General features: G+C 68.3%; 51 protein-coding genes, 1 tRNA gene and 2 pseudogenes (1 of these 54 cut by a window edge). 22 read left to right on the top strand and 32 right to left on the bottom strand.

The window, feature by feature from the left end; translation table 11 throughout:
- The 5 genes from B2J86_RS05500 to B2J86_RS05480 all read right to left on the bottom strand — a co-directional run.
- Positions 1–36 carry the 5' end (the start) of a TRAP transporter large permease gene (locus B2J86_RS05500; RefSeq protein ID WP_169167569.1) on the bottom strand. It extends 1,248 nt beyond the left edge of the window, so the window shows 36 of its 1,284 coding nt (coding positions 1–36); it begins with the start codon at positions 34–36; its stop codon lies off the left edge, out of view.
- 19 nt (positions 37–55) lie between these two features.
- Positions 56–571 (bottom strand): TRAP transporter small permease, encoded by a 516-nt coding sequence (locus B2J86_RS05495; protein ID WP_169167568.1) that lies wholly within the window; start codon positions 569–571, stop codon positions 56–58.
- 93 nt (positions 572–664) lie between these two features.
- Positions 665–1,654, bottom strand: coding sequence for a TRAP transporter substrate-binding protein (locus tag B2J86_RS05490; RefSeq protein ID WP_169167567.1), 990 nt, complete (start codon positions 1,652–1,654; stop codon positions 665–667).
- A 139-nt stretch (positions 1,655–1,793) separates the two neighbouring features.
- On the bottom strand, positions 1,794–2,735 hold the full coding sequence (locus B2J86_RS05485; RefSeq protein WP_173024913.1) for a bestrophin family protein: 942 nt from the start codon (positions 2,733–2,735) through the stop codon (positions 1,794–1,796).
- Positions 2,736–2,865: 130 nt separating this feature from the next.
- On the bottom strand, positions 2,866–3,423 hold the full coding sequence (locus B2J86_RS05480) for an HNH endonuclease (RefSeq protein WP_169167565.1): 558 nt from the start codon (positions 3,421–3,423) through the stop codon (positions 2,866–2,868).
- 175 nt (positions 3,424–3,598) lie between these two features.
- On the opposite strand from B2J86_RS05480, the gene B2J86_RS05475 reads away from it, so the two are divergent.
- The 4 genes from B2J86_RS05475 to B2J86_RS05460 all read left to right on the top strand — a co-directional run bounded on the left by B2J86_RS05475 (position 3,599) and on the right by B2J86_RS05460 (position 9,894).
- On the top strand, positions 3,599–4,654 hold the full coding sequence (locus B2J86_RS05475) for a bifunctional riboflavin kinase/FAD synthetase (protein ID WP_169167564.1): 1,056 nt from the start codon (positions 3,599–3,601) through the stop codon (positions 4,652–4,654).
- A 128-nt stretch (positions 4,655–4,782) separates the two neighbouring features.
- Positions 4,783–7,653, top strand: a complete 2,871-nt coding sequence (gene ileS / locus B2J86_RS05470) for an isoleucine--tRNA ligase (protein WP_173024912.1) — start codon at positions 4,783–4,785, stop codon at positions 7,651–7,653.
- Positions 7,654–8,157: a signal peptidase II gene (lspA, locus tag B2J86_RS05465; RefSeq protein ID WP_169167562.1), complete on the top strand. Its 504-nt coding sequence runs from the start codon at positions 7,654–7,656 to the stop codon at positions 8,155–8,157.
- A gap of 93 nt (positions 8,158–8,250) precedes the next feature.
- Positions 8,251–9,894: a Na/Pi cotransporter family protein gene (locus B2J86_RS05460; RefSeq protein WP_169167561.1), complete on the top strand. Its 1,644-nt coding sequence runs from the start codon at positions 8,251–8,253 to the stop codon at positions 9,892–9,894.
- Between the two features lie 64 nt (positions 9,895–9,958).
- Here B2J86_RS05460 and B2J86_RS05455 read toward each other — a convergent pair whose 3' ends face one another.
- The gene (locus B2J86_RS05455) at positions 9,959–10,945 is read right to left on the bottom strand and encodes a quinone oxidoreductase (protein WP_169167560.1); all 987 of its coding nucleotides are present in this window, start codon (positions 10,943–10,945) and stop codon (positions 9,959–9,961) included.
- A gap of 93 nt (positions 10,946–11,038) precedes the next feature.
- Here B2J86_RS05455 and B2J86_RS05450 point away from each other — a divergent pair, with 93 nt between their 5' ends.
- Positions 11,039–11,938: a DMT family transporter gene (locus B2J86_RS05450; protein WP_173024911.1), complete on the top strand. Its 900-nt coding sequence runs from the start codon at positions 11,039–11,041 to the stop codon at positions 11,936–11,938.
- Between the two features lie 79 nt (positions 11,939–12,017).
- On the opposite strand, the gene B2J86_RS05445 is transcribed toward B2J86_RS05450, so the two are convergent.
- The 11 genes from B2J86_RS05445 to B2J86_RS05395 form a co-directional block, all read right to left on the bottom strand.
- Positions 12,018–14,681: an EAL domain-containing protein gene (locus tag B2J86_RS05445; protein ID WP_169167558.1), complete on the bottom strand. Its 2,664-nt coding sequence runs from the start codon at positions 14,679–14,681 to the stop codon at positions 12,018–12,020.
- On the bottom strand, positions 14,678–15,775 hold the full coding sequence (locus B2J86_RS05440; protein ID WP_371736177.1) for a TRAP transporter substrate-binding protein: 1,098 nt from the start codon (positions 15,773–15,775) through the stop codon (positions 14,678–14,680). Before B2J86_RS05440 ends, B2J86_RS05445 begins: the two co-directional genes overlap by 4 nt.
- Before the next feature lie 188 nt (positions 15,776–15,963).
- Positions 15,964–16,794, bottom strand: a complete 831-nt coding sequence (locus B2J86_RS05435; protein WP_169167557.1) for an SDR family oxidoreductase — start codon at positions 16,792–16,794, stop codon at positions 15,964–15,966.
- A 65-nt stretch (positions 16,795–16,859) separates the two neighbouring features.
- On the bottom strand, positions 16,860–17,789 hold the full coding sequence (locus tag B2J86_RS05430) for a DMT family transporter (protein WP_173024910.1): 930 nt from the start codon (positions 17,787–17,789) through the stop codon (positions 16,860–16,862).
- 53 nt (positions 17,790–17,842) lie between these two features.
- A complete protein-coding gene (locus B2J86_RS05425; RefSeq protein WP_173024909.1) occupies positions 17,843–19,141 on the bottom strand; it encodes a DUF3422 family protein in 1,299 nt (432 codons plus the stop codon).
- 134 nt (positions 19,142–19,275) lie between these two features.
- The gene (locus B2J86_RS05420; RefSeq protein WP_169167555.1) at positions 19,276–20,787 is read right to left on the bottom strand and encodes a tripartite tricarboxylate transporter permease; all 1,512 of its coding nucleotides are present in this window, start codon (positions 20,785–20,787) and stop codon (positions 19,276–19,278) included.
- A 15-nt stretch (positions 20,788–20,802) separates the two neighbouring features.
- The gene (locus B2J86_RS05415; RefSeq protein ID WP_169167554.1) at positions 20,803–21,291 is read right to left on the bottom strand and encodes a tripartite tricarboxylate transporter TctB family protein; all 489 of its coding nucleotides are present in this window, start codon (positions 21,289–21,291) and stop codon (positions 20,803–20,805) included.
- 114 nt (positions 21,292–21,405) lie between these two features.
- On the bottom strand, positions 21,406–23,199 hold the full coding sequence (locus tag B2J86_RS05410) for a GspE/PulE family protein (protein ID WP_169167553.1): 1,794 nt from the start codon (positions 23,197–23,199) through the stop codon (positions 21,406–21,408).
- A gap of 34 nt (positions 23,200–23,233) precedes the next feature.
- On the bottom strand, positions 23,234–24,019 hold the full coding sequence (locus B2J86_RS05405) for a spermidine synthase (RefSeq protein ID WP_169167552.1): 786 nt from the start codon (positions 24,017–24,019) through the stop codon (positions 23,234–23,236).
- Positions 24,020–24,030: 11 nt separating this feature from the next.
- Positions 24,031–24,570, bottom strand: coding sequence for a DNA-deoxyinosine glycosylase (locus B2J86_RS05400; RefSeq protein WP_173024908.1), 540 nt, complete (start codon positions 24,568–24,570; stop codon positions 24,031–24,033).
- A 72-nt stretch (positions 24,571–24,642) separates the two neighbouring features.
- Positions 24,643–25,494, bottom strand: a complete 852-nt coding sequence (locus B2J86_RS05395; protein WP_169167550.1) for a TatD family hydrolase — start codon at positions 25,492–25,494, stop codon at positions 24,643–24,645.
- A 116-nt stretch (positions 25,495–25,610) separates the two neighbouring features.
- Between B2J86_RS05395 and B2J86_RS05390 the strand changes: the two genes are divergently transcribed.
- The 5 genes from B2J86_RS05390 (at position 25,611) to B2J86_RS05370 (ending at position 30,002) form a co-directional block, all read left to right on the top strand.
- Positions 25,611–26,549: a S1C family serine protease gene (locus B2J86_RS05390; RefSeq protein WP_173024907.1), complete on the top strand. Its 939-nt coding sequence runs from the start codon at positions 25,611–25,613 to the stop codon at positions 26,547–26,549.
- Between the two features lie 32 nt (positions 26,550–26,581).
- Positions 26,582–27,598 (top strand): MoxR family ATPase, encoded by a 1,017-nt coding sequence (locus B2J86_RS05385; RefSeq protein WP_173024906.1) that lies wholly within the window; start codon positions 26,582–26,584, stop codon positions 27,596–27,598.
- Positions 27,579–28,580, top strand: coding sequence for a DUF58 domain-containing protein (locus B2J86_RS05380; protein WP_173024905.1), 1,002 nt, complete (start codon positions 27,579–27,581; stop codon positions 28,578–28,580). Before B2J86_RS05385 ends, B2J86_RS05380 begins: the two co-directional genes overlap by 20 nt.
- A gap of 30 nt (positions 28,581–28,610) precedes the next feature.
- Positions 28,611–29,657 carry a VWA domain-containing protein gene (locus tag B2J86_RS05375; RefSeq protein ID WP_173024904.1) on the top strand — a complete coding sequence of 349 codons (1,047 nt, stop codon included), beginning with the start codon at positions 28,611–28,613 and terminating at the stop codon, positions 29,655–29,657.
- 72 nt (positions 29,658–29,729) lie between these two features.
- The gene (locus B2J86_RS05370; RefSeq protein WP_206041376.1) at positions 29,730–30,002 is read left to right on the top strand and encodes a hypothetical protein; all 273 of its coding nucleotides are present in this window, start codon (positions 29,730–29,732) and stop codon (positions 30,000–30,002) included.
- Here the strand turns inward: B2J86_RS05370 and B2J86_RS05365 are convergent.
- The 5 genes and pseudogenes from B2J86_RS05365 to B2J86_RS05345 form a co-directional block, all read right to left on the bottom strand.
- Positions 29,930–30,199, bottom strand: a pseudogene (locus B2J86_RS05365) (TatD family hydrolase); the annotation flags it as partial. The gene B2J86_RS05370 and the pseudogene B2J86_RS05365 overlap by 73 nt on opposite strands.
- Before the next feature lie 49 nt (positions 30,200–30,248).
- Positions 30,249–32,129 carry a potassium transporter Kup gene (locus B2J86_RS05360; protein ID WP_173024903.1) on the bottom strand — a complete coding sequence of 627 codons (1,881 nt, stop codon included), beginning with the start codon at positions 32,127–32,129 and terminating at the stop codon, positions 30,249–30,251.
- Between the two features lie 75 nt (positions 32,130–32,204).
- Entirely contained in the window at positions 32,205–32,537 is a 333-nt protein-coding gene (locus B2J86_RS05355) for a multidrug efflux SMR transporter (protein WP_169167544.1), read from the bottom strand.
- Positions 32,538–32,542: 5 nt separating this feature from the next.
- A complete protein-coding gene (gene lolD, locus B2J86_RS05350) occupies positions 32,543–33,289 on the bottom strand; it encodes a lipoprotein-releasing ABC transporter ATP-binding protein LolD (protein WP_173024902.1) in 747 nt (248 codons plus the stop codon).
- On the bottom strand, positions 33,282–34,535 hold the full coding sequence (locus B2J86_RS05345) for a lipoprotein-releasing ABC transporter permease subunit (protein ID WP_173024901.1): 1,254 nt from the start codon (positions 34,533–34,535) through the stop codon (positions 33,282–33,284). The genes lolD and B2J86_RS05345 overlap by 8 nt, the downstream gene beginning before the upstream one ends.
- 35 nt (positions 34,536–34,570) lie before the next feature.
- On the opposite strand from B2J86_RS05345, the gene B2J86_RS05340 reads away from it, so the two are divergent.
- The gene (locus B2J86_RS05340; protein ID WP_169167541.1) at positions 34,571–35,536 is read left to right on the top strand and encodes a phosphoglycerate mutase; all 966 of its coding nucleotides are present in this window, start codon (positions 34,571–34,573) and stop codon (positions 35,534–35,536) included.
- Entirely contained in the window at positions 35,533–37,248 is a 1,716-nt protein-coding gene (gene recJ / locus B2J86_RS05335) for a single-stranded-DNA-specific exonuclease RecJ (protein ID WP_173024900.1), read from the top strand. The genes B2J86_RS05340 and recJ overlap by 4 nt, the downstream gene beginning before the upstream one ends.
- Positions 37,249–37,354: 106 nt before the next feature.
- Here recJ and B2J86_RS05330 read toward each other — a convergent pair whose 3' ends face one another.
- Positions 37,355–39,130 (bottom strand): methyl-accepting chemotaxis protein, encoded by a 1,776-nt coding sequence (locus tag B2J86_RS05330; protein WP_173024899.1) that lies wholly within the window; start codon positions 39,128–39,130, stop codon positions 37,355–37,357.
- 170 nt (positions 39,131–39,300) lie between these two features.
- Here B2J86_RS05330 and B2J86_RS05325 point away from each other — a divergent pair, with 170 nt between their 5' ends.
- Together B2J86_RS05325 and B2J86_RS05320 are read left to right on the top strand one after the other, a co-directional pair.
- Positions 39,301–40,167, top strand: a complete 867-nt coding sequence (locus B2J86_RS05325; protein WP_173024898.1) for a 3',5'-nucleoside bisphosphate phosphatase — start codon at positions 39,301–39,303, stop codon at positions 40,165–40,167.
- A gap of 12 nt (positions 40,168–40,179) precedes the next feature.
- Positions 40,180–40,815 carry an L-threonylcarbamoyladenylate synthase gene (locus B2J86_RS05320; RefSeq protein ID WP_169169584.1) on the top strand — a complete coding sequence of 212 codons (636 nt, stop codon included), beginning with the start codon at positions 40,180–40,182 and terminating at the stop codon, positions 40,813–40,815.
- Positions 40,816–40,867: 52 nt separating this feature from the next.
- On the opposite strand, the gene B2J86_RS05315 is transcribed toward B2J86_RS05320, so the two are convergent.
- On the bottom strand, positions 40,868–42,121 hold the full coding sequence (locus tag B2J86_RS05315; protein WP_206041374.1) for a methyl-accepting chemotaxis protein: 1,254 nt from the start codon (positions 42,119–42,121) through the stop codon (positions 40,868–40,870).
- Between the two features lie 230 nt (positions 42,122–42,351).
- Here B2J86_RS05315 and B2J86_RS05310 point away from each other — a divergent pair, with 230 nt between their 5' ends.
- The 4 genes from B2J86_RS05310 (at position 42,352) to betT (ending at position 47,895) form a co-directional block, all read left to right on the top strand.
- Positions 42,352–43,029: a site-2 protease family protein gene (locus B2J86_RS05310; RefSeq protein WP_169633243.1), complete on the top strand. Its 678-nt coding sequence runs from the start codon at positions 42,352–42,354 to the stop codon at positions 43,027–43,029.
- A gap of 36 nt (positions 43,030–43,065) precedes the next feature.
- The gene (locus B2J86_RS05305; protein ID WP_173024897.1) at positions 43,066–44,370 is read left to right on the top strand and encodes a tryptophan--tRNA ligase; all 1,305 of its coding nucleotides are present in this window, start codon (positions 43,066–43,068) and stop codon (positions 44,368–44,370) included.
- Positions 44,371–44,552: 182 nt separating this feature from the next.
- The gene (locus B2J86_RS05300; RefSeq protein WP_173024896.1) at positions 44,553–45,638 is read left to right on the top strand and encodes a formylglycine-generating enzyme family protein; all 1,086 of its coding nucleotides are present in this window, start codon (positions 44,553–44,555) and stop codon (positions 45,636–45,638) included.
- Positions 45,628–47,895: a choline BCCT transporter BetT gene (gene betT, locus B2J86_RS05295; RefSeq protein ID WP_169633240.1), complete on the top strand. Its 2,268-nt coding sequence runs from the start codon at positions 45,628–45,630 to the stop codon at positions 47,893–47,895. Before B2J86_RS05300 ends, betT begins: the two co-directional genes overlap by 11 nt.
- A gap of 104 nt (positions 47,896–47,999) precedes the next feature.
- Here betT and B2J86_RS05290 read toward each other — a convergent pair whose 3' ends face one another.
- Together B2J86_RS05290 and B2J86_RS05285 are read right to left on the bottom strand one after the other, a co-directional pair.
- The gene (locus B2J86_RS05290) at positions 48,000–48,596 is read right to left on the bottom strand and encodes an alcohol dehydrogenase catalytic domain-containing protein (RefSeq protein ID WP_173024895.1); all 597 of its coding nucleotides are present in this window, start codon (positions 48,594–48,596) and stop codon (positions 48,000–48,002) included.
- A gap of 42 nt (positions 48,597–48,638) precedes the next feature.
- A pseudogene (locus B2J86_RS05285) lies at positions 48,639–49,160 on the bottom strand (acetoacetate--CoA ligase); the annotation flags it as partial.
- A gap of 188 nt (positions 49,161–49,348) precedes the next feature.
- Between B2J86_RS05285 and B2J86_RS05280 the strand changes: the two are divergent.
- Positions 49,349–49,615, top strand: coding sequence for a hypothetical protein (locus B2J86_RS05280; protein ID WP_173024894.1), 267 nt, complete (start codon positions 49,349–49,351; stop codon positions 49,613–49,615).
- Positions 49,616–50,051: 436 nt separating this feature from the next.
- Here the strand turns inward: B2J86_RS05280 and B2J86_RS05275 are convergent, their stop codons facing one another.
- From B2J86_RS05275 to B2J86_RS05260, 4 genes are all read right to left on the bottom strand, one after another.
- Entirely contained in the window at positions 50,052–50,756 is a 705-nt protein-coding gene (locus B2J86_RS05275) for an HNH endonuclease (protein ID WP_173024893.1), read from the bottom strand.
- A gap of 413 nt (positions 50,757–51,169) precedes the next feature.
- Positions 51,170–51,259, bottom strand: a tRNA-Ser gene (locus B2J86_RS05270).
- A 32-nt stretch (positions 51,260–51,291) separates the two neighbouring features.
- A complete protein-coding gene (gene serS, locus B2J86_RS05265; protein ID WP_173024892.1) occupies positions 51,292–52,608 on the bottom strand; it encodes a serine--tRNA ligase in 1,317 nt (438 codons plus the stop codon).
- Between the two features lie 31 nt (positions 52,609–52,639).
- Entirely contained in the window at positions 52,640–53,581 is a 942-nt protein-coding gene (locus B2J86_RS05260; protein WP_173024891.1) for a threonine/serine dehydratase, read from the bottom strand.
- Positions 53,582–53,713: 132 nt separating this feature from the next.
- Here B2J86_RS05260 and B2J86_RS05255 point away from each other — a divergent pair, with 132 nt between their 5' ends.
- Positions 53,714–54,382, top strand: a complete 669-nt coding sequence (locus B2J86_RS05255; RefSeq protein WP_173024890.1) for an HPP family protein — start codon at positions 53,714–53,716, stop codon at positions 54,380–54,382.
- A gap of 76 nt (positions 54,383–54,458) precedes the next feature.
- Here the strand turns inward: B2J86_RS05255 and ispH are convergent, their stop codons facing one another.
- Together ispH and B2J86_RS05245 are read right to left on the bottom strand one after the other, a co-directional pair.
- A complete protein-coding gene (ispH, locus tag B2J86_RS05250) occupies positions 54,459–55,454 on the bottom strand; it encodes a 4-hydroxy-3-methylbut-2-enyl diphosphate reductase (RefSeq protein ID WP_173024889.1) in 996 nt (331 codons plus the stop codon).
- Positions 55,451–55,891, bottom strand: coding sequence for a peptidylprolyl isomerase (locus B2J86_RS05245; protein ID WP_173024888.1), 441 nt, complete (start codon positions 55,889–55,891; stop codon positions 55,451–55,453). Before B2J86_RS05245 ends, ispH begins: the two co-directional genes overlap by 4 nt.
- 47 nt (positions 55,892–55,938) lie before the next feature.
- Between B2J86_RS05245 and radC the strand changes: the two genes are divergently transcribed.
- Together radC and B2J86_RS17980 are read left to right on the top strand one after the other, a co-directional pair.
- On the top strand, positions 55,939–56,652 hold the full coding sequence (gene radC, locus B2J86_RS05240; protein WP_173024887.1) for a DNA repair protein RadC: 714 nt from the start codon (positions 55,939–55,941) through the stop codon (positions 56,650–56,652).
- Positions 56,649–56,839, top strand: a 191-nt coding sequence (locus B2J86_RS17980) for a hypothetical protein (RefSeq protein ID WP_216842304.1), incomplete at its 3' end; no start/stop codon positions are given. The genes radC and B2J86_RS17980, both read left to right, overlap by 4 nt.

The raw sequence follows: 56,839 nt of genomic DNA, 5'->3' as shown, positions 1-56,839 counted from the left end.
CAACACGACGATGGCAATGAAAAGCGTGATAGCCATGGTTTTTCTTTCCCTGCGGTCAGATCGAGGCCGCCGCTTCGGCGTCCATCTCATCGGACTCGGCATAGCTGCCGTCCGCGATGTAGGCACGCGCGATAAACAGCAGGTGCAGGAACATCAGCACGAAGCCCACCGGCATCGCCACGTAGATCCAGGCCATGGGCACATCGGTGGCCGCCGTGGTCTGAAAGCGCGTGGCCCAGACATAGAGCACCGAGAAATAGGCCATGACCAGGCAGAACAGGCCGACCCCGAACACTACGAACCTGCGGATCGCGCGCGCCGCGCGGCTGCCCACCGCGCCGTGCAGGTTGTCGATGGCCACATGGCCACCAAAGCGCAGCACCAGTCCAGCACCGAGGAAGGTGCACCAGATCATCAGGTGCCGGGCCACCTCTTCGGCCCAGACGATGGAGTCCCCCGTGGTGTAGCGCAGCACCACGTTGGCGAAAACGATGCAGGCCATGGCCAGCAGCAGCACGATGAGCACCCAGCGGTTGCAAGCCACCAGCGCGCGTTCCACGCGATTGAGCATGAGGGTTTGATACGCCGGAGGGCGCCTGTCTTGGAAGGAAGGAAACAAACCGCCCGGCCAGGCCGGGCGGTTGCGAACGCACCGAGAACCGCGTTACTTCACGCTGGCAATGGCGTCCAGCGTCTTCTGGCCGAACTTGGTGGCGTACTGCTTGTAGGCCGGCGCCAGCGCGGCGCGGAAGGCCGCCTGGTCCACCTGGGACACGACCTGCATGCCCTGGCTCTTGGCCTCTTCCACGCCCTTCTTCTCGACGGCGTCGACGAAGGCGCGCGATGCGAGCGCCCCCACCTTGGCGCCCTGTGTGAACGCGGCCTTCTGCGCGTCGCTCAGACCGCTCCAGAAGCTGGGCGAGACGATCAGCGCCACGGGCGCGTACACGTGCGAGCTCAGCGTCAGGTGCTTCTGCACCTGCCACAGCTTGGCCGAGGCCAGCACGGAGATCGGGTTCTCCTGGCCGTCGATCGTGCCCTGCTGCAGCGCGCCGATCACTTCGGGCCAGGACATGGGCGTGGGCGAGGCGCCCAGGGTCTTGAACGCCGTTATGTGCACGGGGTTTTCGGTCACGCGGATCTTCAGGCCCTTGAGGTCCTCGACCTTCTGCACCGCATGCTTGTTGTTGCTCAGGTGGCGAAAGCCCTGCTCACCCCAGGCCAGCGCGATCAGGCCACGGGCCTTGAATTTGCCCAGCAGGTCCTGGCCGAACTGGCCGTCCAGCACGGCGCGCGCGTGCTGCGTGTCGCGGAACAGGAAGGGAATGTCCACCACGCCCACGTCGGGCACGAAGTTGCTCAGCGCGCCGGTGGAGACGATCACGGCCTCGACAGTGCCCAGCTGCAGGCCCTCGATCAGCTCGCGTTCGCCGCCGAGAGCGCTGGAGGGGAACTGCTTGAACTTGAAGGCCTGATTCGTCGTCTTCTCCACCGAATCCGCCCACGCGTTGGCTGCCGCGCCATAGTGCGAATTGACGGCCAGGGCGTAGCCGAGCTTGACTTCCTTGGCCTGCTGGGCGAACACGGAACCAGCGGACACAGCGAGCGCGGCGGTGGCACAGGTGGCAACGAGGGAACGGCGGGAAATGCGCATGGGAAAGGGATCCTTGGAGAGGTGGCTAGGGGAAAAACCCTCTATTGTAATTTTTAAAGCCCCATCCACAGCGCTTCGCGCCCGCGCAGGCCAGCACGGCCGGTGGCGCGGGCCTTTTTGGACTGCCCCGGCACAGCGCTCAGGTGAGCTGGTAGTTCACCGGCTGCAGGGGCGGCGGCAGATCGGTCTCGCCGAGCGACTCCCGCAGGTTGATCTCGATGGCCCGGCACAGGGTGTCCAGCGGCAGGTCGTTGCTTTCCAGGCCGAACGGCTCCTCGATCTCGTCACCCAGCGCGTCGAGGCCGAAGAAGGTGTAGGCCACGATGCCCACGACGAAGGGCGTCATGAAGCCGGTGGTGTCCACCAGGCCAAAGGGCAGCAGAAAGCAGTACAGGTAGGCCGTGCGGTGCAGCAGCAGGGTGTAGGAAAACGGCACCGGCGTGTTCTTGATGCGCTCGCACGAGGCCGCGGCGGCCGTGAGCGCCGTCAGCGTGCCGTCCAGCGGCACCGCCAAGCAGGGTTCGAGCTGCCCGCGGCGCACGCATTCGCCCAGGTCGCGCCCCATGGCCAGCATCAGGGCGTCGGCGGGATTGGACGTGGTGCGCACCTGGGCAAATTCCGCCGGCGTGACCCAGCGCTGCAGCAGCGCGTCGTCCTTCTGGTCGCGCAGCTGCAGGCGCAGCGCGTGGGCGAAGGCGATGGCCCGGTGCACCATGCGCACGCGCACGTCGTCGTCGCGCCGCGCGGGGTCCAGCGGCTGGTCCACGCGGATCAGGCCCTGGCACTGGCGCGAGAGCGAACGCATGCGCAGCAGCAGCTCGCCCCAGAGCTTGCGCGCCTCCCAGTAGCGGTCGTAGGCCGTGTTGTTGCGAAAGCCCAGAAAGATCGCCAACGGCAGGCCGATCAGCGTGAACGGGATGGGCGTGACCGTGATCTTCAGCGTGAACAGGTTGCCGTGCACCAGCGTGACCAGGGTGGCCAGCACGATGTTGAGCAGCAAGGTGGTGCGGATGCGCTGCAGGATCGAACCCCGGAGCATGAGAAACAAACGCAGTCCGGAAGGACGGTCACGAACGATCATGGGCAGCGCATGCGGGCAAGGGAAAACCCTGATTGGAGCACAGCCCGAGCCCCGCGCGGGCCAGAACCTCCGCAGAACGGGGCGCTCCGGGCGGCGAGCGGCACTGCACCTGCGCGCGGGTGCGCGCGCTTCAGTTCAGCAGCCGGGAGGAGCGCGGCAGGTGCGCGGCCAGGAACTCCATCTGGTCGGCCAGGATGCGGCGGTTGCGCAGGATGAAGTCTTCCCACAGGCTGGGCACATAGGGGGCATAGAGCAACGGCATGCGCGCCTGCTCGGGCGTGCGCGGGCCCTTGCGGTGGTTGCAGGGGCGGCAGGCGGTGACGACGTTCATCCACTGGTCGGCGCCCTTTTGCGCGAGCGGCACGATGTGCTCGCGCGTCAGGTCGTGCTCGTCAAAATGCCCGCCGCAATAGGCGCAGACATTGCGGTCGCGCGCAAACAGCTTGTTGTTGGCCAGGCCCGGCTTGAGCTCAAAGGGGTTGATGCGGGAGACGCCGCGCGTGCCGATGATGCTGTTCACGGCAATCACCGACTGCAGACCCGTGACGGCGTTGTGCCCCCCGTGGAACACCGCCACCTCGCTGCCGGCCACCCAGCGCACGTCGCCCGCTGCGCTGTGGATCACCGCCTGCTCCAGCGTGATCCACGACTGGGGCACCCCCTGGGCCGAAAGCTTCAAAACCTTCACAACGCGCCTCCTGGAACAACAATGCACACAAGGAATGGAGCGCGGCCCGCCTGCGCGCTGCGCAGACGCGACAGAAGCGCCCATGGCTGCGTCACAATATACGCTTTTTTCAAGTCAAACCGGCGCCAGGCGCTTGGTGGCCTTGCGCCACGCGCTATTAAAAAGATAACAACCCATGAAGATCTTCCGCGGCTTCCGCCACCCCGCCATTGCGCCCGCCTGCGCCCTGACGATTGGCAACTTCGACGGTGTGCACCGCGGCCACCAGGCCATGCTGGCCCTGCTGCACAACGAGGCCCAGCACCGTGGCGTGGTCAGCTGTGTGCTCACCTTCGAGCCGCACCCGCGCGACTACTTTGCCGGCGCCCTGCGCAAGCCCGAGCTGGCGCCCGCGCGCATCGGCACGCTGCGCGACAAGCTCACCGAGCTGGCGCGCTGCGGCGTGCAGCAGACCGTGGTGCTGCCGTTCGATGCGCGCCTGGCGGCACAGTCGCCCCAGGCGTTCATCGACGGGGTGCTGTTGCAGGGGCTGGGCGCGCGCTATGTGCTGGTGGGCGACGACTTCCGCTTTGGCCGCCAGCGCGCGGGCGACTACGCCCTGCTCGACGCCGCCGGCCGGGCCCAGGGCTTCGAGGTCGCGCGCATGAACAGCTACGAAGTGTCCGACCCCCACGGCAGCGGGCCCGGCCTGCGCGTGTCCAGCTCGGCCGTGCGCGAGGCCCTGGCCGCCGGCCGCATGGACGACGCTGCGCGCCTGCTGGGCCGGCCGTATTCCATTTCGGGCCACGTGGTGCATGGGCGCAAACTCGGGCGCGCGCTCGGCGCCAGCAGCGCCGCGGCCGGCGACGGCTTTCGCACGCTGAACCTGCGCTTTGCGCACTGGAAGCCGGCGGCCAGCGGCATCTTCGCCGTGCTGGTGCATGGGCTGGGCGCGGCCCCGCTGCCCGGCGTGGCCAACCTGGGCATCCGCCCGTCGATCGACCCGCAGGATGTCAACGGCGGGCGCGTGCTGCTGGAGACCCATTGCCTCGAATGGCCGGCGCACCTGGGGGCCGAGGGGGCCTACGGTAAAATCATCCGCGTGGAACTGCTGCACAAACTGCACGACGAGCTCAAATACGACAGCCTGGGCGCCCTCACCGCCGGCATTGCCCGCGACTGTGCCGACGCGCGTGCGTGGTTTGCCGCCCACGCCGAAACCCGCCGCCAGACCACGCGCGACCGAATTTGATGCGTTGGCGCCGCCTGCTGCCTCTCGACAGGCTCGGGCCGGCGGACTGCCAGCACCCCTTCCCCCACACCGCCACCCGGGCGCACAGACGTTCGGGCTGAGCTTGTCGAAGCCTTTCAAACATCGCCATGTCCGACGCCAACACCGCCAGCCCCGCCTCTCCCGCCCCGGATTACCGCGGCACCCTGAACCTGCCCGACACGCCCTTCCCGATGCGCGGCGACCTGCCCAAGCGCGAGCCGGGCTGGGTCAAGGAATGGGAGGAGCAGGGCCTGTACAAGCGCCTGCGCGACGCCCGCTGCGGCGCCCCCAAGTTCATCCTGCACGACGGCCCGCCCTATGCCAACGGCCAGATCCACATGGGCCATGCGGTCAACAAGATCCTCAAGGACATGATCGTCAAGGCGCGCCAGCTCGAAGGTTTCGACGCGCTGTACGTGCCCGGCTGGGACTGCCACGGCCTGCCGATCGAAAACGCCATCGAGAAGAAATACGGCCGCAAGCTCTCGCGCGACGACATGCAGGCCAAGAGCCGGGCGTACGCCACCGAGCAGATCGCGCAGCAGATGCAGGACTTCAAGCGCCTGGGCGTGCTGGGCGAATGGGACAACCCGTACAAGACCATGAACTTCGCCAACGAAGCCGGCGAGATCCGCGCCTTCAAGCGCGTGATCGAGCGCGGCTTCGTCTACCGCGGCTTGAAGCCCGTGTACTGGTGCTTTGACTGCGGCAGCTCGCTGGCCGAGTTCGAGATCGAATACGCCGACAAGAAGAGCAGCACGCTCGACGTGGCGTTCAAGGCGCACGACCCGGCCCGGCTGGCGGCCGCCTTCGGCCTGCCCAGCCTGGCCCAGGACGCTTTCGCGGTGATCTGGACCACCACGGCCTGGACCATTCCCGCCAACCAGGCGCTCAACCTCAACCCCGGGCTGGTCTACGCGCTGGTCGACACGCCGCGCGGCCTGCTCGTGTTGGCCGAGTCGCTGGTCGAAAGCTGCCTGCTGCGCTATGGCATCGAAGGCAAGGTGCTGGCGACCACCGTGGGCGAAAAACTCGGCGGGCTCGAATTCGAGCACCCGCTCTATGACGTGCAGGACAGCACCGGCAACTACGGTTATCACCGCCTCGCGCCCGTGTACCTGGCCGACTACGCCACGGCGGACGACGGCACCGGCATCGTGCACTCGTCGCCCGCCTACGGGGTGGAGGATTTCAACTCCTGCATCGCCCATGGCGTGGCCTACGACGACATCCTGAACCCGGTGCAGGGCAACGGCGCCTACGCCACCGACCTCTCGCTGTTCGGCGGCGAGCACATCTGGAAGGCGGTGCCGACCATTTTGCAGGCGCTGGACAACGCCGGCCGCCTGATGGCCACCGAAAACATCACGCACAGCTACCCGCACTGCTGGCGCCACAAGACGCCCGTGATCTACCGCGCCGCCGCCCAGTGGTTCATCCGCATGGACGAGGGCGAGGGCGTGTTCACGACCGACAAGGCCCCCGAAACCCTGCGCCAAACCGCCCTCAAGGCCATCGAGCACACCCATTTCTACCCCGAGAACGGCAAGGCCCGCCTGCACGACATGATCGCCAACCGGCCCGACTGGTGCATCTCGCGCCAGCGCAGCTGGGGCGTGCCGATCCCGTTCTTCCTGCACAAGGATTCGGGCGAGCTGCACCCGCGCACCATGGAGATCCTCGACCAGGCCGCCGCCATCGTCGAGCAGGGCGGCATCGAGGCCTGGAGCCGCGTGACGGCCGAAGAGATCCTCGGCGCAGAAGACGCGCCGCACTACACCAAGAGCACCGACATCCTCGAAGTGTGGTTCGACTCGGGCTCGACCTTCAGCCACGTGCTGCGCGGCACGCACCCCAACGTGCACCACGACAGCGGCCCCGAGGCCGACCTCTACCTCGAAGGCCACGACCAGCACCGCGGCTGGTTCCACAGCTCGCTGCTGCTGGCCAGCGCGCTCGAAGGCCGCGCGCCCTACCGAGGCCTGCTCACGCACGGCTTCACGGTGGACAGCCAGGGCCGCAAGATGAGCAAGTCGCTTGGCAACGGCATCGATCCGCAGGAGATCAACAAGAAGCTCGGCGCCGAAATCATCCGCCTGTGGGTGGCGGCGTCCGACTACTCGGGCGACATCGCGGGCGACGACAAGATCCTCGCGCGCGTGGTCGACGCCTACCGCCGCATCCGCAACACGCTGCGCTTCCTGCTGGCCAACGTCAGCGACTTCGACCCGGCCCGCGACAGCGTGCCGTTCGCGCAGATGCTGGAGATCGACCGCTATGCGCTGGTGCGCGCGGCGCAGTTCCAGGAGGACATCCTGGCGCACTACAAGGTCTACGAATTCCACCCCGTGGTCGCCAAGCTGCAGCTGTACTGCTCGGAAGACCTCGGCGGCTTCTACCTCGACATCCTGAAGGACCGGCTCTACACCACCGCGCCGGGCAGCCTGGCACGGCGCAGCGCCCAGACCGCGCTGCACCAGATCACGCACGCCATGCTGCGCTGGATGGCGCCGTTCCTCTCGTTCACCGCCGAAGAGGCCTGGAAGGTTTTTGGCGGGCGCGACTCCATCTTTGTCGAGAAATTCCAGTCCCTGGGCCAGCCCGACGACGGCCTGCTGACCAAGTGGGGCCGCATCCGCGAGATCCGCGACACGGTCAACAAGGACATCGAGGCCCTGCGCGCCGAAGGCCAGGTGGGCGCCTCGCTGCAGGCCAACGTGGTGCTCACGGCGGCGCCCGAAGACCACGCCCTGCTGGCCAGCCTGGGCGACGACCTGAAGTTCGTGTTCATCACATCGACTATTGAATTGGTAGCTGGAGACGCCCTACAGGCAAGCGTTACAGCCAGTTCAGACACCAAATGCGAGCGCTGCTGGCACTACCGCAGCGACGTCGGCCACGATGCGCAGCACCCCACGCTGTGCGGGCGCTGCACCAGCAACCTTTTCGGCGCCGGCGAACACCGGGAGCACGCTTAAATGGCCCGCGCCGCGGCTTCGGGCCGCTCGGACAGCAGCCTCTGGCCCTGGCTGGGCTGGGCGCTGCTGATCCTGGTCGCCGACCAGTTCACCAAGACGCTGATCCTGGGCGCCTACCGCCTGGGCGACGCGACCTATGTGACCAGCTTCTTCAACATCGTGCGCGCGCACAACACCGGCGCGGCGTTCTCGTTCCTGGCGCAGGCCGGCGGCTGGCAGCGGTGGCTGTTCACCGGCTTTGGCGTGGCGGCGGCGCTGTTCATCCTGTGGCAGCTGCGCGCGCACCCGGGCCAGAAGCTGTTTGCGTTCGCGCTCTCCAGCATCCTGGGCGGCGCCGTCGGCAACGTGGTCGACCGCATGATGCATGGCTACGTGGTCGACTTCCTCGACTTCCATTGGGCGGCGTCGCACTTCCCGGCCTTCAATGTCGCCGATGCCGCCATCACCGTGGGCGCGGTCTGCCTGATCGTCGACGAGCTGCTGCGCGTGCGCCAGACACGGTGAAACGCTGAACGCCAATAGCGCACTGCAAAGTGTGCTATTGCATACAGTCTGGTACAAGTTGGAGTGGCGCCGTTATAGTGTCCGGCTCACTTCATGAAGCACCTACTCAATCTCTTAGCCGCCATCGCCCTGCTGGTGTGGGGCACCCAACTCGTGCGCACCGGCATCTTGCGGGTGTTTGGTGCGAGCCTTCGCCAGATCATTGCACGCAGTGTGCGCACGCCGCTGACGGCGGCGCTGTCGGGGGTCGGGGTCACGGCCGTCGTGCAGTCGGCCACGGCGACAGCGCTCATCGTCTCTTCGTTCGTCGGCCAGGGCCTGATGGCGCTGCCGGCGGCGCTGGCCGTGATGCTGGGGGCGGACGTGGGCACCAGCATCATGGCGGTGGTGTTCTCGCTCGACCTGTCCTGGCTGTCGCCGCTGCTCATTTTTGTCGGCGTGGTGCTCTACGTGCCGCGCCAGGACGCCACCGTGGGGCGCATGGGGCGCGTGCTGATCGGCCTGGGCCTGATGCTGCTGGCGCTGCGCCTGATCACCGAGGCCACGACGGTGCTGACGCAGTCGGAGACGGTGCGCGCCATTCTGGGCGCCCTGACGAGCGACCCGCTGCTCGAGATCACCATGGGCGCCGTGCTGGCGCTGGTGTCGTATTCGAGCCTCGCCACCGTACTGCTGACGGCGACGCTGGTCGGCTCGGGCGGCATCCCGGTGGTGGTGGCGCTGGGGCTGGTGCTGGGCGCCAACCTGGGCAGCGGCCTGCTGGCCGTGCTGACCACGCTGCGCGCCAACGTGGCCACGCGCCAGGTGCCGCTGGGCAACCTCTTGTTCAAGATCGCGGGGGTGCTGATCATGACGCCGCTGGTCACGCCCTGGATGCAGTACGTTCGCCCCCATGTGGCCAACGATGCCGCGCTGGTCGTGCTGTTCCACCTGGCCTTCAACACCGTGATGGCCATGGTCTGCATCGGCCTGACCGGACCGGTGGCACGCCTGGTGGCGCGCCTGCTGCCCGCCGACGAGGCCCATGCCACCGACACGCGCCCGCACCACCTCGACCCCTCGGCGCTGGCCACGCCGTCGCTGGCCATTTCGTGCGCCGCGCGGGAGGCACTGCACCAGGCGGACGTGGTCGAGACCATGCTGCAGGGCATCCACACCGTCATCCGCTCCAACGACCTCAAGCTCTCGCAAGACCTGCGCCGCCTCGACGACCAGGTTGACGGCCTGTATTCGGCCATCAAGTACTACATGACCAAGATCCCGCGCGAGGCGCTGGACGAGCGCGAGGGACGGCGCTGGGCCGACATCATCGGCTTCACGATCAACATGGAGCAGGTCGCCGACATCATCGAGCGCGTGCTGATCGACATCGAGGACAAGAAGATCAAGAAGGGGCTGAAGTTCTCGGAGCCCGGCATGCAGGAGATCAACGAGCTGCACGCGCGCCTGCTGGACAACCTGCGCCTAGCGATGAGCGTCTTCCTTAACAGCAACGAGCGCGACGCCAAGCGCCTGATCGAGGAAAAGACGCACTTCCGCGAGCTCGAACGCGCCTATGCGGCCACGCACCTGGCGCGCCTGTCGATCAATTCCGTGCCCAGCATCGAGACCAGCGCGCTGCACATCGACCTGATCAGCGACTTCAAGCGCATCAACTCGCTGTTGTGCTCGATCGCTTACCCCATCCTCGAGCAAAGCGGCTCGCTGGCGCCCAGCCGCCTGCGCGGATCGGCCTGAACTCGGGCCGCTGCGGAGGCGGCGGCCCAAGGGGGTGCAGCGCCCTCGTGCCGCACCGGCCATCTCAGGACAGCGTCAGGATCGTCGAACCCGTGGTCTTGCGCGCCTCCAGGTCGCGGTGCGCCTGCTGCACCTCTTGCAGCGGGTAGCGCTGGTCGATGTGGATCTTCACCTGCCCGCTCTGCACCACGGCAAACAGCGCATCGGCCATGGCCTGCGTGCTCTCGCGCGTGGCGATGTGGGTGAACAGCGTCTGGCGCGTGACATAGAGCGAGCCCTTGGCGCCCAGCATGCCGGGCGCAAACGGCGGCACCGGACCCGAGGCGTTGCCAAAACTGGCCATCAGGCCGAACGGGCGCAGGCAGTCGAGCGATTTGTCCCAAGTGTCCTTGCCCACCGAGTCGTACACAACCTTGACGCCCTGGCCGGCGGTGATCTCCTTGACGCGCGCGGCAAAGTCCTCGGTGCGGTAGTTGATCGCGTGCGCCGCGCCGTTGGCCAGCGCCAGCTGGCATTTGGCCTCGCTGCCCGCGGTGGCGATCAGCTGCAGGCCCAGCGCCCGCGCCCACTGGCAGGCGATCAGGCCGACACCGCCGGCGGCCGCATGGAACAGCACGAAGTCGCCGGGCACCAGGCCCTCGACCGGCCGCGCCTTGAGCAGCAGGTACTGCGCCGTCAGGCCCTTGAGCATCATGGCGGCGCCGGTCTCGAAGCCGATGCTGTCGGGCAGCTGGCACACGCAGCGCGCGGGCATCACGCGCACCTCGCAGTAGCTGCCGGGCGGGTTGCTGGCGTAGGCCGCGCGGTCGCCCACGCGCAGGTGCGTGACGCCCTCGCCCACGGCCTCGATCACACCCGCAGCTTCCATGCCGATGGTCGCCGGCATGGACAGCGGGTACAGCCCCGTGCGGTGGTAGACGTCGATGAAGTTCAGGCCCACGGCATGGTGGCGGATGCGCACCTCGCCGGGGCCGGGCTCGCCCACGGCCACATCGACGATCTGCAGTTCTTCGGGGCCGCCGTGCTGGCGGATCTGGATGGCAAGGCTCATGGGAAATGGTCTCCAGGACACGGGTGAAAACGGGCCTGCATCCTGCCATGTTTCTGCAAGCCTTGCCCCGCAGCGCGCCGCTACAGTGATGCGATGACACAAAAAATCACACCTGGCACGGCCGCGCTGCTGACCCTGGCGCCGCTGCTGTGGGCAGGCAACGCCGTGGTGGGGCGGCTGGTGCACGAGCTGGTGCCGCCGATCACGCTCAACTTCCTGCGCTGGGCGCTGGCGTTCGCCCTGCTGCTTCCGCTGGCCCATGGCGTGCTACGCGCCGGCAGCCCGTTGTGGCCGCACTGGCGCCGCTATGCGCTGCTGGGCCTGCTCGGCGTGGGCCTGTACAACGCGCTGCAGTACCTGGCGCTGCAGACCTCATCGCCGCTGAACGTGACGCTGGTCGGCTCCAGCATGCCGCTGTGGATGCTGGTGCTGGGCGCCCTGTTCTTCGGCGTGGCCGTGACGCGGCGCCAGCTGCTGGGCGCTGCGCTGTCGATGGCTGGCGTGCTGTGCGTGCTCAACCACGGCCAGTGGAGCGCCCTGCTGGCGCTGCGCCTGGTGCCGGGCGACCTGTTCATGCTGCTGGCCACGCTGTCGTGGTCGCTCTACAGCTGGCTGCTGGTGCGCACGGTCGGGCCGGCCGGCGTGCGCGGTGACTGGGCCGCATTCCTGATGGCGCAAATGGTGTTCGGCCTGGGCTGGTCGGGCCTGATGGCAGGCGGCGAATGGGCGCTGGGCGCGCACCACATCGCCTGGGGCTGGCCGCTGGCGCTGGCACTGGCCTACATCGCCGTTGGGCCGGCCATCGTGGCGTACCGCTGCTGGGGCATGGGCGTGCAGCGCGTGGGACCGGCCGTGGCGGGGTTTTTTGCCAACCTCACGCCGCTGTTTGCGGCGCTGCTGTCGGCGGCCTTTCTGGGCGAGTTGCCCCACGCTTACCATGCCGTGGCCTTTGCGCTGATCGTCGGCGGGATCGTGGTGTCTTCGCGGCGCTGAGGACACCCTGCGCACGCAGCCTGCTTACACACCAAAAACGGCCAAAACGCTTACCCCGTCAGCGCTGACAGCTATCAATTTAGTTGTTTTCGGCGCCGGCACGGCGCGGCGCCAGCAGCAGCGCTTCGAAGTCCTGTACCGGCGTCGGCCGGCCCAGCAGGTAGCCCTGGAACAGCCTGCAGCCGTAGCGCGCCAGGAAGTCCTTTTGCGCCGTGGTCTCCACGCCCTCGGCAATGACCTCCAGCCCCAGGTTGCCCGCCATGCCGATGATGGTCTGCACGATGACATCGTCGTTGGGGCGCACGCCCAGGTTGCGCACGAACGACTGGTCGATCTTGAGTTCGTGCAGCGGCAGCCGCGTAAGGTAGGCGAGCGACGACTGCCCAGTGCCGAAGTCATCGACCGAGAAGCGCACGCCTTTGGTGCGCAGCAGGTGCATCTTGGCAATGGTGTCGTCCACGTTGTCGAGCACCAGCGATTCGGTCAGCTCCAGCTGCAGCAGGTGCGGCCGGATGCCGGCCTTCTGCATCGCGCCGATGACCTGCTGGGCAAAGCCGGGCTGGCGAAACTGGCGCGCGCTCACGTTCACCGCCACCTGCACCTGACACAGCCGTGCATCGCCCTGCCACGCCGCCAGCTGCTGGCAGGCGGTGCGCAGCACCCAGTCGCCGAGCGCTACGATCAGGTCGCTGTCTTCGGCCACCGGAATGAATTCCGCCGGCGAGACCATGCCGCGGCGCGGGTGCTGCCAACGCAGCAGCGCCTCGGCGCCGACGATGCGGCCGTCGAGCGTGAACTGCGGCTGGTAGTGCAGCGCCAGCTGGTCGCGCTCGATCGCCAGCTGCAGGTCGGCCTCGAGCTGGGCGCGCTCGCTGATCAGGGTCTGCATCTGCGGGTCGAAAAAGCACAGCCCGTTGCCGCGCTGCGCCTTGACCTGGTACATCGCGATGTCCGCCTGCTTGAGCAGCTCGGCGGCCGACTGCTCGGCGTGGCCAAACAGCGTGGCGCCGATGCTGCAGGTGCCATGGTGCGAATGCGTGCCCAGCGTGTAAGGCCGCCCCAGGCTCAGCAGCACCTTCTCGCCGACCCGCTGCGCCTGCGCCGCGGCCTCGCCGCTGTGGGCCGACAGCTCGGTGAGCATGACCACGAACTCGTCGCCGCCCAGCCGCGCCACGGTGTCGGACTCGCGCAGCGCGGTCTGGATGCGCATGGCCACCTGCAGCAGCAGCTGGTCGCCCACCTCGTGGCCCTGGGTGTCGTTGAGCACCTTGAAATGGTCGAGGTCGAGGAACAGCACCGCGCCCAACTGCCCCGAGCGCGCGGCATTCACCGTGGCCTGTCCCAGGCGGTCGAGCAGCAGGCGCCGGTTGGGCAGGCCGGTGAGCGGGTCGTAGAAGGCCAGGCTTTCGATTTCGGCGCTGGCACGGCGCAGGTCCGTGACATCGTGGTAGGTGATCACGAGCCCGCCCTCGGGCGTGGCGCGTTCGGTGATCTGGATGCAGCGGCCATTGGGCAGGTTCTGCTCCAGGGGCCCCGAGAGAACGCGCTGCGCGGCCAGCCGCTGCTCCACCCAGCGCTGCTGCTCGGCCGCACTGGCGCCGGGCAGGTGGTGGCGCACGGTGGCCTCGAGCACCGCGCGGAACGGCAGTTGCGGCGCCATCATGCCGGCCAGCCAGGTGAAGATTTCCTCAAAGCGGTGGTTCCACTGCAGCACGCGGTGCTGCGGATCGAGCAGCACGAAGCCGCTGACCATGGATTCGAGCGCCTGGTCCAGCGTGGCCTTGGACTGTGCGATGGCCAGCCGGGCGCCCGTGGTGCGCTGCAGGTAGGCCACCGCAAAGCCCGCGGCCAGCAACACCATGAGGCCAAAGGCCAGCGACACCGCGATGATGGCGGTGCGCTCGGTCTGCCAGTTGGCCAGCGCCGCCTGCTCGGGGAGACTGGCCGAAATCCACAGGTCCGGGTAGAGGAGGGGCCGCGCGACCACCAGCGCCGGCGCGGCGCTCAGGCGGGCGGCCATGTCCCAGGCCGGCGGCGCCTGGGCCGCGAGCGCCAGCGGAGGCGCACGCGCCGGGGCGTCGCCGGGATCGGGCACGCCCAGCAGCAGCTGGCCGCTGCTGCGCTCGAGCGCCACCTCCATGCCGTCAATCGACACGCCCTGGGTGAGCACGGCCACCAGCATGCCCGTCGGCACCTCGGCCACCGCCAGCACGCGGGCGCCGTCGGCCAGGCGCAGGGAGCGGGCGAAATACAGCACCCGCTCCGCGCTGGCCAGGCTCACCGCGGGGGCGCTGACCACCAGGGTCGGCATGGGCGGCGCCAGCACCTCGGCCACAAAGCCCTCGGGCAGGCGCAGCGACAGGCGGGCGCCCGCGGCGTCCGACGAGGCCAGCACCTGGCCGCGCGCATTGAGCAGCGTCACCGAACGCACCATGAGGTTCTGGCGCATGGTGGCGCGCAGCAGCGCACTGGTGGCACCGGAGTGGATCCATTCGGCCTGGGTGCGGGACAGCCCCAGCAGGTCGCCGGTGCTCGCGAGCATCACATCGATGGCCAGGAAGGAGCGGTTGAGCGCGGCCTCGGCGCCCGCCACGAAGCGGGTGACTTGCGCCTCGCTGTCGCCCAGCTCGGCCTGCCGCGTCTTCCACACCAGCGACGCCGACGCCAGCGCCAGCGCCAGCAAGAAGGCACCGGCCAGGGCCGACACCGTGGGTCCGATCCGGGAGGGCGCGGGGGGCGTCACGGCGTGGCGGGCAGCGCAATGCCCCGCGCCTCCCCGATGGTGTATTTCCACAGGTCCGCGCACCCGTCGGCGCAGCGCATCAGCCAGCGCGGCAGCACGGTGGCACGGAAGATCTCGACACGGCGGCGCTCGTCCTGGGCCGACACCGGCACCAGCGCCATGGCCCCCTTGGCTGCGCTGGCGCAGCTGGGCGCGCCGCTGTGGCAGGCCAGGCTCTCGGTGGTCTCACGCTCGGACTCGCGCCATATCCGCGCTTCCAGGCGCGGCAGTTCGCGCCGCAGCACAGCGCGCAGCTCGGGCGGCAGCGCATCCCAGGCGTTGCGGTTGGCACCAAAAATGGCCAGGCCCCAGTTCAAGGGCATGGCGTACAGGTGGCTGGTCAGCGTGTGCAGGCCCACCGCGCGGCCCGAAGTGGTGCCCGTGATGGCGCATTCGATGTTGCCCGACTGCAGCGCGCCGGCGATCTGGGCAAAGCTGGTGTGCACCGCCACACCGCCCACGGCGCCCACGAAGTCGGCCTGGGTGGTGGACGACACGCGCGTGCGCCGCCCCGCCAGGTCAGCCAGCGCGGTCAGCGGCCGCTTGCAAAAAAGCACCTGTGCGGGATAGACGTAGATGGCCAGCGCTTCCACGCCATGGCGCTCGCGCAGCGTCTTTTCAAGGTAGGGGCGAAAGGCCGCTACGCTGGCGCGCAGGCTGGCCATGTCGGGGTTCAGGCCTGCGAGGTCGGGCGCGGTGTACTGCGGGTACTGCGTCGCCATGGCGCTCATGAGCATGGTGCCAAAGGGCACCACGCCCAGCTGCAGCAGGCGCAGCATTTCGACGTCCGGAACACCGGCGCGGTCGAACGGCACGATGTCGGCGGTGAAGCGCCCGCCACTGAGGCGCGCGAGCTCCTGGGTCCAGAAGGGCTGCTCCCAGCGCGTGAACTGGTTGACTCCCGCGAGCCCCCCCACGACGCGCAGGCGCAGCACCGCGGCGTCCGGCGCTGGCGCGGGCACTTGCGCCGGGGCCCCCATCGCTGCCAGCATCAGGGCGCTGCACAGCGCGGCGTGGCGCAGCCAGGACATTCGCAAGCGGGGCAGAAGCAGCATGGATGTTTCCGGGGTGCTCACCCGCGGCACCGGAGGCCGCGGCGAAAGTGACACATGTTTAACACGTTGCGACGTTATGGGCCGCAGAGTAACAAAAAAGTGGAAGCTCCGGGAATGGGGGTGAGCCCGCACCTCGGTGCCCCTGCGCCGTGGAATCCAGCGCAGGCGCCGGCCCGGCGCCTCTGGGCTCAGAACGCGCCAGCGTAGGCCCCACCGTCGGCCAACACGTTCTGCCCCGTGATGTAGCCCGCGTGCACGCTGCACAGGAAGGCGCAGATGGCGCCGAATTCCTGCGGCTGGCCAAAGCGGCCGGCCGGGATCTGCGCCTCCTGGGCCTGGCGCACCGCATCGACCGCGCGGCCCGAGCGCTCGGCGGCCGCCTGCAGCGTCGCGGCCAGGCGGTCGGTGTCGAACTTGCCAGGCAGCAGGTTGTTGAGCGTCACGCCTTTGCCGGCGATGCTGCTGCGCGCCGCACCCGCCACGAAGCCCGTCAGGCCGCTGCGCGCGCCGTTGGACAGGCCCAGGATGTCGATGGGCGCCTTCACCGCGCTCGACGTGATGTTGACGATGCGGCCAAAGCCGCGCGCCGCCATGCCATCCACCGTGGCGCGGATCAGCTCGATGGGCGTGAGCATGTTGGCGTCCAGCGCACGCAGCCAGGCCGCCCGGTCCCAGTCGCGGAAATCGCCCGGCGGCGGACCGCCGGCGTTGGTGACGACGATGTCAAAGCCCTGCCCCGGTCCGCCGGGCACGCTGAAGGCGGCGGCGCGGCCCTCGGCGGTGGTGATGTCGGCGGCGACGCTCAGCACCAGCGGCGCCGGGTCTTTTTGGCCTCTGGCGCTGGCTGCATCTGCGCCCATAGCTCTCAAATCAGAAGCAGCTGCGGACAATGCCCCGGCCTGGCGCGCATTGACGACCAGGTTCACGCCCTCGCGCACCAGCGCCTGCGCGCAGCCCAGCCCCAACCCTTTGCTGGCGCCGCAGACCAGCGCCCATTTGCCTGCAATTCCCAGATCCATACATTCCTCCGTTCATAGGCTGGCAGCGCCAGCGTTCCACTCCCCTCTCGCGGCACGCCGCTCGCTCAGGCCTGCGGCCGGCGCGCCGTGCGCGAGAAGACAAAAATTCCGGCGATCACCAGCGCCGTGCCGGCCGCCACCCAGGCGGTGAAAGGCTCGCCCAGCAGCCACACGCCCATCAGGATGGTCGACATCGGACCGACCATGCCGGTCTGCGCGGCGGCGCTGGCCCCGATGCGCTCGATCGCCATCATCACCATCAGCACCGGCGCGGCGGTGCACAGTGTGGCGTTGAGCACCGACAGCCACACCACCTCGGGCGCCACCAGCGCGGCCGACAGCGGCCGCAGCAATGCGAACTGCAGCAGGCAGCACAGGCACGCCACCGTGGTGGCCAGCCCCACCAGGCGCAGCGCGCCCAGGCGCTGCACCATCTCGCCGCTGTAGACCATGTAGATCGCGTAGCTCACCGCGCTCAGGAACACCAGCAGTGCGCCCCAGGCGGCGTTCGCGCCCTGGCCCTGTGACTCCTGCCCGAACACCAGCACCACGCCGCAGTAGCTGATGGCCGTGCCCAGCACCTGCTGCCAGCGGATGGTGCGGCCGTACAGCAGCCAGCCCAGCCCCATGACGATGGTCGGGTTGAGGTACAGAATCAGGCGCTCGAGGCTGGCGCTGATATAGGCCAGGCCGGCAAAGTCGAGAAAGCTCGCCAGGTAGTAGCCCGACACCCCCAGGCCCAGCACCCCCCACCAGTCCCTGCTCGAGAGCGGCGGCTTGCCCCGGCTGGCCCACCAGGCCATGGCCGCAAAGATCGGCAGGGCAAACAGCATGCGGTACATGATCAGCGTGACCGCGTCCACGCCGTGGCGGTAGGCGAGCTTGACGATGATGGCCTTGCCACTGAAGGCGATGGCCCCGAGCACCGCGAGGGTGATGCCGACAACTACATTTTTGCTAGCTGCTGGCGCTTGACTGGCTTGCGTTGAAGGCACTTTTGATACTTATTCCTGAAAGGCGATGGCGGGCAACGGCGGGCGATGCCGCCTCATGCTCCCGGAGAGAACATGCGCTGGTGCAGCCGGCGCAGCGACCCCCACACGGCGAGCGCCACCACCGGAATGGCGATGGCGGCCGTGGTCTCCGGCGCCAGCGGCCAGCCCAGCGGCTGCGCGCCCTTGGCCAAGTAGCTCACCAGCCCGACGATGTAATAGGTGATGGCCGCCACCGACAGCCCCTCGACGGTGGACTGCAGCTGCAGCTGCAGCCCCTGGCGCTGGTTCATGGTGGCCAGCAGCGCCTGGCTGCTTTGCTGCTGCTCGATCTCGACGCGCGTGCGCAGCAGGTTGCTCATGCGCGAGACGCGCTGCGACAGCGCCTCCTGGCGCCGCGCCGCCCACTCGCAGGTGCTGCGCGCGGGGCTCAGGCGCCGGTCCATGAACTCGCGGATGGTCTGCAGGCCCGCCAGGCGCGATTCGGCCAGGTCGGCAATGCGCAGGTCGACCAGTTCGAAATACGCCTTGCTGGCCGAAAAGCGCGAATGCGTGGCCGCGTACTGGCTCTCGACCTGGCCGGCCAGGCGCGTGAGCCGGTCCAGCAGCGCCGGCTCGGCATGGCGGTTGGCGGTGCGGATGGCGTCGGCCAGCTCGGCCAGCTCGCGCTCGGCGCTGGCCAGCTCGGCGGCGGCGCCGCGCGCGGCGGGCAGGCCCAGCAGCGCGGCCATGCGGTAGGTCTCGACCTCGAGCAGGCGCTGCACCAGCCGGCCCAGGCGCCGCGGCGCCATGCGGCCGGCCAGCAGCACCATGCGCGAAGAGCCGTCAGGGTGGAGCGCGAAGTCGGTGTAGACCTCGCCGTGGCCGTCGGCCACGGTCGAGGCCACCAGGGTGTCCTCGTGCAGCACCTGGGGCACCAGCGCGCCCGCGCCAAAGGCCTGGGTGGACAGCACCCACAGGTTCAGGCTGCACAGGCACTGCCCCGGCAGCGCAGCCAGCCATTCGCGCGGCACGGCGGCGGCGGCGCCCACGGGCTCGCGTTCGCCAAAGCCCTCGGCCTGCGTGGGCACCATGAAGGTCCAGGTCACGAACTCGGTGTGCAGTTCCCAGCGCAGGCGGAAAGCGCCCAGGTCCATGCGCAGGTGCGTGGTGTGCGCATCGGGCAAGGCCAGGTGGCGCTCGCGCAGCAGCGCCGCCAGGTGGGCACGGCTGGCCTCGCGCCCCGCCGCATCGGCCAGCATGACGATGTGCGCGATGGCCAAAGGCGCGGCCATCGACTCGGGGGGGCGCGCATGGATTTCGTTGTGCAACAGCACCCGCTGGGGGTGCTGCGGTGGCGTCAGGGCAAGGGGCATGGGCAGAGACCTGTAGAGCCCGCTATTGTGGCGGCGTTCTCCGGCCCCGCAGGCGAACCGAGCGCACCCGGCGCGGCAAAAAAAAACGGCACCCGAAGGTGCCGTTGTGTGTGCACGGGCCATGCCCGCCTGCGTCAGTCCTCGACGAAGGCTTCCTCGCGCTTGTTCTTCACTGCGGGCAGCAGCACGATGATCAGCAGGATCACGGCGGCCACCAGCATGCCGGCGGAGATCGGACGCGTCACGAACACGCTCCAGTCACCGCGCGAGAGCAGCAGCGCGCGGCGCAGGTTCTCTTCCATCATCGGCCCCAGGATGAAGCCCAGCAGCAGCGGCGCAGGCTCAGTGCCGAGCTTGTGGAAGATGTAGCCCACCAGACCGAAGATGCCCACCAGCCACACGTCGAACGTGTTGTTGTTGGTGCCATACACCCCCACCGCGCAGAACAGCACGATGGACGGGAACAGCCAGCGGTAAGGCACGGTCAGCAGCTTGATCCAGATGCCGATCAGCGGCAGGTTCAGGATGATCAGCATCGCATTGCCGAGCCACATCGAGGCGATCAGGCCCCAGAACAGCTCGGGGTTGCTGGTCATCACCTGGGGGCCAGGCTGGATGTTGTGGATGGTCATCGCGCCCACCATCAGCGCCATCACGGCGTTGGGCGGAATGCCCAGCGTCAGCAGCGGGATGAAGGAGGTTTGCGCACCCGCGTTGTTGGCGGCTTCAGGCGCGGCCACGCCGCGGATGTTGCCCTGGCCGAACGGCACCTCGCCGGCACGCAGCTTGGTCTTCTTCTCGATCGTGTAGGCGGCAAAAGCCGACAGCAGCGCACCGCCACCGGGCAGGATACCCAGGGCCGAGCCCAGCGCGGTGCCGCGCAGCACGGCGGGGATCATGCGCTTGAAGTCTTCCTTGGTCGGCATCAGGCCCTGCACCTTGGCGGTGAACACTTCGCGTTCGTCTTCGGGCTTGGACAGGTTGGCGATGATTTCGCCGTAGCCGAACACGCCCATGGCGATCACGACGAAGTTCAGGCCGTCGGTCAGCTCAGGGATGTCGAAGCTGTAGCGGGCCACGCCCGAGTTCACGTCGGTGCCGACCAGGCCCAGCAGCAGGCCGAGCACGATCATGGCCACGGCCTTGAGCAGCGAGCCCGAGGCCAGCACCACGGCGCCGATCAGGCCCAGGGTCATCAGCGAGAAGTATTCGGCCGGGCCGAACTTGAAGGCGATTTCGGTCAGCGGCGGCGCAAATGCGGCCAGGATCAGCGTGCCCACGCAACCGGCAAAGAACGAGCCCATGCCCGCTGCCGCCAGCGCCGGCCCTGCCCGGCCCTTGCGCGCCATCTGGTAGCCGTCGATCACGGTCACCACCGACGAAGACTCGCCTGGCAGGTTCACCAGGATGGCGGTGGTCGAGCCACCGTATTGCGCGCCGTAGTAGATACCAGCCAGCATGATCAGCGCGGCCACCGGGGGCAGCGCGTAGGTCGCGGGCAGCAGCATGGCGATGGTGGCTACCGGGCCGATGCCGGGCAGCACGCCGATCAGCGTGCCCAGCAGGCAGCCGATGAAGCAGTAGATGAGGTTCTGAAACGTGAAGGCGACGCCGAAGCCCATCGCCAAGTGATCAAACAATTCCATGGTCGGTACTCTCGCTTAACCCGAAATGAAGCTAGGCCACACGGGGAACTGCAATTTCAGTGCCCACACGAAAGCCACGTAACTACCAATCGCCAAAACGGTGGCGAGAACGAACACCGACTTGGCATGGAACTGGTCACCCGCCAGGCTGGCGATGAACGTCAGGCCGTAGATGGCGACGATCAGGCCCATGGCGGGAACACCGATGCTTGGCAAACCGGCCAACAGGATGCCGAAGGCGAAGTTGGAGGCCAGGATGAAGAAGATCTGCTTCCATGCCCACTTGCCCACCTTGTCGCCGTCCTCGGTTTCCACCACGGTCGCCTTGAAGGTGATGATCACCCCCAGGATGGCCAGCAGGATGCCCAGGATCAGCGGAAAGTAGCCGGGTCCCATGCGGGCGCCCGAGCCGACGTTATAGGTGGTGGCACCTATGGCAAAAGCCCCTCCGACGCCCATGAACATGAGGCCGGAAAAGAAGTCTTTTTGACTCTTGATTTTCACAAAAATGTCCCCCAGAAGGAAATCACAAGCGAACGATTTTGCGTTCGATTGGGGGCACTTTCGATGTGGATTCCACCTACAGGTGGCCTAAGCGTTTACCCTAGGAAACACCTCTCACTGGGGCGGCGGCGTGGCCGCAATGACCTCGTCGAGCGTGGTCAGCCCCTGCGCCACGCGCAGCGCGCCGGCCATGCGCAGCGGGCGCATGCCATCGTGCACGGCCTGGCGACGCAGCGCGTCGATCGACGGCTCGCGCGTGATGCCGTCCTTGAGCGCCTCGCTCACCGTGAGCAGTTCGTACAGCCCCATGCGGCCGCGGAACCCCGTCATGCGGCAGTCCACGCAGCCGACGGCCTTGAAGGGCCGGTATTCGCCGGAAAGCTTCCAGGGCTTGACGGCTTCGGCCAGCACCTGGGCCGAGGCCTCGGGGTCGGGCTGCTTGCACTGTTTGCACAGCGTGCGCACCAGGCGCTGCGCCAGCACGCCGAGCAGCGTCGCGTTGATCAGGTAGTTGGGTACGCCCAGCTCCATCAGCCGCGTGACGGCGCTGGGCGCGTCGTTGGTGTGCAGCGTCGAGAACACCAGGTGGCCGGTGAGCGCAGCCTGCACCGCCATCTCGGCCGTCGGCAGGTCTCGGATCTCGCCGACCATGATGATGTCGGGGTCCTGGCGCATGAGGGCGCGCACGCCCTCGGAGAAGCTGAAGTCGAGCTGCGGCTGCACCTGCGTCTGGTTGAAGCTCGGCTCGATCATCTCGATCGGGTCTTCGACGGTGCTGACGTTGACCTCTTCGGTTGCCACGCGCTTGAGCGTGGAGTACAGCGTGGTGGTCTTGCCCGAGCCCGTGGGCCCGGTCACCAAAATGATGCCGTGCGGGCGCGCGATAAGCGCCTCCCAGCGCTGCGAGTCGTGCGGCGAGAAGCCCAGCGCATCGAGGTCCTTGAGCGCCGTGTCGGGGTCGAAGATGCGCATCACCATCTTCTCGCCGAAGGCCGTGGGCAGCGTGGACAGGCGCATCTCCACCTCGTCGCCGCGCGGGTTGCGCGTCTTGATGCGGCCGTCCTGCGGCCGGCGCTTTTCGACCACGTCCATGCGCCCGAGCAGCTTGATGCGCGCCACCATGGCGCTCATCACGCCCATCGGCATCTGATAGACCGGGTGCAGCACGCCGTCGATGCGAAAGCGGATCACGCCCTGCTCGCGCCGGGGCTCGAGGTGGATGTCGCTGGCGCGCTGGTCGAACGCGTACTGCCACAGCCAGTCGACCACCTTGACGACACCCTGGTCGTTGGCGTCGAGCTGCTTGTGCGTCTTGCCGAGCTCGACAAGCTGCTCGAAGCTGCTCGCGCCGGCGCTGCCGCCGGCCTTTTGCGCTGCGCGCACGGACTTGGCGAGCGCAAAAAATTCCACCGTGTAGCGCTGGATGTCCTGTGGGTTGGCCAGCACGCGGCGCACCGGGCGGCGCGCCTGGCGCTCGACCTCGGCCACCCAGTCGGTGACGAAGGGCTCGGCCGTGGCCACCACCACCTCCTGCGCCGTGACCTGCACCGGCAGCACCTTGTGGCGCTCGGCGTAGCTGGCACTCATGGTGTCGGCGACCTTGCCGACGTCCACCTTGAGCGGGTCTATGCGCAGGTAGGCCAGGCCGCAGCGCTGCGCGAGGTACTCGGTCAGCATCTCGGTATCGAGCGGCTTGCCGTCGCTGGCGCGCGCCATGGCCACGCTGGCCAGGCGCACCAGCGGGTGCTGGCGGCTCTCGGCCTGCGCGCAGCGCGCCACGGTGCGCTGCGCCTCCTCGGGGGCGATCACGCCGTCGGCGTGCAGCCAGTCGACGATGCGGCGCCAGTCCAGCGCCCCGGCAAAAGAAGGCGCAGCTGCAGCCTGCAGGGGAGCGTGGGCAGAGGTCATCGGAGGTCCGGAAAATGGAAGGGCCACCCCGGCATCAGCCGGCCACGGGCTTGAACACGCGCATCCACTTGGCGGCCGGCAGGTCCCAGCGTGCCTGGATGGCTTCGGCGCGCACCTGCAGCTCGGCGCGCTTGGGGTGCGTGGGCGTACGCTGCGCGAGCACCACGGTGTTGCCCTCGCGCGTGGGCTTGAAGGTCCAGAGCGCGTCTTCGCCAAACACGGTGGCCATCTTTTCGAGGCTCTCGCCGTAGCTCGCCGCGCGGCCAAACAGGTTCACCGTCATGGCGCCGTCGTCGCTGAGCAAGGCGCGGCAGTCGGCATAGAACTCTGCGCTGTCGAGCACCGGCGCGGCCGCGTTGTGGTCGTACAGGTCGACCGCCAGCGCATCGACCGTGCCGTGCCACATCGGATTGCGCACCTCCTGCGCGGCATCGGCCAGCACCACGCGCAGCGTGGGGCCGTCGGGCGGCAGCTTGAACCACGAGCGGCACACCGCCAGCACCTGCGGGTTCAGTTCGATGGCGGTGCTGCACATGCGCAGCTTCTTGTGGCAGAACTTGGTGATCGCGCCTGCGCCCAGGCCCAGCTGCATGGCATGGCGCTCGGCCACGCTGGCAGGCTCGACAAACAGCAGCCAGGCCATCATGCGCTGCACGTATTCGAGTTCGATCTCGAACGGCTCCTTGACGCGCATGGAGCCCTGGATCCAGGGCGTGCCCAGGTGCAGGTGGCGCACCTCGCCGTCGTCGGAGACGGTGACTTCGGGCAGTTCGGCGGGGTCGGAAGAAGGGGAGGAAGAAATTTTTTTGCTGCGGGCCATTCGTTCTCGATTCAAAGCAGTCCGTGCGCCGCCATGACCTCGGCCCAGGCCTGGCGCTTGCGCTCGAAGCTCCACGATGCATTCGCGGGGCTGGTGGAAGGGAGCTTGTACACCGGCACGCCCAGCGCCGCCGTGGCGCGCGCGTGCTTGAAGCTCTCGCCGCCATTGTGGGCGATGGCCGCCAGGCGCGGGCAGCGCACGCGCAATGCGGCGAAATCGTTGACCTCGGCATGGCGGATCTGCGCATCGAGGCTGCCTTCGCGCTCGCAGGCGCCGTACACATCCCACAGGCCCAGGCCGCGTGCCAGCAGCCAGCCGCAGCGACCGGAGTAATCGGCGCGGCCGGGCATCGGGTGCTGGGGCCACAGCGCCTGCAGGATGCACCAGAAATGGTTTTGCGGATGCCCGTAGTACTGCTGCGCGCGCAGCGAGGCCGCGCCCGGAAAGCTGCCCAGCACCAGCAGCACGGTGCCGGCACCGACCACGGGCGCCAGGCCGACCAGCCGGGACGCGGCAGCGGGCGCCCCAGGAGCGGAAGCGGAAAAAGTCATGGAGCGTGGCCTTTTTTACGGGTGGGCTGGACCGAGGAAACTACATTATTCATAGCTACAAGCGCTTGCCCATCATGCGTTAGAGGCACTTTTCACCGATATTTCAAACCGCCCCTGCAAGCGCGGCAGCGCCGCCAGCGCATTGGCGCCGGTCTGCTGCGCCAGCGCAGCCAATGGCATGCCGCGCAAGCCGGCCAGTTGCTGCGCGATGCGCGGCAGCTCGGCCGGGGCGTTGCGGCCCTGGGGCGCGCCAAAGGCGCGCTCGGCGGCGGTGCGGTAGATCCAGTGCGGCGGCATGTCGGGCGAGTCGGTCTCGAGCACCAGCGCTTCGGGCGGCAGCTCGGTGGCCAGGCGGCGCAGCTGCAGCGCGCGCTCGAACGTCAATGCGCCGCCAAAGCCGAGCTTGAAGCCGAGCGCAATGAAGGCGCGCGCCTGCTGCAGGCTGCCGTTGAAGGCGTGCGCAATGCCGCCCTGCACCGGCACCTCGCGCAGGCCCTTGAGCAGCCGGTCTGCCGAGCGGCGCACGTGCAGGACCACCGGCAGATCGAAGCGCCGCGCCAGCTGCAGCTGGGCGCGGTAAAAGCGCTCCTGGCGCGCAGGATCGAGGCCTTTGACAAAGTAGTCCAGGCCCATCTCACCGATGGCAACGAGACGCGGGTCCGCGCGGTGCTGCTGCAGCTCCTGCGCCAGGCGCTCCAGATCGTCTTCGGCGGCGGTGCCCGTACACAGCGGGTGGATGCCCAGCGCATAGCTGTCGCCGTGCCGGTTCGCTAGCTCCCGCACGGCGGCCCAGTTACCGGGCGCCACCGCCGGAATCACGCAGTGCACCACGCCACGGTCACGGGCCTGCTGGCGCACCACGTCGCGGTCGGCGTCGAACTCGGGGGCGTCCAGGTGGCAATGGGTGTCGATCCAGGCGGTCATTCGGCCATGATGCACGAGAACGCGGTCTCTCCCGCCCCGGGGAATGCATCCGGCTGCAATACGTGCTAACGTGAAAACCATACGCTCGTTCGCGGCGCAGTAGAAAAGGTGACAGGATGCCTCGGCCCGCCCTCTACAGCAATTCCCGCGCCGCCCGCCGCCCTGTGGCGCACGACGCGGGCGCAGCGGATGCTGCGCCCGCCGCGGAGCCGGCCGCCGCTGAAGGCGACAACGCGCCGCAAGCGGTTTCTCCCGCCCCGTCAGCACTGTCGCGCCGCCACGCGCGGGCACTGTGGTCCATGATCGCCGTGCTGTGCGTGCTTTTGGCGGCCAGTCTGGGGCTGCAGCAGCGGCCGGCGCCCCAACGGATCACGCAAAAGGACATCGACGCCGCCGTTTTGCGCACCCTGGAGACCACCACCCCGCCCTCGGCCGCGGCCCGGGCCGTCGACGCGATCGCACCCTCGGTGGTCCGGGTCGTCGGCTATCGCATCTCGGGCAATGGCAAGGAGGAAGTGGGGCGCGGCGTGGGCACCGGCGTCGTCATCGTCGACAAGGGCATCATCCTGACCAATCTGCACGTGGTGCTGGGTGCAGACCGCATCGTGGTGACCTTTCACGACGGCCTGGAAACCGCCGCCAGCATCACCGGCGCCCAGCCCGAGAACGACCTGGCGGTGCTCCAGGCGCACAAGGTGCCCGACGACCTGGCCGCCGCCCCGCTGCGCTCCACCCAGGATCTGCGCCCTGGCGACCATGTGGTGGCGGTAGGCTTCCCGTTCGGCATCGGCCCATCGGCCTCTGCCGGCGTGGTCTCGGGTCTGCAGCGCGAATTCACCTCACCCGAAGGCAACCGACAGCTCAGCAACCTGATCCAGTTCGACGCCGCGGTCAACCCCGGCAATTCGGGCGGTCCGCTGGTCACGCTCGATGGCGCGGTCGTCGGCATCGTCACCGCCATCCTCAACCCGACGCCGGCGCGGACCTTCATCGGCATCGGTTTCGCCGTACCCATCGAGCACGCAGCGTCGGCCGTGGGCATGCCGCCGTTCTGATCCCCTTCGACCGACCTTGACCGAGGAGCACCATGGAATTCATCCCATCGCCCAACACAACGAATGCCGCCACCGCCACCTTGATGGAACAGGTGCTCTACGAGGTCAAGCGGGTGGTGGTCGGACAGGACCGTTTCCTGGAACGCGTCATGGTGGCGATGCTCGCCCAGGGCCACCTGCTGGTCGAGGGCGTGCCCGGCCTGGCCAAGACTCTGACCGTGAAGACGCTGGCCTGCACCATCCAGGGCAGCTTCAAGCGCATTCAGTTCACGCCCGACCTGGTGCCCGCCGACCTGGTCGGAACGCGCATGTACAACCAGCGGACGGGCGAATTCAGCACCGCGCTCGGGCCCGTGTTCACGCACCTGCTGCTGGCCGATGAGATCAACCGGGCACCGGCCAAGGTGCAAAGCGCCCTGCTGGAAGTGATGCAGGAGCGCCAGGTCACGATTGCCGGCGAGACCCACCGCGTGCCCGAGCCCTTCCTCGTCATGGCAACGCAAAACCCCATCGAGACCGAGGGCACCTACGCCCTGCCCGAGGCCCAGGTGGACCGCTTCATGATGAAGGTGCTGCTGGACTACCCGAGCGAAGAAGAAGAATTTGTGATTGCCCAGCGCGCGCTCGAGGTGCCCGTGCAGGTGCTGCCGGTGGCCAGCACCGCGCAGCTGGCGGCACTGCAGGCCGAGTGCCGCATGGTGTATGTCGACCCTTCCCTGCTGCAGTACGCCGTGAAGCTGGTGGCCGCCACGCGCGTGCCGGCCAAGCACGGTCTCAAGGACCTGGCGAACTACATCAGCTGCGGTGCCAGCCCGCGCGCCACCATTGCCCTGGCCGAGGGCGCCCAGGCGCTGGCCATGCTGCGCGGCCGCAACTATGTATTGCCGGAGGACATGTCCGATCTGGCCGCCGATGTGCTGCGCCACCGCGTTTCGCTCTCCTACGAGGCGCTGTCCGAAGGCCTGGACGCCGACGCCCTGGTCCGGCGCATCATGGCCAAGATCCCGGCGCCCGCGCGCCCGCTGCACCATGAGCAAAAAGCCGCCTGAACCCGCCAGCGCCGCCGTCCATGCCTTGCCGACGCTCCCTGGCAAGGCAGACCGGCTGCTGCGCGAGCTCGAGTGGAAAGTCATCCGGCGCCTGGACGGCCTGCTGCAGGGCGACTACCGCACGCTGATGCGTGGCAGTGGTCTCGACCTGGCCGACCTGCGCGAATACCAGCCCCACGATGAAGTGCGCCACATCGACTGGAACGTCACGGCGCGCCTGAATGCGCCCCATGTGCGGGTGTTCATGGAAGACCGGGAGATGACGGCCTGGTTCCTGCTGGACCTGAGCCCGTCCATCAACTTCGGGCCCCAGGGCCGTGCCAAGCGCGACATCCTCACCGGCTTCGTGGCCGTGCTGGCGCGCCTGCTCACGCGCCACGGCAACCGGGTCGGCGCCATGCTGTACGGCGGCTCCAGCCAGGGCGGCGAGCGCGCGGTGGACGCGGTGCTGCCCCCGCGCAGCAGCCGCGCCCATGTGCTGCACCTGGTGCACCGCCTGCTCGCTCCCGAAGTGGCGCCGGCGGCTGCGGGGGCCGCCACCGAGCTGCACCGGCTGCTGCAGACCGGTGTCGCCAACCTGCGCCGCCGCGCCACGGTGTTCGTGGTGTCCGACTTCATCAGCGCTCCGGGCTGGGACAAGCCGCTGGCCGAGCTTGCACAGCGCCACGACGTGGTGGCCGTGCGGCTGCTGGACCCGCTGGAGCTCACGCTGCCCGACCTGGGCCTCATCACCCTGCGCGATGCCGAAAGCGGCGAGCAGCTGCACGTCGACACGCACGACAGCGGCTTTCGCCGCCGCTTTGCCCGGCTGGCCGCGGAGCGCGAAGTGGCGCTGCGCGAAGGCCTGGCGCGCGCCGGCGCCGACACGCTGGAGCTGTGCACCGACGATGACCTGGTCGACGCGCTGCTGCGCTTCATGGACCTGCGCCGGCACCGCGTCCGGGCGCCACGCAGCGGCGCGCCCGTGGCCAGCGCGGCCTGACCCACGCCACCGCCATCTAGGACCCGCACCATGGTTTTCCTCTGGCCCACCCTGCTCTGGTTGCTGCTGCTCGCGCCGCTCCTGGTGCTGCTGTACTGGTGGTTGCTGCACCGGCGCAAGAAAAATGCCGTGAGCTACTCCAGCCTGTCGCTGGTGCGCGAGGCGCTCGGGCCGGGCCAGCGCCTGCGGCGCCACATCCCGCCGGCCCTGTTCCTGCTGGCGCTGATCGCGCTGCTGCTGGCAGCCGCCCGGCCTCTGGCCGTGATCACCCTGCCTTCGCAGGAACAGACCATCATGCTGGCCATGGACGTCTCGGGCAGCATGCGCGCCACCGACGTGGAGCCCGACCGCATCACCGCCGCCCAGAACGCCGCCAAGGCGTTCATTGCCGAGCTGCCACGCCACGTGCGCGTGGGCATCGTCGCCTTTGCCGGCAGCGCCCAACTGGCGCAGCTGCCCACGCAAAGCCGCGAGGACCTGGTCAAGGCCATCGACAGCTTTCAGCTGCAGCGCGGCACGGCCACGGGCAACGGCATCATGCTTTCCCTGGCCACCCTCTTTCCCGACGCCGGCATCGACATTTCGGCCCTGGGGGGCCAGCAGGCCATGCGGGCCCGGCCCATCAACGAGATTGACAAGCCGCAGGACCCCGCCAAGTCCTTCAAACCGGTGCCACCGGGCTCCTACAACTCGGCCGCCATCATCATGCTGACCGACGGCCAGCGCACCACCGGCGTGGACCCGCTGGAAGCCGCCAAGTGGGCCGCCGACCGGGGCGTGCGCGTGTACACCGTGGGCGTGGGCACGCTGCAGGGCGAAACCATCGGCTTCGAAGGCTGGTCGATGCGCGTGCGGCTCGATGAGGAAGCCCTCAAGGCCGTGGCGGCGCGCACCAATGCCGATTACTTTCATGCGGCCTCGGCCGACGATCTCAAGAAGGTCTATGCCACCCTGAGCTCGCGCTTGACGGTTGAGAAGAAGGAAACGGAAATCTCCTCCCTGCTAGCACTCGCGGGTGCGGCGCTGGCCCTGCTGGCGGCAGCACTTTCGGTGTGGTGGTACGGGAGGGTGATGTAGGCCCCGGGCACCGCAGACGCAAGCGTCGCGCCGGTCCAGAAGCGGCGTGGCGTGAACCCAAAGGAGACTGTGATGCGTTCTCTGACCAAAGCGTCAGCGCTGGTGCTGCTCACCCTCGCGGCCGGCATCGCGCTGGCCCATAGCTGCCCCAACGAAATGAAGGCCATCGACACCAAGCTGGCGGCCAACCCGACGCTGATCGCCGACAACGCAGCCAAGGTCAAGCAGTTGCGCGCGGACGGCGAAGTCCAGCACAAGGCCGGCAAGCACGACGGATCGTTGTGGTGGGCCTGCAGCACCTGCGCGAGCGCGGCCACGTCGCCATCGCCCGCGCGGCCCGTGTAGAGCGGGTAGATGCCAATCGCATAGCTGTCGCCATGGCGCTGCGCGAGCTGGCGCACGGCCTGCGCATGGGCCAGCTCGACGCCCGGAATCACCAGGTGCTGCACGTCCTGCGCGCGCGCCTGCGCGCGCACCGCATCCACATCGTGCGCGAACTCGGGCGCATCGAGGTGGCAATGGGTGTCGATCCAGCACGGCATGGCGGCGATCATGCCGCAACGCGCGGGCGGCGTGCGGTGCGGTGGGCCTTCAAAGCTGCACGCGCGAGCCCAGTTCGATGACGCAGTTGTTGGGCAGCCGGAAATAGTCGGCCGCGCTCCCGGCGTTGCGCGACATGGCGGCAAACATGCGGCTGCGCCAAGGCGCCATGGCGGCACCGCCCGTCGGCACCACCAGTTCGCGGCTGAGGAAGTACGACACCTGGAAGGGGTCCAGGTCCAGTCCCTGGCCGTGGCACAGCGCCAGCGCGGCCGGAATGTCGGGCTCGTCCTTGAAGCCGTAGTCCACCTGCACCTGCCAGAAGCCGCCGGGCAAAGCGGTGACCTGCACGCGCTGCTCGGCCGGCACCCAGGGCTCTTCCAGAAAACGCACCTTCAGCACCACGTTGCGCACATGCAGCACCTGGTAGTGCTTGAGGTTGTGCAGCAGCGCCGGCGGCACCATGTCGGGATGGGCCGTGGGGTAGATGGCTGTGCGCTCAGAGCGCGGCAGCGCGCCCTCGCCGGCCAGCGACGCGATGAAGGGCTGCAACTCCAGCGCTTCGGCACGGATCTGTTCGGCCAGGCATTCGCGCCCGCGCCGCCACGTCGCCATCACGGCGAACAGCGCAAGCCCCAGCGTGAGCGGAAACCAGCCACCTTGCATGAACTTGAGCGCGCAGGAAACGACCAGCACCGCATCCACGACCAGAAACAGGCCGGTTGCGGCCAGCGCCACCGGCAGCGGATAGTGCCAGGCATGGCGCACGACGAAGAAGGTCAACACGGTGGTGATGAACATCGTGACCGTGACCGCAATCCCGTAGGCCGATGCCAGGGCCGACGAGCTGCCGAAGCCGAACACCGCCAGCAGCACGGCGACGAGCAACACCCAGTTGACGGTCGGCAGGTAGATCTGCCCCATGGCCTGCGCCGAAGTGAACTGCACGCGCATCCGCGGCAACAACCCCAGCTGGATGGCCTCCTTGGTGAGCGAGAACGCGCCCGAGATCACGGCCTGCGACGCGATCACCGAAGCGAAGGTCGCCAGCAGCACGGTGGGCAACAGCCAGGCGTCGGGGAAGAGGTGGAAGAAAGGGTTCTCCAGCGCCGCCGGGTCGCGCATCAGCAAGGCGCCCTGGCCCAGGTAGTTGAGCGCCAGCGCCGGCAGCACCAGGGCCGTCCAGGCCAGCCGGATCGGGCGCTTGCCAAAATGCCCCATGTCGGCATAGAGCGCCTCGGCGCCGGTCAGCGCCAGCACGATCGAGCCCATGACCACGAACAGCTCCCAGCCGCGCGCCTGCAGGAAGCGCACGCCGTGCACCGGGTTCAGCGCGGCCAGAATCTCCGGCATCTGGGTGATCTGCAGGCCCCCGGTGACCGCGAGCACGCCGAACCACACCAGCATCACCGGCCCGAACAGCGCCCCCACGGTCGCCGTGCCGCGGCGTTGTACTACGAACAGGGCGACCAGCACCACCGCGGAGATCGGCAGCACATAGGCCTTGAAGGCCGGCGTCGCGATCTGCAGCCCTTCGACCGCGCCGAGCACCGAGATCGCCGGTGTGATGACGCTGTCGCCATAGAAGAGCGCGGCGCCGAAAACGCCCGTCAGCAGCAGCGCGCGCCGGCGCTGTGCTGTGCTGCCGGCAGCGCGCGCTGCCAGCGCGGTCAAGGCCATGATGCCGCCTTCGCCGCGGTTGTCGGCGCGCAGGATGAGCACCACGTACTTCAGCGTCACCACCAGCATCAGCATCCAGAAAATGACCGAGACGGCGCCGATGATGTCGGTGGCGTCCAGCCGCACGCCATTGGCCGGATTGAGCACCTCTTTCATGGTGTAGAGCGGGCTGGTGCCGATGTCGCCATAGACGACGCCCAGAGCGCCAAGGGTGAGCATGCCTTGGCCCTGTCGTTGCTGGTGGGGTTGCATGGCGGCAATCGGTGGAGGTGGATGCCCGATCGTCTCGGGGATGGGCTCCAGCGTCAAGGCGGCGGCGCTTTTTTGTCAGTGCGCGGCGGTCTTGGAAAACAGCTGGATCACGGCGACGCCGGCCACGATCAGCGCCATGCCCAGCAGCGCCGGCGCGTCCACGCTCTGGCGGTACAGAACGAAGCCCGCCACCGTGACCAGCACGATGCCCAGGCCCGACCAGATGGCGTAGGCCACGCCCACGGGCACGGTCTGCAGCGTGAGCGAGAGGCAATAGAACGCCGTGCCATAGCCCGCCACCACGATGGCCGACGGCCCGAGGCGGGTGAACCCCGCGCTGGCCTTGAGCGCCGAGGTGGCGACCACCTCGGCCACGATGGCGATGCCCAGCGCGAGGTAGGCGTGCATGGCGCTTAACCCCGGGCGGCCTGCACCAGGCGGCCTGCCTCCAGGCGCAGCTGCCGGTCGCAGCGCGCGGCCAGCGTCTCGTCGTGCGTCACCAGGACGAACGCCGTGCCCTGCTCGCGTGCCAGCGCCAGCATGTGCTGGAACACGCCCTCGGCCGTGGCGCGGTCGAGGTTGCCGGTGGGCTCGTCGGCCAGCACGCAGGCGGGCTGCGTGACCAGCGCGCGCGCGATCGCCACGCGCTGGCGCTCGCCGCCCGAGAGCTCGGCCGGGCGGTGGTGCACGCGCTCGGTCAGGCCGACATGGGCCAGCATCTGCGCGGCCTGGCGCGTGCATTCGGCGTACGGCAGGCGGCGGATGCGCAGCGGCATGGCGACGTTGTCGAGCGCACTGAATTCGGGCAGCAGGTGGTGGAACTGGTAGACAAAGCCCAGGTGCTGGTTGCGCAGCACGCCCTGCTGCGCGGCCGAGCGCTGCGCCAGGTTCTGGCCCAGCAGCTCCACGGTGCCGGCCGTGGGCGCATCGAGCGCACCCAGCAGATGCAGCAGCGTGCTCTTGCCCGAGCCCGAGGCGCCGACGATGGCCAGTGTCTCGCCCGCGTAGACGTCGAGGTCGACGCCGTGCAGCACCGTCACGTCCAGGCGCCCCTCGGTGAAGCGCTTGGTCAGGCCGCGCGCCTGCAGCACCACGCCGTTGTTGACGCCATTTTGGCGTTCAGCGCTTATGGGACGCGCGCTGATAGCTACATTATTCATAGCGAAGGGCCTCCGCGGGGTTGACCCGGCTGGCGCGCCAGCTCGGGTACAGCGTGGCCAGGAAGGACAGCACCAGGGAAATGACGGCAATCGGCGCGATGTCGCTGGTCTGCGGGTCGCTGGGCATTTTGCTGATCAGGTAGATGTCCTTGGGCAGGAAGCTGGCGTTGAGCAGATGCTCGATCGCCGGCACGATCACGTCGATATTGACCGCGATCGCCAGGCCCAGCAGCAGCCCGCTGAGCGTGCCAATCACGCCCACCATCGCGCCCTGCACGACAAAGATGCCCATGATGCTCTGCGGGCTCGCGCCCAGCGTGCGCAGGATGGCGATGTCGGCGCGCTTGTCGGTGACGGTCATGACCAGCGTGGAGACGAGGTTGAACGCGGCCACGGCCACGATCAGCGTGAGGATGATGAACATCATGCGTTTTTCGAGCTCGACGGCGGCGAACCAGGTCTTGTTCTGCTGCGTCCAGTCGCGGATCAGCAGGTCGCCGCTGAGGCTGCCCGCCAGCTCGTAGGCGACGGCGCGCGCCTGGTGCAGGTCCTTGAGCTTGAGGCGGATGCCCGTCGGGCCTTCGAGGCGGAAGATGCGCTGCGCATCGTCGTGGTGCAGCAGCACCAGGGCCGAGTCGTATTCGTAGTGGCCCGAGTCAAAGGTACCGGCCACCGTCATCTGCTTGAGGCGCGGCACGACGCCGGCGGGCGTGACCTGGCCGCTGGGCGCGATCAGCGTCACGGCGTCGCCGGTGCGCACGCCCAGTGCGCGCGCGAGCTCGACACCGAGCACCACGCGGAATTCGCCGGGCACCAGCTGCGCGACCGCGGCGGCGTTGGCGGAGGCGAGTTCGGTCACCTCGGCCTCGTGCGCCGGGTCGATGCCGCGCACCAGCACGCCCTTCATGTCCTCGCCGCGCGCCAGCAGCGCCTGCGCGGCTACGAACGGCGCCGCGCCCACCACCTGCGGGTTGCGCCGGGCCTCGGCCATCGTGCGCGCCATGTCGGGCAGCGCCGCTCCGCCAGGCGCAAAGATCTCGATGTGCGAGACCACGCTGAGCATGCGGTCGCGCACTTCTTTCTGGAAACCGTTCATCACGCTCAGCACGATGATGAGCGCCGCCACGCCAAGCGCAATGCCCAGCATGGAGACGCCCGAGATGAAGGAGATGAAACCATTGCGCCGTGTGGCGCGCCCGGCCCGCGTGTAGCGCCAGCCCAGGGCGAGTTCGTAGGGAATTTGCATGTGCCCGCGATTGTGGCATCCCGCAAAATACCGCCATGTCGGACACCACCCATTTGCTCGTGCCCTATGCGGCGCTCCACTCACCGGCCGGCCAGCAGGCGCTGGCCGGCCTGGCCCTGCCCCAGCTCGACCGGCTGCTGGCCCGCCTGACGCCTCTGGCCAGCGACCTGGACGACGAAGAAAATCCCGCCACCCCGCACGAGCGTGCCCTGGCGCGCGCCAGCGGCCTGCCCGATGCCGGCGGTCTCATTCCCTGGGCGGCCTGGCATGTGCGCGGGCTGGGCGCGGACGCTCCGGCGGCCCCGCACGATGCCGCCTGGGCCTTCGTCACGCCATGCCACTGGCAGGTGCGCACCGACCATGTCACGCTCGAAGACCCGGCCCGCCTGGGGCTCGACGAGGCCGCCTCGCGCGCGCTGCTGGACGTGGTGGCACCGTGGTTTGCCGAGGACGGCATCGCGCTGCACTACGACCAGCCCACGCGCTGGCTCGCGCACGGCGCGGTGTTCGCGGGCCTGGCGAGCGCCTCGCTCGAGCGCGTGCTGCACCGCGATGTGCGCGCCTGGATGCCCGCCAGCGCGCAGGCCGCCGGCCTGCGCCGCCTGCACAGCGAAGTGCAGATGCTGCTCTACACCCACGCCTTCAACGCCGAGCGCGAAGCGCGCGGCCTGCCCCCGGTGAACGCGTTCTGGGTGCACGGCACGGGCGGGCTGCCGGCCGGTGCGCCCGCTGCCCCCGCTGCGGCGCCCACGCTGGAGCTGTCGCTGCGCGGCCCCGCGCTGCGCGAAGACTGGGACGCCTGGGCCGGCGCCTGGCAGCAGCTTGACGCCGGCCCGATCGCCCAGCTCGGCGCCTATGTGGCGCGCGGCGGCGCGGCGCAGCTCACGCTGTGCGGCGAGCGCGGCGCGCTGTCGTGGCACTCAGCGCCGCGCAGCCTGCGGCAAAAGGTTTCAAGCATTTTCAGCCCCCAGCGCTTTGCCAGCGTGCGCGAGCAGCTATGAAGATAGTAGCGAGAGACATCCCCCCGCGCGCCGCGTGGGCGCTTGAGCAGGCCGGCGTGCACCCGCTGCTCGCGCGCCTGTACGCGGCGCGCGGCGTCACGGCCAAGGACGAGCTCGACGATGGCCTCGCGCGCCTGCTGCCACCCGCGGGCCTCAAGGGCATCGCCGACGCCGCGCGGCTGCTGGCCGACGCCATCGCGCAGCAGCAGCGGCTGTGCATCGTCGCCGACTACGACTGCGACGGCGCCACCGCCTGCGCCGTGGCCGTGCGCGGCCTGCGCCTGCTGGGCGCGCAGCACGTCGACTACCTCGTGCCCGACCGCGTGAACGACGGCTACGGCCTCACCGCCCCGATCGCCCGGCGCGTCAAGGAGCGCGGCGCCGACCTGCTGGTCACCGTCGACAACGGCATCGCCAGCGTGGACGGCGTGGCCGAGGCCAAGGCGCTGGGCCTCTCCGTGCTCGTGACCGACCACCACCTGCCGGGCGCGCAGCTGCCCGCCGCCGACGCCATCGTCAACCCCAACCAGCCGGGGTGCGACTTCGAGAGCAAAAGCATGGCCGGCGTGGGCGTGATGTTTTACGTGCTGTTGGCGCTGCGCTCCGAGCTGCGCGCGCGCGGCGTCTTCGATGCCGCGAGCCAGCCCAGGCTCGACCCGCTGCTGCCGCTGGTGGCGCTGGGCACGGTGGCCGACGTGGTGCGCCTGGACGCCAACAACCGCCGCCTCGTCGCCCAGGGCCTGCGCCGCATCCGCGCCGGGCACATGCCCGCGGGCGTGGCCGCGCTGTTCACGGCGGCGGGGCGCAAGGCGGCGGCGGCGACCACCTTCGACTTCGGCTTTGCCCTGGGCCCGCGCATCAACGCCGCCGGGCGCCTGGCCGACATGACCATCGGCATCGAATGCCTGCTGACCGACGACGCAGGGCGCGCGGGCGAACTGGCGCGCACGCTCGACGCGATCAACCGCGAGCGCCGCGAGATCGAGGGCGGCATGCGCGAGCAGGCGCTGCTGATGGCCGAGAGCCTGTTTGCCGAGGGCGAGGCGCCGCCGCCTGCCATCAGCGTGTTCGACCCCGGCTTCCACGAGGGCGTGGTCGGCATCGTGGCCTCGCGCATCAAGGACAAATTGCACCGCCCGGCTTTTGTGTTCGCCGCCAGCAGCGCGAGCGGCCGGGGGCACGAGCTCAAGGGCTCGGGCCGCTCGATTGCCGGCTTCCATCTGCGCGATGCGCTCGACCTGGTGGCCAAGCGCCACCCGGGCGTGCTGCTCAAGTTTGGCGGCCACGCCATGGCCGCTGGCTGCACCGTGCCCGCCGACCAGTTCGAGGTCTTCGAGCAGGCGCTGGCGCAGGTCGCGCACGAATGGCTGGACGCCGCGACGCTGACGCGCCGGATCGACACGGACGGTCCGCTCGCGCCCGAATACTGCCGCGCCGACATGGTGGACACGCTGCACCGCGAAGTCTGGGGCCAGGGCTTTGCGCCGCCCACGTTCAGCGAGGAAGTCGAGGTGCTCTCGCAGCGCCTGGTGGGCGAAGGCCGCAACCACCTCTCACTCAAGCTGCTGCACCAGGGCGCTCCGGTCGACGGCATCTGGTTCGGCCACACCGATCCGCTGCCCGGCCGCGTGCTGCTGGCCTTCCGGCTCGACGTGAACGAGTGGCGGGGCGAGCGCAAGGTGCAGTTCCTGGTCGAGGGCGCGCAGACCTAATTTTGGTCTTGCAAAGAAAATAGCTACCAGCCCTTGTGCAGCAAGGGCTGGTAGCTATGGAATTGTGAGTGGGTGCTGCCGCTGCAGCGCCCTCACCGGCGCGGGATCAGAAGCTTTCCCAGTCGTCGTCCGCGCCGGCCTTGGCCGGCTGCGGTGCAGGCGCCGCAATGCGCGGCGCCGGGGCGTTGGCGCGCGCGGCGGCAGGCCGCCCGGCAGAAGTCGCAGCCACTTTCGCGACGGGCGCAGCCGCCACCTTCGCGGCGGGTGCCGGCGCAGGCTTTGGCAGCGGCGCGCGCGCAGGCGCTGCGCGCACGGCACGGGCCACGACCGGGGCTTGCGCGCCCACATTGAACGCGGCAACGACGCTGGCCAGGTGCTGGGCCTGGTCGCGCATGGCCGTGGCGGCGGCCGTCGACTCTTCGACCAGGGCCGCGTTCTGCTGCGTCATCTGGTCGAGATTGGTGACCGCCTGGTTGACCTGGGCGATGCCGTCGCGCTGCTCGGTCGACGAGGCGGTGATCTCGCCGATCAGGTCGCTCACGCGCTGCACGCTGGCCACGATCTCGGTCATGCTCTGGCCGGCCTGCGCAACCTGCTGCGAACCCGATTCGACGTTGTCGACCGAAGCGCCGATCAGCGTCTTGATCTCCTTGGCCGCCTCGGCGCTGCGCTGCGCGAGGTTGCGCACTTCGCTGGCCACCACGGCAAAGCCGCGGCCCTGCTCGCCTGCGCGCGCGGCTTCCACCGCGGCATTGAGCGCCAGGATGTTGGTCTGGAACGCGATCGAATCGATCACGCCGATGATGTCGGAGATCTTGCGCGAGCTGTCGGTGATTTGCTGCATGCTGGAAACCACCTGGCCCACCACCTCGCCGCCGCGTGTGGCCGCCTGCGCCGCATTCGAGGCAAGCTGGTTGGCCTGGCGCGCGGTGTCGGCCGACTGGGTCACCGTGGCGGTGAGCTCCTCCATGCTGGCCGCGGTTTCTTCGAGGTTGGCGGCCGTCTGCTCGGTGCGCGCCGACAGGTCCTGGTTGCCCATGGCAATTTGCGTCGATGCGGACGACACCGACTCGACCCCGGCACGCACTTCGCCGACCACGCCGCGCAGCCGCGCCGCCATGGCCGAGAGCGAGCGCAGCAGATGGCCCAGCTCGTCCTTGCGGTCGTCGTGCGCATCGGCCGTGAGATCGCCGCCGGCAATCGCATCGGCCAGGTCCACGGCGCGCTGCAGGGGCTGGGTGATGGAGCGCACCATGGCTGCGGCGAGACCCATTGCCAACGCGATCAGCGCCGCGGCCAGCCCGGCGCCGATCCATTCGGCCCGGCTGTACTGAACGGCACCGACTCGCTTGACCTCATCTCGCTGGCGCTCCTGCAGTTGCACAAACGCCTCTTGCGACGCCACGTACTTGCTCACCGCAGGACGCATCTTTTCTTCGACAATTCGCCGCGCAGACTCCAAGTCTCCGCCCTTGCGGGCCTCCTGGGCCTGGGCATGGAACTGGAGCATCGCCGCACGCTCGGCGGCGATGCGCTCGAGTTGCTGCTTGTCTGCGGAAGAGAACGCAGCGGCAGTGACCTTCTCCTGCATCGCGGTGATGTCATTGATACCGGCCTTCACGAGCTGCTGCAACTGCGCGGTCGTGGTGTCATCGGAGGAAACGGCCGCAATGATGGCGCGCTCGACGTTCAGAGATGTCATGCCCTGCCAGCGCAATGCCAAGGTGATGCGTTCTTCGTTGAATTGAACGTTCTCGGCCACTGTGTCTTTGATCTGCCCCAGATACACCACTAGGCCCAAGCCCAGCGCCAGCATCGCCAGCGTTAAGCCAAGAAGAATCGACCAGAGTTTGCGCCCCATGCGCACGTTGTTGAGGTTCATCAGCATGTCCAGAAAAATAAGGGTCCACCCGCCTATTTGCGCAGAGGTATGTTGCAACGCCGCAAATTCTACTTTTAATTACATTTGTACCGACTTGCATACGAAACACAGTCACCCAAGTCCGCCTTTTCCCTCCTCAGCACACCAGACCGCAGACCTACAATGGCCGCGTGCCCACCTCTCCCCTCAACGCCGATCTGCACTGCCACTCTGTCGTCTCCGATGGCACCCTCACGCCAGACGAACTGGCGGCGCGCGCCAGCCACAACGGCGTGCAGTTGTGGTCGCTGACCGACCATGATGAAATCGGCGGCCAGCACCGCGCTGCTGCGGCAGCGCATGCGCAGGGCCTGGCCTACCTCACGGGCACCGAAATCTCGGTCAGCTTTGCCAGCACCACGGTGCACATCGTGGGGCTGGGGTTCGACCCCGACGACGCAGCGCTGGCGCAGGGCCTGGCCGCCACGCGCGGCGGCCGTGGCCAGCGCGCGCACGACATGGCACAAGGCCTGGCCCAGGTGGGCATCGCCGGCGCTTACGAGGGCGCGCTGCAGTACGTCAGCAACCCCGAGCTGATCTCGCGCACGCACTTTGCGCGCTTCCTGGTCGAGACCGGGGTGTGCCGCGAGACCTCCGAGGTGTTCCGCAAGTACCTCACCGAGGGCAAGCCGGGCTTCGTGCCGCACCGCTGGGCCGCACTCGGCGATGCGGTGCGCTGGATCACGCAAGCCGGCGGCGTGGCCGTGATTGCGCACCCGGCGCGCTACCGGCTCAGCGCCAACGAAGAGTTCGCGCTGTTTTCCGAATTCAAGCAGCACGGCGGCCGGGGTGTCGAGGTCGTCACCGGCAGCCACTCGGTGCCCGAATATGCGGTGTATGCCGACATGGCGCGCGAGTTTGGCCTGGCCGCTTCACGCGGCAGCGATTTCCACAGCCCGACCGAGTCGCACACCGACCTGGGCACGCTGCCGCCGCTACCCAGTGGCGTCACGCCCGTGTGGGAACTGCTCGCCGACCGCATCCGCCCTGCCCTTTGAAAGCCCTGCGCCATGGCCCAGCTCTTTGAGATTTACCCCGACAACCCGCAGCCACGCCTGCTCAAGCAGGCCGCCGCCCTGCTGCAAAAAGGCGCCGTGCTGGCCGTGCCGACCGATTCGAGCTATGCCCTGGTCTGCCAGATCGACGACAAGGATGCCGTGGAGCGCCTGCGCCGCATCCGCCAGGTCGATGACAAGCACCACCTGACGCTGCTGTGCCGCGACCTGTCGGAGCTGTCGAGCTATGCGCGTGTGGACAACCGGCAGTACCGCCTGCTCAAGCTCGCCACGCCAGGCCCCTACACCTTCATCCTCGAAGCGTCCAAGGAAGTGCCGCGCCGCCTGAGCCACCCGTCGCGCAAGACCATCGGCCTGCGCGTGCCCGACCGCAAGGGGCTGCAGATGCTGCTGGAACTGCATGGCGGGCCGCTGCTGGCCACGACCTTGATCCCCGCGGGTGAGATTGAGCCGCTCAATGACGCCAGCGAGATCCGCGAACGCTATGAGCGCCTGATCGACGCCGTCATCGACGCGGGCGCCTGCCCGTTCGAGCCCACCACCGTGATCGATCTCACGCCCATGGACAAGGGCGACGACCCCACCGTGCTGCGCACCGGGCGCGGCAGCCTGCAGGCCCTCGGGCTCTGAGGACGCCCCGCGCAGGCCAGGGCCGAGGCCGCGCGGCGCGCTGCGGATCTGCTCAGGCAGCGCTCAGGCGCAGCAGACCGCCCTGCATCGGGGCCAGGGCCCCGTCGTCTTCGAGCTTGAAGGCCCCCACGGCCAGTTGCAGGTCGCGCGCCTGGGCCGACAGAGCCGACGCCGCGCTGGCCGCCTGCTGCACCAGGGCGGCGTTTTGCTGGGTGGCGCCGTCCATGTCGGCCACGGCATGGTTGACATGCTCGATGCCCTCGCTCTGTTCGCGCAGCGCCTGCGAGATATCGCCCAGCAGCGTGGTCACCTGGCCTACGGCGCCGACAATTTCCGCCATGGTCGATCCGGCCTGGCCCACCAGGCCCGCCCCGCTCTCGACCTGCTGCACCGACTGGCCGATCAGGTCCTTGATCTCGCGCGCCGCCACGGCGCTGCGCTGCGCGAGGTTGCGCACTTCCGACGCCACGACGGCAAAGCCGCGGCCCTGCTCGCCTGCGCGCGCGGCCTCGACGGCCGCATTGAGCGCCAGGATGTTGGTCTGAAAGGCGATGCCCTCGATGACCTGGATGATGTCCACGATCTTGCGCGAGCTGCCGCTGATGGCCTGCATGGTCTGCACGACCTCGCTGACCACCTCGCCCCCGCGCCGCGCAATGCCCGAGGCATCGACGGCCAGGCCACTGGCCGACTGGGCGCGCTCGGCGTTCGCGCGCACCGTGGAGGTGAGCTGCGCCATGCTGGCGGCGGTCTGGGTCAGCGACGACACCTGGTCTTCGGTGCGGCGCGACAGGTCCGAGTTGCCCGAGTCGATTTCGCCCGCGGCATCGGCAATGGAGTCGGTGGACTGCTTGATGCGCGCCACGAGGTCCGTGAGCGTGTCTTCCATGGTGCCCAGCGCGCCCAGCAGGCGGCCGAAGTCGCCCTGCAGCTCGGTGCTGAACTCCTGGCTCAGGTCGCCTGCAGCCACCGTCTCGGCGATCAGGATGGCCTGGTTGAGCGGGTGGACGATGGCGCTGCGCAAGCGCACAAAGGACATAGCCGCCACCGCGAACACCGCGCCGCCCAGAATCCACAGCCACATGTGCACGCTGTCCAGGTGCGCCTGCGCGCCCTGCACGGCGCGCTCCAGCGGTGCGCGCTGTGCATCGGCCAGACCGCCGGCCAGGGCCATCGCCGCGCGGTGTGCGTCGGCGGCCTGGCCCATGCCGGCCACCGCCACGCCGACGAGCAACGCCACCAGCAGGGCAATGGTGCCAAACACCAGCACCAGGCGGGTGCCAATTTTCAAGTTGTTCAAGGCCAAGAAAAGTCTCCAGAAATAATAGGGCCGCGCTGCCCCATGGTTGCAAGCCATTTCAGACAGAGCGACATTTAGTAACAGAACAAATACTACCAACGATTGGTCCGAGTCGCCGGGACAGCGTCCGCAGGGTCTCAGGCGCGGGTGCACCGACCGGCACGCGCGGCGGCAAAGCGGCAGTGGACGGCCCCTTGCGGTCCGCTTGCCCGAACCCGGGCGGCGGGTCTGAGACAATGGCAGCGGTGGACCTCTCCAATCTCATCCAAACCGTTCTGATCTACGCCCTGCCGGTGCTGTTTGCCATCACCGTGCACGAGGCGGCCCATGGCTATGCGGCACGCCACTTCGGTGACAACACGGCCGCCATGCTCGGGCGCATCACGCTCAACCCGCTCAAGCACATCGACCCGGTCGGCACCATCCTGATGCCGCTGCTGCTGTACTTCGCCACCTCGGGCGCCTTCCTGTTCGGCTATGCCAAGCCCGTGCCGGTGAACTTCGGCAACCTGCGCAACCCCAAGCGCGACATGGTGTGGGTGGCCCTGGCGGGCCCGGCGTCCAACTTCGCGCAGGCCCTGCTCTGGGGCGCGGTGCTGGTGGTGCTTGTCGGCTCGGGGCTGCACGAGCGGTTCTTCATGGAAATGGCGCGTGCCGGCGTGCTCGTCAACCTGGTCATGTGGGCTTTCAACCTGTTTCCGCTGCCGCCGCTGGACGGCGGTCGCATCCTGGTCGGCATGCTGCCCTGGAAGCAGGCCCACCTGGTTTCGCGCGTCGAGCCCTGGGGCTTTTTCATCGTCATGGCGCTGGTCATTGCCGGCGTGGTCGGCACCTTGTGGCTGCGCCCGCTCATGTCGCTGGGCTACGCCGCCATCAACCTCTTGCTCACCCCCCTGACGGCACTGCTGCTGTAAGAACGTGTTTCGACTGAACTTTTATTCCCCCGCTCCATGAGTACCACGCGCTTTCTCACCGGCATCACGACCACCGGCACCCCCCACCTGGGCAACTTCGTCGGCTCCATCCGCCCCTCCGTGGCGGCCAGCCGCACGCCGGGCGTGCAGAGCTTTTACTTTCTCGCGGACTACCACGCGCTGATCAAGTGCGAAGACCCGCTGCGCATCCAGCGCTCGACGCTGGAGATCGCGGCCAGCTGGCTCGCCGCGGGCCTCGACCCCGAGCGCGTCACCTTCTACCGACAGTCCGACATCCCTGAGATCCCCGAGCTCAACTGGCTGCTGAGCTGCGTGGCCGGCAAGGGCCTGCTCAACCGCGCCCACGCATACAAGGCATCGCAGGACAAGAACCTGGCCGCGGGCCGCGACGCCGACGACGGCGTGACGGCGGGCCTTTTCATGTACCCCGTGCTCATGGCCGCCGACATCCTGATGTTCAAGTCGCACAAGGTGCCCGTCGGACGCGACCAGATCCAGCACATCGAGATGGCGCGCGACATGGCCGCCAGCTACAACCACCTCTATGGCGAGCACTTCGTGCTGCCCGAGGCGGCCATCGACGAGCATGTGGCCACGCTGCCCGGCCTCGACGGCCGCAAGATGAGCAAGAGCTACGACAACACGATTCCGCTGTTTTCGTCGCGCGAGCAGCTGCGCAAGCTCATCCAGGGCATCGTGACCGACTCGCGTGCACCGGGCGAGCCCAAGGAAGCCGAGGGCTCGGCCCTGTTCCAGATCTACCAGGCCTTCGCCACCGCGGCCGAGACCGCCGCACTGCGCCAGCAATTTGCCGACGGCATCGCCTGGGGCGACGCCAAGCAGGTGCTGCTCGAGCGCGTGGACCAGGTCATCGCGCCGATGCGCGAGCAATACGAAGCGCTGGTCCACAACCCCGCGCGCATCGAGCAGACGCTGCTCGCGGGCGCCGAGCGCGCCCGCGCCCTCGCCACCCCCTTCATGCGCGAACTGCGCAGCGCCGTGGGCCTGCGCAGCCTGGTGGCGGGCGCGGCGCCGCAGACCCAACCCAAAGCGGCCAAGGCCGCGCTGCCCAGCTTCAAGCAGTACCGCGAGGCGGACGGTCGGTTCTACTTCAAGCTCGTCGCGGCGGACGGCCGCGTGCTGCTGCAAAGCACGGGTTTTGCCGCGCCGCGCGATGCGGGCCAGGCCATTGCCCAACTCCAGCAGCGCGGCGCCCCCGCGCTGGCCGAGCTGGCACCGCACCTGGCGCCGGTGGACGGCGTGGCCGACAGCGACGTGGCCGCCGCGCTGCAGGCGCTGGCGGACGCCGCGGCCAGCTGAGACAGCTGCGCGATCCGCAGGCTGCGAGCGCTTCTGTTGAAGCGCTCTTTTTTTTTGTAGCTACCAACGCTTTCTGCATAAGGGCTAGAGGCCAAAAACACCCAAACCGCCGCCGCCATGCGGTGCGCCCCGCATACACTGCACCGTTCCAGGCCGCCGTGGCCGCTTCGGGAAACACCGCGATGCCCCACCCTGCGCCCCTCCTTGTTGCCTGTGCCCTGACGCTGCTTGCCACCTCAGGGGCCGCGCAAGGCCCCGCGGCGCCCGCGCCGCAGCCGGCGGGCGTGGCGGTGTGGCGCAACACGCTGGGCATGGCCTTTGTGCGCATTCCGGCCGGGCAGTTCGCCATGGGCAGCCAAGAAGCGCCCGCAACCCTGGCGCGCGACTACCCGGACCTGGAGCCCGAACGCTTCGGGCTGCTGGGCGACGAAGCGCCGGTGCACACCGTGCGCATCCGCCGCGCCTTCTACCTGGGCCAGCACGAGGTGACAGTGGGACAGTTCCGCCGCTTCATCGAAGCCTCGGGCTACCGGCCCGAATCCGAGGCCGATGGCACTGGTGGCTACGGCTACAACCCCGGCTACGATCCCGCCACCAGCGCGCGCGGCGACGCGTTCGAGGGGCGCGACCCACGCTATTCCTGGCGCAACCCCGGCTTTGCGCAGGGCGACGACCACCCTGTGGTCAACGTCACTTGGAACGACGCGCAGGCCCTGGCGGCCTGGCTCAGCCGCACCGAGGGGCACCGCTACCGCCTGCCGACCGAAGCCGAATGGGAATACGCGTGCCGCGCCGGCACGCGCACCCGCTACCCGCACGGCGACGAACCGCAAGACCTGGTGCGCCATGCCAACACCTTCGACCAGGAGGCCGCGCGCTACTGGCCGCGCTGGCAAGCACACGCGCTGCAGGGCAGCGACGGCCACGCGTTCACCGCGCCCGTGGGAAGCTTCGCGCCCAACGCCTTTGGGCTGCACGACATGCTGGGCAATGCCTGGGAATGGGTCGCGGACTGGCATGGCGAAACCTATTACGCCCACTCCCCCCGCAACGACCCGCAAGGCCCCGCCGAAGGCAGCGTGCGCGTGCGCCGCGGTGGCTCGTGGCACACCTGGGCGTTCTACGCGCGCTGCGCCTACCGCAACTGGAACAGTCCGCAAACGCGCTACACCCTGGTCGGCATGCGCCTGGTGCGCGAAGACCGGCCGGAGGGCCCCAGGTCCAGGCGCCGCGCCGCCCCTCGGAAGGAGCCAACCCATGCCCATTGAGCCATCCAGCGACGAGCGCTCCGAAGCCGCTCAGCCGCGCGCGCAAGCGCCGAACACGCAGGCGGCGAAATCGCTTGCTCCGCTGGAGCGCAGCCGATTCGGCGGCACGCAACGCCGGCATGGGCGCCCCGACGACGACGACGCGCCGGTGTCGCGCAGCGACCTCAGCAAGGGGCCGCAGGAACTGATCGAGGACCGCACGGCCCGCATCAACTGGGGCGTTCTGTTGATTTCGTCGGCCGTGATCCTCGCCTTCTCGGTCTGGGCCATCCTCTTGCCCACCGACGCGCGCACATCAATGAAGACGGCCGTCGACTGGATCGCGACGAACCTTGGGTGGTACTACGTGCTCACGATGACGCTGGTGATCGGCTTTGTGCTCTGGGTCGCGTTCTCCAAGGAAGGCGACGTGCGGCTCGGTCCCGACCACTCGCGGCCGCAGTACAAACTCGTGACCTGGGTGTCGATGCTGTTCGCCGCCGGGGTCGGGATCGACATGCTCTTCTTCTCGGTCACCGGCCCCGTCGTGCAGTACCTGCATCCGCCCTCCGGCGAGGGCGGCACCGCCGCGGCGATGCAGGACGCGGTCGTCTGGACGATGTTCCACTACGGCATCGCCGGCTGGGCGATGTATGCGCTGCTGGGCATGGCGATGGGCTATTTCGCGTACCGGTGGGGCATGCCGCTGTCGATCCGCGCGGCGCTCTACCCGCTGCTCGGCAAGCGCGTGCGCGGCCCCTTGGGCGACGGCATCAGCATCATCGCGCTGGTCGGCACCGTGTTCGGCGTTGCCACGTCGATGGGCATCGGCGTCGTACTGCTGGGCGTCGGCTTCTCGCTGATCTTCGGCCTGGAGCAGGGCCTCGCGCTGCAGATCGCGCTGGTCATCGGCGCGGTGGTTCTGACCATCGCGGCCACCACGTCCGGCGTCGACCGCGGCATCCGCTGGATCTCCGAGCTGAACCTCTGGAGCGCCGTGGCGATGATGGTCTACATCCTCGTCACCGGGCAGACGGCGTTCCTCTTGAACGCCCTGGTCGAGAACATCGGCCGCTTCCTCGTCACGTTCCCCGCACGCACGCTGCAGACCTTCGCGTACGAACCCAACAGCGCCGAGTGGATGGGCGGGTGGACGCTGTTCTTCTGGGCGTTCTGGCTCGCGTGGGGGCCGTTCGTCGGCGTCTTCCTCGCCCGCATCTCGCGCGGGCGCACGCTGCGCGAGTTCGTGATCGCGGCAATCACCGCACCCGTGCTGTGCGACTTCATCATCGTCTCGCTGTTCGGCAACTCGGCCCTGTTTCAGGTGATGCAGGGCAACACCGCGTTCGCCGAACTCGCGGTCCAGAGCCCGGAGCGCGGTTGGTACGCACTGCTGGAGATGTTCCCGGGCGCGATGTTCCTGATAGGTCTGGCGACGCTCTCGGGACTGCTGTTCTACCTCACGAGCGCGAACTCGGGCGCGATGGTGATGTCGAACTTCTCGGCCTCGATCCCCGACCCGTCGCACGACGGGCCGAAATGGTTGCGCATCTTCTGGGCCGTGCTCACCGCGGTGCTCGCCGTGGCGATGCTGTTTGCGGGGGGCGTGACGACGATGGAGTACGCGACGCTCATCTTCGCATTGCCGGTGACGGTCATCGCCTACCTGGTGATGGCGTCCTTCTACAAAGTGCTGCGGATGGAGCGGGCCGAGCGCGAGGGCCAGGTGCTGCGAAGACCGTCCATCGCTCCCAGTGGCGGCCACGTGCCGGAGCGGTCGTGGAAACAGCGGCTTGAACAATTGCGCGCGTTTCCGTCGCGGCGGGAGGTCATCCAGTTCCTCGACCGCACGGTGCGGCCGGCGCTCGACGACGTCGCCGCCGAGTTCCGCAAGCAGGGTTACGAGGTCGAGCGGGCTGCCATGACCAACGCGAGCGGCATCGAGGAGCCGCTGCTGCGGGTGTCGATGGACGCGTTCCGCGCCTTCCTCTACCAGGTCGCCATCGTCGAGGCACCGGTACCGATGTTCAGCGGCCGGATGTCGCGTGAGACCGACGTCTACTACCGGCTTGAGGTGTTCACGCAAACCGGTTCGGGCGGCTATGACTTGATGGGCCTCACCAAGCAGCAGGTGATTGACGACGTGCTCGAGCGGTACGAGGCCCACCTCGCGTTCCTCACCATCTCCAGCCAGACCGACACCGCATCGGTGCTCACCCCGCCGTTGCCGCCCCAAGGCCAGCAGTCCGCAGTGCCGAAGGACGCGGGGGACAGCTGAGTCTTGGAGAGCAGCGGGGCTTCACGCCGGCGAGTGGCCCCAAGTGGCTGACCAAGCTCGTAACCCTGGAGAGAAGACGACGACCGGTTGAATCCCCCCTACGATCAACTGGTCTGGATCACCTTGGCCCCTATGGCTTTGGCCAGTTGCATGGCGGCCAGCGAGACACCACCGCCAATGCCGAACACCAGCACCGTCTCCCAGGGCCGCACCTGGGCCTTGGTGAACAGCATGCGCCAGGCCGTCAGGTGGTTGACTCCCAGGGCGGCAGCCTGAGCGAAGGTGAGGCCCTGCGGCATGGGGAACACGTTCTGGGCCGGCATGCTGATCCACTGCGCGAAGGTACCGTGGCGGTGCTCTCCGAGCAATTGCATCTTCGTGCAAAGAACGCCTTCACCGCGCTGGCAGAACTCACAGCGGCCGCAGGCGATCCCCGGATGGATGACGACCTGCTGTCCTGCGCTCAACAGGGTCTCGGCATCGTCCACCCCCTCAACGACGCCAGCGGTGTCCAAGCCCATGATCTGGGTCAATTGGTGGATGATGCCGGCACCGCTGTTGCGCATGTACAAGTCGCCCTGGTTGAGGGTCGCTGCCTCCACCCGCACCAAGACTTCGCCCGACCGGCGGCTGGGACGCTCGCATTCGCGCACTTCCACCCCCTCATTGCCACCGTGGCCAGTGATGAATGCTGCTTTCAAGGGCGGCCCTCGCGAATGGTTGCCAAAAGAGCGCCGTTCGCATCAGGCGGGGCGGCCGAGGTCCAGCGCCTTGGCGTAGTCGACGAAAAAGTCCAGGCTGGAGGGATTTTGTATGGCATCGGGACTGGCAACCTGGGCCGCCTCGGCCCCCTGCAGCAAGTTTCGCACCGGAACCTCCATCTTCTTGCCCGTGAGGGTTCGCGGAATTTCGCTCACCTGGACCACCGCGTCGGGCACATGTCGGCCCGAGGCCTTGGTGCGGATTTGCTGCTGGATGCGCTCCACCAGGGCCTGGTCCAAGCTCCTCCCCGGCTGCACCACCACGAACAAGGGCAGGAAGGAAGGTCGCCCGAGGAACTCCAGATCAATGACCAGGCTGTCGCACACCTCGGGCAGTTCTTCGACCACGCGGTAGATCTCGGCGGTGCCGATGCGGATGCCCAAGCGGTTAATCGTGCTGTCGGAGCGACCGTAAATCACCGAGCTGCCATGGCGGGTAAAGCGTATCCAGTCGCCTTGGCGCCAGACGCCCGGGTACATCTCGAAATAGCTCTCGCGGTAGCGCTGCCTTTGCGGCTACAGACCGCGTTAGTCCCTGCCTTCAATGCGAGCATCCGCTCCGGAAGCATTGGGGCGTAAGCTACCGTCGGACGCCACAATGGCCGCTGTCAGCAATGAGTTCGAGTTGCATTTTCCCCAAGCGTCCAATCGTGCACTCAGGTACTGATTGTCGGGCGCCGCGGGAGTCAAACATGCGTTACACCACCCTGATCACTGCTGTCCTGCTTGGCGGCGCAAGCTGGCCACCTTCAGCACAAGAAATGACGCTCTCGCCCACCGATACGGCCGCCGCATTCAAGGCCGCTGGATACAAGCTCAAGGGCACGAAATGGATGGCATGCGCCGAAGGCACGGTCTCCGAGGTCCGGGACATCAACGGCGACGGGTTGCCCGACGCGATCGTCAGCGAAGGTGGAACCAAGTGCCACGGCATGACCGGCGAGGGCTATATCGCCTGACGTCAACCCAATTGAGCATCGGCTGATGGGCGAAGGACCAGCCGGGACTGCTTGCGCTTGGGCGCATAGTGGCGAAGTGCTGGAACGCTGGAAGGTGGCCCGGCAGCTTGCCGCCGTGAAGGACATAGCGCTCGCGTTTGAACGGGCCGGGGTTAAGGCTGACGACGGCGGAAAATTTGCGATTCCGGGTAGGTTGTCGAAAACGTGCGGATTTCCCTTGCGATAAAGACTCGACACGGGAAGTGCGTGCGTTGTTGAAAGCGGTATGGGCACCAGGGGCACTGTGGACTTATAGGGCGGGCGTTTTGAGCCCCAAAAAAACTCCATGAGGGGCTTCGCCCCAGGTGTATTCTGGATAGGGGGTGCAAGGTCAGTGCCGGGTGCCCCATGCGTACCGAGCCCGAGCGAAGCTGAACAAGAAACCTATAGAGGGTGACTACTCGCTTTTGAACTCTTCTGACCGATGGTGCGCCATGTACTTTTCATGCTCCGGTTTCAGTGCGATCTTCATTGTGGGCGTGATCCCAAGTTTGGCAGCCTCGGTGAGAAGGGGCGAGAGGCAAATCGCCCCGTCCGGCGCGAAAGTGATAAAGCCCTTGTCGAACGCCTTATCCAGGTTTGGCGAAAGCAACAGCCCGTTCCACTGGTCCAAGCGCTCACTGTTCGTGGACTTTTTCCACGGCTTGATGTGGGACGCAACAAGGAGGCTGGTGTCGCTGAAGCCCGTCACGGCGCAGCCGGTCCAGTGCAGCAGCACCTTGTCTCGAAACGTGCCCTGCCCGATCCGGGATTTGATCAGTGCCGTCTTTTCGGTCGTCGTCGTGGTGGGATCGCTGATGATCTGTTCAAGGTCCGCTTGCACGTCGTCGCTACCGTTGCTGGCGAGGTATGCGGCGAACTGGGACAAGGTGGCGCTGTACATGTGATGCCCACGCGCGTTCCGCTCTTGGAAAACAGGCAGTTCCTGAATGCGGGGGGAAAGGGCTCCAAGGGCGGCAGAACTGGTCAATGCAGTTAAGGGACCTGAAATCAGGCCGTGGTCCATCGCCCATTGGGACAGTGAACCCCGGAGTGCGCCGTCGTAGCTCCTCGCGGAGGACTTCGACAGCCCCTTGTGAATCATCCAGTCGTAGAAGTTCATGCCTCAACAATCGAGCTAGAAAAAGCTATTTTCGCGCAAGGCTAACCGGCCCCGGGCGGGGCTATAAGCGGAACGAAGAAGGGGACACGGACGATCCGGGCAATTTGGTCGTTTGTGCCCCCTTCCGTGCGCGATCGGTGCCCCCTTGTTGCAGAGGGCAGGAAGGGGGCACGAAACCCACCAGTACCTTTGGTACTGGAGCGGGGTACGTGTACGCTGTGGGGATGGTGGTCTGACGCCCGCCCGGGCGAGCCCCACACCAGCGGACGCCCTGGCCTCGCGGCCATAACAAGGCATGTTCGCGCCCAGCTAGCCACCTTGTCCCTACCACCCAGCTTTATGGGGGGTGGTATGTGGGGCTCAATTTTGGCCAAGAAAAAACCCTAAGCGAGTCAATCACTTAGGGTTTTATTTGGCGGAGAGGGTGGGATTCGAACCCACGGTAGTGTTGCCACTACGCCTGATTTCGAGTCAGGTACATTCGACCACTCTGCCACCTCTCCTGTGTGTCGAAGCCTGCGATTCTAGCAGCAATTCAGGGCTGTAGAAATTCGACGCCGCCCATATAAGGCCGCAGCACTTCCGGCACCTCCACGCGGCCGTCTGCGCGCTGGTAGTTCTCCAGCACGGCCACCAGCGTGCGGCCCACCGCAAGGCCCGAGCCGTTGAGGGTGTGCACCAGTTCGTTCTTGCCCTGGGCGTTCTTGAAGCGGGCCTGCAGGCGGCGCGCCTGGAAGGCTTCGCAGTTGCTCACCGAGCTGATCTCGCGGTAATTGTTCTGGCCGGGCAGCCACACTTCCAGGTCGTAGGTCTTGGCAGCGCCAAAGCCCATGTCGCCGGTGCACAGGCTCATGACGCGGTACGGCAGGCCGAGCTTTTGCAGCACGGCCTCGGCGTGGCCGGTCATCTCTTCGAGCGCTTCGTAGCTTTGGTCGGGGTGCACGATCTGCACCATCTCGACCTTGTCGAACTGGTGCTGGCGGATCATGCCGCGCGTGTCGCGGCCGTAGCTGCCGGCCTCCGAGCGAAAGCACGGCGTGTGGGCCGTGAGCTTGATCGGCAGCTGGTCTTCGGCCACCACCACGTCGCGCACGAAGTTGGTCAGCGGCACTTCGCTGGTGGGGATCAGGTACAGCGCCGCGTTGTCGGGCACGGGCTCGCCGTCCTGGCCGCCCTTCTTCGCGGCGAACAGGTCGCCCTCGAACTTGGGCAGCTGGCCCGTGCCCTTGAGCGAATCGACGTTCACCGCATAGGGCACGTAGCACTCGGTGTAGCCGTGCTCCTGCGTCTGCAGGTCGAGCATGAACTGCGCCAGCGCCCGGTGCAGGCGCGCGATCGGGCCCTTCATGACCGTGAAGCGCGTGCCCGAGAGCTTGACGCCCATGTCGAAGTCCAGGCCCAGTGGCGTGCCCACATCGACGTGGTCCCGCGGCTCGAAGGCAAAGCTGGCGGGGGCACCCCAGCGGCGCACCTCGACGTTGCCGGCTTCGTCGGCGCCCACGGGCACGCTTTCGTGCGGCAGGTTGGGCACGGCCATGAGCATCGCCTGCAGCTCGGCCTGGATCTGCTCCAGGCGCGCGGCCGATTGCTCCAGCTCCGCCTTGGATGCCGCCACCTGGGCCTTGGCGGTTTCTGCGCCGTCCTTATCGCCCTTGCCCATCAGCATGCCGATCTGCTTGGACAGCTGGTTGCGTTGGGACTGCAGCTCCTCCGTGCGGGTCTGCAGCGTCTTGCGTTCGGATTCCAATGCCTGGAACGCTGGCACGTTCAGGAAGGTCTGGGGGGCTTTGCGGGTCTCCAGGCGCGCGATGGCGGTGTCGAGGTCTTTGCGGAGAAGAAGGATGTCAAGCATGGTGCGATTTTAGGGGCGTGGCGTGCGGGCCTCAGGCCAGGCTGGCCGGGTCGAAATTGGCGCCGCACAGGATCAGGGCCACGGTTTCCTGCGGCTGGGGGCGGTAGGCGCCGCTGTGCAATGCCGCCAGGCCCAGGGCCGCCGCGGGCTCGACGGCCAGCTTGAGCTCTTTCCACAGCCACAGCTGCGCGGCGCGGATGGCCTCGTCCGGCAGCAGCAGCGCCTCGTGGATGTGGCGCTGGCCCACTTCCCAGGCGATGGCACCAATGCGGCGCGCGCCCAGCGAGTCTGCGGCCAGCCCGCCGACCTCCACGTCCACGGGCGCGCCGGCCGCGCGTGCGCTGTGCAGCGTGGGCGCGCGCTCGGGCTCCAGGGCCACCACATGGGCGCGGCTCTCGACCCAGGCGGCCACCCCTGCGATCAGGCCGCCGCCGCCCACGCTGACCATCACGGTGTCGGGCGGCCGACCGCCCTGCTCTTCCATCTCCTGCGCCAGCGTGCCCGCGCCGGCCACCACCTCGGGCTGGTCGTAGGCGTGCGCCAGCAAGGCGCCCGTGGCCTGCTGGCGCTCAAGGCAGGCCTGCAGGGCTTCGGAATACGCCGCCCCCGCCACCACCACGTCGGCGCCCAGCGCGCGCAGGCGCGCGCGCTTGGCCTCGGGCGACACCTCGGGCACATAGACCTCGCAGCGCACGCCCAGCGCCTGCGCCGCCGCGGCCACGGCAATGCCGGCGTTGCCGCCCGAAGCGATGACGACGCCGCTGGCCGGCACCGGGTTGGCCAGCAGCCGGTACAGCATGCCGCGCGCCTTGAAGCTGCCGCCCACCTGCAGGTGCTCCAGTTTGAGCCAGACCTCGGCGCAATCGACTCCCAGCTGCCGGCCCGCCACGCGCCACATCGGCGTGGTGCGCAGGAAGTCGGCCTGGGTGGCGAGCTGGCGGCGGGCGGCGGCGATGGCGGCGCGGTCGATCATGGTTCTGGCTCCGGGAAGGCAAGGCTGGGCAGTGTAGGTGCGCCGGCGCTCCGCAGGAGCGTGCACCACTTTTCGCCCTGGCTGCCGATAACATGGCCACGGGGGCTCCGCCGCCCGCATGCAGGAGGATCCATGTTCTTTGTCTTCGGCCCTTCGGGGCAGATGTACCGCGGCGGCTCTGAAAAGCTGTCCCAGGTGGCGCCCGTGCGCCGCGTGCAGCGGCCGCAGGCCTTGCGCGCCGGCCGCGTCGATGTGCCCGCGCCCGGCGCCGAGGCCGCGCCGGGCCATGCCCCGGCCAGCATCCACCTGCGCGCCCAGGACGCCATGGCCGCCTACGCGCAGACCGTGCAGGGCCCGCAGGAGGCGCGCCGGCCGCTGACCCGCGTGCGCGACGTGATGACCGCCGGTGCACTGACGGTGTCCCCCGATGCGCGCGCGGAACACGCCTGGCAGCAGCTGGCGCAGCACGGCATTGCGCAGGCCCCCGTGGTCGATACGCAGGGCCAGGTGGTGGGGTTGCTGCTGCGCGCCGACCTGGCGCCGCCGGACCTGTTGCCCCAGCCCGGCGCGGTGGGCGACGCGGTGCGGCGGGCGCGCCGCCCGGTCGCCGAGGTGATGGTGAGCCCGGTGCCCACGGTGTCGCAGGACGCCGAACTGCGCCGCGTGGCCAGCGTGCTGCTCGACACCGGCCTGCCCGGCCTGCCGGTGACCGACGCGGCGGGCGTGCTCTCCGGCTTCATCTCGCGCACCGACATCCTGCGCGCCGTGGCGGCCGATCCGCCGCTCGACCTGTGGAGCTGAGGCGCCACGGAAGTTTCAGTGAAATAGGCCTCTAACGCTTATGCAGCCAGCGCAAATAGCTATCAATAAGAAGCAATCAATGCCCTGCGGCACCGGTCTCCGGGCGGCGCTGGGCCAGCTGCAGGCCGGTGGCGGCATCGATCTTGAGCCCCTTGGGCAGCGGGAATTTCACGGTTTCCTGTATGCCGTCCATGGTGCGCACCGACACCGCGCCCAGCGCCTTGATGCGCGCAATCACCTGCTTGACCAGCACTTCCGGGGCCGACGCGCCCGCCGTGAGGCCCACGCGCGCGATGCCGTCAAACCACTCGGGGCGCAGCTCGTTGGCACCGTCGACCATGTAGGCCGTGGTGCCCAGCTTGGCCGCGAGCTCACGCAGGCGGTTGCTGTTGGAGCTGGTGGGGCTGCCCACCACGATGACCAGCTCGACCTGCGGACTCAGCAGCTTGACCGCGTCCTGGCGGTTTTGCGTGGCATAGCAGATGTCCTGCTGCTTGGGCTCGCGCACGCTCGGAAAGCGCGCACGCACGGCGGCCATGATCTCGGCCGCATCGTCCACCGAGAGCGTGGTCTGCGTGACCACGGCCAGGCGCTCGGTCTGCAGTGGCTGCACATGCGCCACATCCTGCACGTCTTCGACCAGGTGGATGCCGCTGTCGAGCTGGCCCATGGTGCCTTCGACCTCGGGGTGGCCCTTGTGGCCGATCATGATGAACTCGTAGCCGTCCTGCGCCAGCTTGGCCACCTCGACGTGCACCTTGGTCACCAGCGGGCAGGTCGCGTCAAAAATGCTGAAGCCGCGCGCGCGCGCCTCGGCCTGCACCGCCTTGCTCACGCCGTGCGCGCTGAACACCAGCGTGGCGCCCGGCGGCACGTCGTTCAGCTCTTCGATGAAGACCGCGCCCTTGGCCTTGAGGTCGTTGACCACATAGGTGTTGTGCACGATCTCGTGGCGCACGTAGATCGGCGCGCCAAACTTCTGCAGAGCGCGCTCGACGATCTCGATGGCGCGGTCCACGCCCGCACAGAAACCGCGCGGCTCGGCCAGCAAAACCTCTTGGGGGTGTTTCACAGCACGCCGATCACTTGCACTTCGAACGTCACCGGCTGGCCTGCCAGCGGGTGGTTGAAGTCAAAACGCACGGCGCCCTCGCGCAACCCGATCACCGTGCCGGCGTAGCTGCCCAGGCCGTCCGGGGTCGGAAAGCTGATCACGTCGCCCACCTGGTACTGCTCGTCGGGGTCGCCCAGCTCACTTAGCAGCTGGCGCGCCACCCACTGCTGCATCTCGGGGTTGCGCTCGCCGAAGGCCTCGCCGGCGGCCAGCTCGAAAGTGGCGCGCGCGCCCTCGGCCAGGCCCTGCAGGCGCTGCTCCATCGCCGGCGACAGCTCGCTGTTGCCCAGCGTCAGCGTGGCCGGTTTGTCGGCAAAGGTGTTGATGACGTCGCCGGCGGGGCCCGCCAGACGGTAATGCAGGGTCAGGAATGAGCCCGGTTGAACAGTTGCCATGGGTGCCTCTATAAACTGGCGCCATTTTAGAACCCGGCCCGCGTTCCATGCCCCTCAAAGACCTTCCCACCGACGCCCAGCCGCGCGAGAAGCTGCTCGCGCGCGGCCCCGCGGCGCTGGCGGACGCCGAGCTGCTGGCGATCCTGCTGCGCACCGGCATGACAGGCAAGGGCGTGCTGCAACTGGCCGAGGAGCTGCTGAGCCCACCCGCCACCTGCCCCGAAACAGGCCGCGCCAGCGGCGGCTTTGGCGGCATTGCCGGCCTGCTGCACACCAGCAGCGACGACCTGCGCCGCACCAAGGGCCTGGGCCCTGCCAAGCGCGCCGAACTGGTGGCCGTGATGGAGCTGGCGCGCCGGGCACTGGCGCAGCAGCTGCGCGAGCGCGAGGCGTTCGACTCGCCCGATGCGGTCAAGCACTACCTGCAGCTGCACCTGGCGCACAAGGGGCACGAGGTGTTTGCGGTGCTGTTCCTCGACAGCCAGCACCGGCTGCTGGCGCTCGAAGAGCTGTTTCGCGGCACGCTCACGCAGACCAGCGTCTACCCGCGCGAAGTGGTGCTGCGCGCCCTGCACCACCAGGCCGCTGCCGTGGTGCTGGCGCACAACCACCCCAGCGGCAGCGTGCAGCCCAGCCGCGCCGACGAGGCGCTCACGCAGACCCTCAAGACCACGCTGGCGCTGGTGGACGTGCGCGTGCTCGACCACATCATCGTGGCGCCGGGGCAGGCGCTGTCGATGGCAGAGCAGGGGCTGGTGTGAGCGAGCACCAGCGCACGGCACTGCAGACCGCGCTTGATCGCGCCTTGGGCGTGGCACCTGCGGCCGCGCCACCGCCCGCGCCCACTGCGGCAAGCGGCGCCAACCGCGCCAGTGTGCGCGCCGCTGCGGCAGCCGCTGCAGCAGCGCGGGCGAAGGCGTCTCGGCCCATCGCCACGCCGGCCAGCGC

This window comes from Acidovorax sp. SRB_14 (genome assembly GCF_012932145.1).
GTDB lineage: Bacteria > Pseudomonadota > Gammaproteobacteria > Burkholderiales > Burkholderiaceae_C > Simplicispira.
This window is presented reverse-complemented; position numbering and strand designations above follow the sequence as displayed.

Coding starts and splice junctions, on each gene's coding strand:
- B2J86_RS05495 (WP_169167568.1), bottom strand. CDS start 571: ATGCTCAATCGCGTGGAACGCGCGCTGGTGGCTTGCAACCGCTGGGTG.
- B2J86_RS05490 (WP_169167567.1), bottom strand. CDS start 1,654: ATGCGCATTTCCCGCCGTTCCCTCGTTGCCACCTGTGCCACCGCCGCG.
- B2J86_RS05485 (WP_173024913.1), bottom strand. CDS start 2,735: ATGATCGTTCGTGACCGTCCTTCCGGACTGCGTTTGTTTCTCATGCTC.
- B2J86_RS05475 (WP_169167564.1), top strand. CDS start 3,599: ATGAAGATCTTCCGCGGCTTCCGCCACCCCGCCATTGCGCCCGCCTGC.
- ileS (WP_173024912.1), top strand. CDS start 4,783: ATGTCCGACGCCAACACCGCCAGCCCCGCCTCTCCCGCCCCGGATTAC.
- lspA (WP_169167562.1), top strand. CDS start 7,654: ATGGCCCGCGCCGCGGCTTCGGGCCGCTCGGACAGCAGCCTCTGGCCC.
- B2J86_RS05460 (WP_169167561.1), top strand. CDS start 8,251: ATGAAGCACCTACTCAATCTCTTAGCCGCCATCGCCCTGCTGGTGTGG.
- B2J86_RS05455 (WP_169167560.1), bottom strand. CDS start 10,945: ATGAGCCTTGCCATCCAGATCCGCCAGCACGGCGGCCCCGAAGAACTG.
- B2J86_RS05450 (WP_173024911.1), top strand. CDS start 11,039: ATGACACAAAAAATCACACCTGGCACGGCCGCGCTGCTGACCCTGGCG.
- B2J86_RS05440 (WP_371736177.1), bottom strand. CDS start 15,775: ATGCTGCTTCTGCCCCGCTTGCGAATGTCCTGGCTGCGCCACGCCGCG.
- B2J86_RS05435 (WP_169167557.1), bottom strand. CDS start 16,794: ATGGATCTGGGAATTGCAGGCAAATGGGCGCTGGTCTGCGGCGCCAGC.
- B2J86_RS05425 (WP_173024909.1), bottom strand. CDS start 19,141: ATGCCCCTTGCCCTGACGCCACCGCAGCACCCCCAGCGGGTGCTGTTG.
- B2J86_RS05420 (WP_169167555.1), bottom strand. CDS start 20,787: ATGGAATTGTTTGATCACTTGGCGATGGGCTTCGGCGTCGCCTTCACG.
- B2J86_RS05410 (WP_169167553.1), bottom strand. CDS start 23,199: ATGACCTCTGCCCACGCTCCCCTGCAGGCTGCAGCTGCGCCTTCTTTT.
- B2J86_RS05405 (WP_169167552.1), bottom strand. CDS start 24,019: ATGGCCCGCAGCAAAAAAATTTCTTCCTCCCCTTCTTCCGACCCCGCC.
- B2J86_RS05400 (WP_173024908.1), bottom strand. CDS start 24,570: ATGACTTTTTCCGCTTCCGCTCCTGGGGCGCCCGCTGCCGCGTCCCGG.
- B2J86_RS05395 (WP_169167550.1), bottom strand. CDS start 25,494: ATGACCGCCTGGATCGACACCCATTGCCACCTGGACGCCCCCGAGTTC.
- B2J86_RS05390 (WP_173024907.1), top strand. CDS start 25,611: ATGCCTCGGCCCGCCCTCTACAGCAATTCCCGCGCCGCCCGCCGCCCT.
- B2J86_RS05385 (WP_173024906.1), top strand. CDS start 26,582: ATGGAATTCATCCCATCGCCCAACACAACGAATGCCGCCACCGCCACC.
- B2J86_RS05380 (WP_173024905.1), top strand. CDS start 27,579: ATGAGCAAAAAGCCGCCTGAACCCGCCAGCGCCGCCGTCCATGCCTTG.
- B2J86_RS05375 (WP_173024904.1), top strand. CDS start 28,611: ATGGTTTTCCTCTGGCCCACCCTGCTCTGGTTGCTGCTGCTCGCGCCG.
- B2J86_RS05370 (WP_206041376.1), top strand. CDS start 29,730: ATGCGTTCTCTGACCAAAGCGTCAGCGCTGGTGCTGCTCACCCTCGCG.
- B2J86_RS05360 (WP_173024903.1), bottom strand. CDS start 32,129: ATGCAACCCCACCAGCAACGACAGGGCCAAGGCATGCTCACCCTTGGC.
- B2J86_RS05355 (WP_169167544.1), bottom strand. CDS start 32,537: ATGCACGCCTACCTCGCGCTGGGCATCGCCATCGTGGCCGAGGTGGTC.
- lolD (WP_173024902.1), bottom strand. CDS start 33,289: ATGAATAATGTAGCTATCAGCGCGCGTCCCATAAGCGCTGAACGCCAA.
- B2J86_RS05345 (WP_173024901.1), bottom strand. CDS start 34,535: ATGCAAATTCCCTACGAACTCGCCCTGGGCTGGCGCTACACGCGGGCC.
- B2J86_RS05340 (WP_169167541.1), top strand. CDS start 34,571: ATGTCGGACACCACCCATTTGCTCGTGCCCTATGCGGCGCTCCACTCA.
- recJ (WP_173024900.1), top strand. CDS start 35,533: ATGAAGATAGTAGCGAGAGACATCCCCCCGCGCGCCGCGTGGGCGCTT.
- B2J86_RS05330 (WP_173024899.1), bottom strand. CDS start 39,130: ATGAACCTCAACAACGTGCGCATGGGGCGCAAACTCTGGTCGATTCTT.
- B2J86_RS05320 (WP_169169584.1), top strand. CDS start 40,180: ATGGCCCAGCTCTTTGAGATTTACCCCGACAACCCGCAGCCACGCCTG.
- B2J86_RS05310 (WP_169633243.1), top strand. CDS start 42,352: ATGGCAGCGGTGGACCTCTCCAATCTCATCCAAACCGTTCTGATCTAC.
- B2J86_RS05305 (WP_173024897.1), top strand. CDS start 43,066: ATGAGTACCACGCGCTTTCTCACCGGCATCACGACCACCGGCACCCCC.
- B2J86_RS05300 (WP_173024896.1), top strand. CDS start 44,553: ATGCCCCACCCTGCGCCCCTCCTTGTTGCCTGTGCCCTGACGCTGCTT.
- betT (WP_169633240.1), top strand. CDS start 45,628: ATGCCCATTGAGCCATCCAGCGACGAGCGCTCCGAAGCCGCTCAGCCG.
- B2J86_RS05280 (WP_173024894.1), top strand. CDS start 49,349: ATGCGTTACACCACCCTGATCACTGCTGTCCTGCTTGGCGGCGCAAGC.
- B2J86_RS05275 (WP_173024893.1), bottom strand. CDS start 50,756: ATGAACTTCTACGACTGGATGATTCACAAGGGGCTGTCGAAGTCCTCC.
- serS (WP_173024892.1), bottom strand. CDS start 52,608: ATGCTTGACATCCTTCTTCTCCGCAAAGACCTCGACACCGCCATCGCG.
- B2J86_RS05260 (WP_173024891.1), bottom strand. CDS start 53,581: ATGATCGACCGCGCCGCCATCGCCGCCGCCCGCCGCCAGCTCGCCACC.
- B2J86_RS05255 (WP_173024890.1), top strand. CDS start 53,714: ATGTTCTTTGTCTTCGGCCCTTCGGGGCAGATGTACCGCGGCGGCTCT.
- B2J86_RS05245 (WP_173024888.1), bottom strand. CDS start 55,891: ATGGCAACTGTTCAACCGGGCTCATTCCTGACCCTGCATTACCGTCTG.
- radC (WP_173024887.1), top strand. CDS start 55,939: ATGCCCCTCAAAGACCTTCCCACCGACGCCCAGCCGCGCGAGAAGCTG.